Below are 57,671 nucleotides of genomic sequence, written 5' to 3' on the forward strand. Positions count from 1 at the left end.
GTGGACAGCCATACTTCTGATTTATGGCAGCAAATTTTATCAATCATACAAAACAAACTCAGCAAACCCAGTTTTGATACCTGGTTCAAAGCAACCAAGGCTACCAAACTGAATGACCGCTCCATCGTCATTTCCGCCCCAACTACGTTTGCCGTCGAATGGCTGGAGAGCCGTTACACCAAATTGGTCGGATCGACGGTATACGAGCTGCTTGGCAAGCAAGTCGATGTGAAATTTGTCATTGAAGAGAACAAGCCTGCTGAACCGGACCCGCAACTGCCGGCACCAACGCCTACCGTTGTACAGGAAGAAGCGGTACTCAGCATGCTGAATCCGAAATATACGTTCGATACATTTGTCATCGGGCCAGGCAACCGTTTTGCCCATGCCGCATCGCTGGCGGTCGCTGAAGCGCCCGCCAAAGCTTACAACCCTCTTTTTCTGTATGGAGGAGTAGGTCTCGGTAAAACACACTTGATGCATGCGATCGGACATTACATTCTGGAGCATGATCCAGGCAGCAAAGTTGTTTATTTGTCGTCTGAGAAATTCACGAACGAATTCATTAACTCGATCCGTGACAACCGCGGGGAGAGCTTCCGTAACAAATACCGGAGCGTCGACATTTTGCTCATTGATGATATTCAGTTCTTGGCGGGAAAAGAATCAACACAAGAGGAATTTTTCCATACGTTTAATGCGCTGCATGAGGAACGGAAGCAGATCATCATCTCCAGCGACAGACCACCAAAGGAAATTCCGACACTGGAAGAACGACTTCGTTCTCGATTTGAATGGGGGTTAATTACGGATATCCAGCCTCCAGATTTGGAGACAAGGATCGCAATCTTGCGTAAAAAGGCACGTGCGGAAAACTTGGATATTCCGAATGAAGCGATGATGTACATCGCCAACCAGATTGACACCAATATCCGTGAACTGGAAGGCGCCCTGATTCGGGTCGTTGCTTATTCTTCACTGACTAATCAAGATGTAACCACTCATCTGGCAGCTGAAGCACTGAAGGATATTATTCCTTCCAGTCGCCCCAAAATGATCACTATTCATGACATCCAACAAAAGGTCGGCGAGTACTATAGCCTTAAGCTTGAAGATTTCAAAGCACGGAAACGGACCAAGGCAGTTGCTTTCCCAAGACAGATTGCCATGTATCTCTCTCGTGAACTGACAGATTTTTCTCTGCCCAAAATCGGGGAAGCATTCGGAGGACGAGATCATACCACTGTCATACATGCTCACGAAAAAATCTCCCAAGCGATTAAAAACGATCAGGATCTCTATAAAGTTATCAACAACTTAACCGAAAAAATCAAGAATCCAACCTGAACAAGTCCCAAGCCTATGCACAACGTATACACATGTGGATAGGCTTGGGTGTACGGGTTTATACCCACTTATCCACATATTCAGTGCCCCTATTACTATTATTACTAAAAAGATCTTAAAGATATCATCTCCAAAATAGCCATTTCGGAGCTTAGCCTTCGGCCTTTGAAAAACACCTTTTAACACCCCAACACCCAAAAAATCAGCTAGGAGTGAAACCATGAAAATCAGCATAATGAAAAACTACTTAAACGATTCCATACAGCAAGTATCCAAAGCGATCTCAAGTCGTACAACGATTCCGATTCTGAGCGGTATCAAATTCGACGTGAATCATCAAGGTGTAACGTTGACAGCAAGCGACACCGATATATCCATTCAATCCTTCATCCCGCTTGAAGACGGAGATAAAAGCGTAGTTCAGGTAGATCAACCGGGCAGTGTAGTTCTGCCAGCCAAGTTTTTCGTGGAGATCATCAAGAAGCTGCCATCCCAAGAAGTCCATATGGAAGTCAAAGACAACTTCAACACCTTTATCTCCGCAGGTGCTACCGAGATTCAACTGGTAGGTCTTGATCCGGAAGAATTCCCGGTACTGCCAAGCATCGAGGAAAACCAAACGGTTTCCATTCCAGGCGATTTGCTGAAAAATATGATCAAACAAACCGTCTTCTCCATTTCCACACATGAGACAACTCCAATCCTGACGGGTGTACTCTGGAGTTTGGGTGACAACGAATTGAAATTTGTGGCAACGGACCGCCACCGTCTTGCTACTCGTTCAGCAATGCTGGATAATGCAGAAGGTATCCGCTTCAACAACGTGGTCATTTCCGGTAAAACGCTGAACGAGCTCAGCAAAATTGTTCCGGATCAAAATACGCTTGTGGATATCGTTGTTGCAGACAATCAGGTTCTGTTCAAAATCGACCGTGTATTGTTCTACTCCCGTATTCTGGACGGGACATATCCCGATACTTCTAGAATTATTCCAACGTCATACAAAACAGAACTTGTTTTAGATACAAAAAAATTAAGTGAATCCATTGACCGGGCTTATTTGCTGTCGCGTGAAGAGAAAACAAACATTGTGCGTATGCAAACAATGGATTCAGGATCTGTTGAAATTTCTTCAAGCTCTTCCGAGCTAGGTAAAGTAAGAGAAGAAATCGAACCTGCCGAATTTACAGGAGATCCGTTAAAAATCTCGTTCAACTCCAAATACATGCTGGATGTGCTGAAAGTCGTTGAAAGTGAGCAGCTGATGATCGCTTTTACAGGAGTCATGAGTCCTATCATCTTGAAACCGCTGGATGACAGTCACAGCCTTTACGTGATATTGCCATATCGGACGACCAACTAAAGAAAGGAAGATCAGAGTGAACCAAGTTACGATTCGAACGGAATATATTAAGCTTGATCAATTTTTGAAACTGGCTGACTGCATCCCAACTGGGGGTATGGCCAAAGCTTTGCTTCAGGAAGGACTTGTACGTGTGAATAAAGAGCCCGAGGAACGCCGGGGACGTAAGTTATACCCTGGGGATATCGTTGAAGTGGACGGAGAAGGCACATTCGAAGTTGCCGCAGAATAAGAAGACCAGTTCGATCCTGCTGCCTCCTGACGGACGGGATAAAAGGGAGGTTACCGCGTGTTTGTGAACAGCATTGATCTGCAGAATTTCCGCAATTATGAACATCTGAGACTGGACTCTTTTGGTCCCGTAAACTTGTTGATCGGGCAGAATGCCCAGGGCAAGACCAATCTTGCAGAGGCAATTTTTGTACTTGCACTCACCAAGAGCCACCGTACATCCCGTGACAAGGAGCTGATTCGTTTCGGTGAGGAACGTGCCAGACTTGCAGCAGAGGTCGACAAAAAGTACGGATCGGTCAAACTTGAGTTATCTTTGTCGCAACAAGGCAAAAAAGCAAAGATTAACGGCCTGGAGCAGCGCAAGCTAAGTGATTTTGTCGGAGCACTCAATGTCGTGATGTTTGCTCCGGAGGATCTGGAGATTGTAAAAGGCACACCGGGGGTCCGCCGCCGGTTTCTTGACATGGAGATCGGACAGGTCGCACCAGGTTACCTGTATCACCTGCAGCAATACCAAAAAGTGCTCGTCCAACGAAACAATTTGCTTAAGCAGCTTTGGGGACAAGGGGCATCAGCCCAGACCATGCTTGAGGTATGGAACGAACAACTGGTCGAGCATGGTGTTAAGATCGTCAAAAAAAGGAAACAATTCATAAAGAAATTGCAAAAGTGGGCAGAAACGATTCATCAGGGGATCACCGGAGGCGGGGAAGTCTTGCGCCTAGCCTACCTTCCGTCCTTCAGCGAAGCCGCTGAGGAAGATGAAGCTGTCTTAATGGACCAATTTATGATAAAATTATCACAAATGAAAGAGCAGGAGATTCGCCGAGGCACAACCCTTAGTGGGCCGCATCGGGATGACCTGTCCTTTTTCATTAACGATCGGGAAGTACAAACATATGGCTCGCAGGGGCAGCAGCGCACAACGGCGTTGTCCCTTAAACTTGCGGAAATCGAACTGATTCACGAAGAAATCGGAGAATATCCGGTCCTGCTGCTGGATGATGTTCTGTCAGAACTGGACCCTTTTCGCCAGACGCAGCTGATCGAAACGTTCCAGAGCAAGGTGCAAACCTTTATTACAGCTACGGGGATCGAGAGCCTGAACGTTGACAAGCTCAAAGATGCCAGTATTTATCACGTTCATGCCGGACAGGTTGAACGCTAAGGAGTGAGGGCTTATGTACATTCATCTGGGCGGTGAGAAGATCATCCGTTCTTCCGAATTGGTCGCTATTTTTGATATATCGATTGAAAAATCCTCAAAGATCTCCAAGCAATATGTCACGCATGCCGAGCAGGAAAAAACCGTGGAACACATCGGTGAGGAGGAAGCCAAGTCCATTGTGGTGACCAAAAACATTGTGTACTACTCGCCAATTTCCTCAGCCACGTTGAAAAAGAGAGCTCACATTTTTCCTGATCTCTAGTAGTTCATTGGCATAAGGGTGTATTTTGCTGCTTGTCTTTATGTGGACAACTGGCGCTGAAATGAAGGACGTTGCCCATTTCAGCAAACATTATTAGTTAACGCATATTTACGATATTGAATCTATAGAAGTAGGTGAAAGCATGTCTATGAATCAACCGTCATATGGTGCAGATGAAATTCAGGTTCTTGAAGGACTGGAAGCCGTACGGAAACGTCCGGGGATGTATATCGGTTCCACCAGTTCCAAAGGTCTGCATCATCTGGTCTGGGAAGTAGTGGACAACAGTATCGATGAAGCGCTCGCAGGTTACTGTGACCATATCGAGGTTACTATCCATGAAGACAACAGTGTCACTGTTGTCGATAACGGACGTGGGATTCCTGTCGGTGAACATGCCAAAATGAAACGTCCTGCGCTTGAGGTCGTTATGACCGTCCTCCATGCAGGAGGTAAATTTGGTGGCGGCGGGTACAAAGTATCCGGTGGTTTGCACGGTGTAGGTGTATCCGTAGTTAATGCACTATCCGAAAAAGTTGTTGTCACAGTTAAGGTTGACGGGCATGTCTATCAACAGGAGTACCGTCGTGGAGCTCCACAATATGACCTGAAAGTAATTGGAACAACGGAAGAAACGGGAACAACGGTTAGATTCCACCCAGACCCTGAAATTTTCACGGAAACGAGAGTTTATGATTATGACATCTTGCTTGCCCGTATTCGTGAGCTGGCATTCCTGAACAAGGGAATTGGTCTTACACTGACGGATGAGCGTACAGGTGCAACCAACTCGTTCCTGTACGAAGGCGGCATTATCGAATACGTCTCCTTCCTCAACCAGAAGCGAGAAGTACTGCATGAAACTCCAATCTACGTTGAAGGTTCCAGAGATAATATCCAGGTGGAAGTTGCCCTGCAATACAATGACAACTACACCGAGAATATCTATTCCTTCGCCAACAATATCAACACGCATGAGGGCGGAACCCATGAATCAGGTTTCAAGAGTGCCCTTACACGGATTATCAATGACTACGCCCGTAAAGCGGGGGTAATCAAAGACAGTACGGGTAATCTTTCTGGGGACGATGTGCGTGAAGGCTTGACCGCTATTATTTCGGTCAAGATTCCGGAACCGCAATTTGAAGGACAGACAAAGACCAAGCTGGGTAACAGCGAAGTTCGTGGGATTGTCGAATCCTTGTTTGCCGAGAAACTGCAGGAGTTCCTGGAAGAGAATCCTTCCGTATCCCGCCGCATTTTGGAAAAAGGACTGCAAGCAGCCCGTGCGCGTGAAGCAGCCCGTAAAGCCCGGGAGCTGACACGTCGTAAAGGTGCACTTGAAGTAAGCTCACTTCCGGGTAAATTGGCAGACTGTTCATCCAAGGATGCTTCAATCAGCGAATTGTACATCGTCGAAGGTGACTCTGCCGGCGGATCAGCGAAGCAAGGACGTGATCGTCATTTCCAAGCGATTTTGCCGCTGCGTGGTAAGATTCTGAACGTGGAAAAAGCTCGTCTCGACCGGATCTTGGGTAATGCGGAGATCAGGGCTATTATTACGGCGATGGGTACAGGTATTGGTGATGACTTCGATATTGCCAAAGCCCGATATCACAAAATCATTTTGATGACGGATGCCGATGTCGATGGTGCTCATATCCGAACACTGTTGCTGACATTCCTGTATCGGTACATGCGTAAAATCATTGAGGCAGGTTACGTATATATTGCACAACCGCCATTGTTCAAGATTGAGCGTAACAAAGTGATTCGTTATGCCGGTTCCGAGCAAGAGCGCGATGAAATTATTGCCACGTTCGGAGAAAATGCGAAATTTAACGTTCAGCGTTACAAAGGTCTTGGCGAGATGAATGCCGGACAATTGTGGGAAACGACGATGGATCCGGAGAGCCGGACTATGATGCAAGTATCGATCAATGATGCCATACTTGCTGATGCGATGTTTGATACCCTGATGGGGGATAACGTTGAACCACGTCGTGACTTTATCCAGGAAAATGCGAAATACGTGAAAAACCTCGACATTTAACGATATTCGAAGAGGCGCCTGTGAGGGCGCCTTTTTATATTATTTGAATCACGGAATAGGAGGCAGAGGACTTCCGTAACCTGTGGTTAGCGACGTACACGTTTTTTGGCAGACGAGGCCTGTGCTTTGGGGGATGGACGAGAAGTCTTACTCTTTTTGGCTGGCAAACGGCCGTACGCAATTGCATAGCGTTTGATCTTCCGGTATGCCCCCTTGTCCGGGAGTAAACCAAAAGCATAAATGCCCGGCAATGTGTTGACTTCAAGAATCCAGGGACGTCCTTCTTCGTCTAGTGCAATATCAATACCAATCTCTTTGAGCCTTGGAAATGATGTCTGCAATTGCACAGCGGTATGGATACCTAGACGGTATAGCTCATTGCGGAGTTTTTTGAATCTATCCTGTTGAAGATGGGGCAGTACGAGTTCTTCAAACGTGGCCAATTGTCCACCACCATGAATGTTCGTGATAATTTTGCCCGGTGCAGCAACACGTCCCAGAATACCTGTTGTTTCCCAGTTATGTTGCAGATTTTTTTGAGTCAACACACGCAAGTCAAAAGGCAAATCTCCATGCTTCATCAAGGAGATTCCCTGTTGAATGATATAATCCCGTTCCTGAATGCGATCATTCAGTGCTCGTTCGAGTTCATCCAGGGAATGAAAGGATCTCTCCTCTGTACCGTATTGGAGATGATATGTTGTTATGAGCTGGGTAGCTCTGGAGGTAACAGCACTTGCTTCGAGTTCATCCACAGGTGGGTTCCGATCATTGGTTTCTTCAGGAACATCTGCTTCTGTGGCGTAATCGTCGGAATTAACAACTGGTTCGTATAAACGGGTTGTTTTCACCCGCATGACCCCATTACCGTAAGTACCACGGTCCGGTTTGATATAGTTGGACTCGAATAATTCAGTCATTCGTTCCAAAGTTTGACGGCTATATTTTCGGGTGACTGGGATATATTCATTCACTATGCGACTGCGTTGTAACACAGCTGTTTTGGCCCATTTGCTGGAGACGCGTTGGATACCCAAGATCCATCAGTCCTTTCATGTTTTGTTCATTTCCAAAGAGGGAAAGACACGGAGAAATCAAAGGACAAGAGACGATTTCAGTGGTATAATAGAGAAATATGGCGTTTTGTGCGATGAGCTGCACAATCTGCAGTTTGATCGTAGGACGGGAATGGCTTTAGCCTCGATGGGCACAGTACATATGCCGTATTTCTAGCATTGTATGTGCAATTGAGGAGGAAGGCAGGGCGTATCCCCAGAGACGCAGAAGTTCCCGGAAGAAAGGCTATTGCCCAGCGGACGTTTAATTGTGTAACTTTTGTGAAAGTAATATAATAAAGAGTAGCGTTCTTGCGCGGTTTTAGCCTTGTTAGGCTTTTCACATATAATCAATTTTCTTGCATGACGGAATGGAACGTTTGTTGAAGGACAAGAAGGAGGTCCAGCATGGCGGAAGAAATGAACTCTCAGATTACAGATCGGGATATAGGCGTGGAGATGCGTGAATCGTTTATGGATTATGCGATGAGCATCATTGTTAGCCGTGCCTTACCTGACGTACGTGATGGATTGAAGCCGGTTCACCGGCGTATTCTGTACGCAATGTCAGAGCTCGGCATGACCCCCGATAAACCACATAAAAAATCAGCCAGAATCGTCGGCGAAGTTATCGGTAAGTATCACCCACACGGTGACTCTGCTGTATACGAGACGATGGTACGGATGGCACAGGATTTCTCCCTGCGCTATATGCATGTAGATGGACATGGTAACTTTGGATCGGTCGATGGCGACATGGCAGCAGCGATGCGTTATACGGAAGCTCGCTTGTCCAAGATTGCTATGGAAATGCTTAGAGATATCAACAAGGATACGATTGATTTCCAGGCGAACTATGACGGTGAAGAACATGAGCCAATCGTTTTGCCTGCTCGTTTTCCTAACTTGCTTGTCAATGGGGTTGGCGGGATCGCGGTAGGTATGGCCACCAATATTCCTCCTCATAATCTGGGTGAGGTCATTGATGGTGTACAGGCCATGATTCAAAATCCGGACATTACATCCATGGAACTCATGGATTACATTCAAGGACCAGACTTCCCTACATCCGGCTACATTTTGGGCCGCTCAGGCATTCGCCAGGCGTATCAGACCGGACGTGGCTCAGTAACGATGCGGGCCAAAACCAACATCGAAGAGAATAACAACAAAGCGCGAATTATCGTTACAGAGCTGCCTTATCAGGTGAACAAGGCGAGACTCGTTGAGAAAATCGCCGAGTTGGTACGTGATAAAAAGATTGATGGCATTACCGACCTTCGTGATGAGTCTGACCGTAATGGTATGCGGATTGTAATTGAGCTTCGCAGAGACGTGAATCCGGGTGTTGTTCTGAACAACCTATACAAACACACATCGATGCAATCCACTTTCGGAATTAACATGCTTGCGATTGTGAATAAAGAACCTAAAATCCTGAACCTGCGTGAAGTGTTGTATCACTACCTGCAGCATCAGATTGAGGTTATTCGCAGACGTACGCAGTTTGAACTGAAGAAGGCTGAAGCTCGTGCACATATTCTAGAAGGCTTGCGCATAGCGTTGGATCATATCGACGAGATTATTACATTGATTCGTTCTTCCAGTAATGCAGATGCAGCCAGAGAAGGTTTGATTGAGCGTTTTTCACTCAGTCATGATCAGGCTCAAGCGATTCTCGATATGCGTTTGCAACGCCTCACAGGTCTGGAACGCGAACGTATTGAGAATGAATACAACGAACTGATGGTCAAAATTAGAGAGTATCGCGAAATTCTGGCCAATGAACATTTGGTGCTTGAAATTATCAGCACAGAGCTGCAAGAGATTCGCGACCGCTTTAGTGATGATCGTCGTACAGAGATCACTGTAGGTGAAGAGAGTATTCTGGATGAGGACCTGATTCCGCGCGAAGAGGTTATCATTACGATTACCCATACAGGCTACGTGAAACGTCTGCCGGTATCCACATACCGCAGCCAGAAACGTGGTGGACGTGGGGTTGTGGGTATGGATACGAAAGATACTGACTTTGTTGAGCATCTGTTCGTAACCAACTCTCACAACTACCTCATGTTCTTCACCGACAAAGGTAAGGTGTATCGTCTCAAAGCGTACGAGATTCCAGAGCTTGGACGTACCGCACGGGGAACACCGATTATCAACCTGATCCAGATTGAGCAGGGTGAATCGGTTAATGCCGTGATTCCGGTTCAAGAATTTGAAAGTGACAGATTCTTGTTCTTTGCTACCCGTCAAGGGGTCGTGAAGAAAACGCCACTTGAGGATTACACCAATATCCGCAAAGGCGGCTTGATCGGTATTTCCTTGCGTGATGATGACATTCTAATTGATGTTAAGCTGACCGATGGACAGCAAGAGATCATTATGGGTACAGCTCACGGAATGTCTATTCGATTCTCCGAAAGTAATGTACGTTCCATGGGACGTAGTGCAACCGGGGTTAAAGGGATCACATTGGATGAACAGGATGCCGTTATCGGCATGGATGTAGTCGATAAAGATCTCGATGTTCTGATCGTTACAGCCAAAGGATACGGTAAACGTACACCTGTGAGTGACTATCGAATGCAGACTCGTGGCGGTAAAGGAATTAAGACGATTAATGTCACAGAGAAGAACGGCGCAGTAGTCAGCCTCAAGATGGTTAAAACCGAAGAGGATCTGATGATTATTACGTCTAGCGGTACGTTGATCCGGATGAGCATGGAAGGCATATCCACGATGGGTCGATACACGCAGGGTGTGAAGCTGATTCATATTCGTGACGAAGATTCAGTAGCTACAGTCAGCCGGATTGACAAAAATGAAGAAGAACCAGACGATGAGTCACTTGAAGGCATGGAAGGCGGGGAAACCCAAGCTCCGGCAGTAAGCCTGGAAGAAGGAACCCTTTCTGACGCGGATGCAGATGCTGAAGTTGAGGACGACGATTCCGGTTCGGAAGCATAAACCTAGAATGTTATAAACCGATCTCTTGGAGATTGGAAAAAGATTGCGAGGGCTCCCACTGGGAGCCCTTTTGTTGTATAAAGGGATCTCTTCTTCTATTCTTTCGAATCTAGGATGTACAGCCTCATTTCTGAGTAATATAATGGGAAATATCATGAAAAACCGGGACTATGGTCTTGTTTGTTATTAACATAGAAGAACGATGAGTGAGGGGAATATACATGGGACTTATCACCCTGTCAGAAGTCAAATCAGGACTCAAACTTGGGAGTGATGTGCAAACGCTTCGTGGCAACGTTTTGCTTCAGAAGGGCAAAGTCATTTTACCCAAGGATATGGAAGTGCTCAAAGCCTTTATGATTCACCAGGTGGATATTGAGCACGAGAGAATGGGATCAAGTAATACAGGAACCAAGGGTGCATCTGCGTCTGCAGGAAGTACAGCAAACGAGAAGAATGGTGAACGGACAGCGAAGACAGGGAATGTCAGCACAGCCCCTGTAACAACGTCTCTACAGGATGAGTATGAAAAGATGGTAGGACTGACCAAAAATGCGTTCTTGTCCTCTCTGGCGGCTGAATTGCCTGTATATGAGCTGCGTACACAGTTAGAGGCTGTGTTTGCACATCTCAAACAATATAATGTGCTTACCTTCAGTCCACGAGTAATGCAAGAACATGATTATGTGTATCACCATGCTGTACTGAGTGCAATCACATCCTACCAACTGGCCCAGTGGATAGATCTTCCCTCCAAGGATTGGATGCAAGTTGCGTTTGCAGGCTTGTTCCATGATATTGGTAATAACAAAGTAGATCCGCAAATTCTCCATAAGCCTTCTACGTTAACCGTTACAGAGCAGAATGAGATCCGGCAGCACACCAAATATGGTTACCAGATTCTTAAACAGGCAAAGGCTATTAATGAGGGCGCCAGACTTGCTGCTTTGCAGCATCATGAAAAAGTTGACGGATCAGGTTATCCGTTGCAGCTTAGTGGGACGCAGATTCATATTTACGCTAAAATCGTAGCTATCGCTGATATTTTCCACGCCATGACGCTGGAGAAGATTTACCGTAAGGCACAATCACCGTATCTAGTTCTAGAACAAATCCAGAGTGAGGCATTTGGAAAATTGGATCCTGCAATTGTACGTGTATTTGTTCAACGATCAACCCAGATCCATAATGGCATCCGAGTAAAACTCAGCAATAACCAGATTGGAGAGATCGTATTCTCTGATCGAGATCATCCTACACGGCCTATGGTGTCAGTAGAAGGAACGATCATTAACCTAATGCAGCAAAGGCAGCTTCACATCCAAGAGGTTATCGGTTAACTATAGATATTAGGGCAACTTGAGGAGAGGGTCTTTCATTTATAGAGAGGCCTTTTCGTTTGAGATATATATAAATGTAGATATACAAGAAAAGATTATTAGGAGGATGTATAATTTAATCAAAAAAAGACTTGCAATCAAAATCTGTACATGTTATATTCTAATTCCGGCCAAGAAAACACGGTTTACACGGTGCGGCAAGCAAATCAAATAAGCTTCGAAAGAAACTTAAAAAAAGAGCTTGCAAAGTTGGTTCGGATGTGATAAGATATAAAAGTTGCTGAAGAGAACGACATTCGGTAACGGAACAAGTTTGATCTTTGAAAACTGAACAACGAGTGAGTAAACATTCTGCTTGCAGAATGAACGCGAAAGTTGAAACAAGCCTTGGCTTGGATCGACTGGAGCACAATTGAGATTTTTAATCTCGTCAGATTCAAAATGAGCTTATCGCTCTTTTCAATACTTTATTGGAGAGTTTGATCCTGGCTCAGGACGAACGCTGGCGGCATGCCTAATACATGCAAGTCGAGCGGAGTTGATAAGAAGCTTGCTTCTTTGATGCTTAGCGGCGGACGGGTGAGTAACACGTAGGCAACCTGCCCTCAAGTTTGGGACAACTACCGGAAACGGTAGCTAATACCGAATAGTTGTTTTCTTCGCCTGAAGGAAACTGGAAAGACGGAGCAATCTGTCACTTGGGGATGGGCCTGCGGCGCATTAGCTAGTTGGTGGGGTAACGGCTCACCAAGGCGACGATGCGTAGCCGACCTGAGAGGGTGATCGGCCACACTGGGACTGAGACACGGCCCAGACTCCTACGGGAGGCAGCAGTAGGGAATCTTCCGCAATGGGCGAAAGCCTGACGGAGCAATGCCGCGTGAGTGATGAAGGTTTTCGGATCGTAAAGCTCTGTTGCCAGGGAAGAACGCTTGGGAGAGTAACTGCTCTCAAGGTGACGGTACCTGAGAAGAAAGCCCCGGCTAACTACGTGCCAGCAGCCGCGGTAATACGTAGGGGGCAAGCGTTGTCCGGAATTATTGGGCGTAAAGCGCGCGCAGGCGGTCATTTAAGTCTGGTGTTTAATCCCGGGGCTCAACCCCGGATCGCACTGGAAACTGGGTGACTTGAGTGCAGAAGAGGAGAGTGGAATTCCACGTGTAGCGGTGAAATGCGTAGATATGTGGAGGAACACCAGTGGCGAAGGCGACTCTCTGGGCTGTAACTGACGCTGAGGCGCGAAAGCGTGGGGAGCAAACAGGATTAGATACCCTGGTAGTCCACGCCGTAAACGATGAGTGCTAGGTGTTAGGGGTTTCGATACCCTTGGTGCCGAAGTTAACACATTAAGCACTCCGCCTGGGGAGTACGGTCGCAAGACTGAAACTCAAAGGAATTGACGGGGACCCGCACAAGCAGTGGAGTATGTGGTTTAATTCGAAGCAACGCGAAGAACCTTACCAGGTCTTGACATCAGCATGACCGGGCTAGAGATAGTCCTTTCCTTCGGGACATGCTAGACAGGTGGTGCATGGTTGTCGTCAGCTCGTGTCGTGAGATGTTGGGTTAAGTCCCGCAACGAGCGCAACCCTTGATCTTAGTTGCCAGCATTTCGGATGGGCACTCTAAGGTGACTGCCGGTGACAAACCGGAGGAAGGTGGGGATGACGTCAAATCATCATGCCCCTTATGACCTGGGCTACACACGTACTACAATGGCCGGTACAACGGGCTGTGAAGCCGCGAGGTGGAACGAATCCTAAAAAGCCGGTCTCAGTTCGGATTGCAGGCTGCAACTCGCCTGCATGAAGTCGGAATTGCTAGTAATCGCGGATCAGCATGCCGCGGTGAATACGTTCCCGGGTCTTGTACACACCGCCCGTCACACCACGAGAGTTTATAACACCCGAAGTCGGTGGGGTAACCGCAAGGAGCCAGCCGCCGAAGGTGGGATAGATGATTGGGGTGAAGTCGTAACAAGGTAGCCGTATCGGAAGGTGCGGCTGGATCACCTCCTTTCTATGGAGAATCGTTTCCCGAGTGGAAACATTCAAATATAAAATCTAGCCAGGTCGGCTAGTTACTCACTCGTTGCTCAGTTTTGAGAGCTCAAACTCTCAAACAGCTTGCTTTTGCATGGAGCTTGTTCTTTGAAAACTAGATATCGAAACGAAAGTAAATGCGAATTAGAACATTCCTTTTTAGCTGAACTTGTGTATAACAAGTTTCAATAAAAACGGTAGATTGCTGGAGCGAGTGATCGAAATGGAGCGACTTTTGGATTTGCGCAAGCAAACCAAGCGGAGCGACAGCTCGAACACGAGCGCAATGGTTAAGCTACTAAGAGCACACGGAGGATGCCTAGGCGCTAGGAGCCGATGAAGGACGTGGCGAACAACGAAACTGCCTCGGGGAGCTGTAAGCAAGCTTTGATCCGGGGGTGTCCGAATGGGGAAACCCAGCTGGGGTAATTTCCAGTTACTCATAACTGAATACATAGGTTATGCAGAGGCATACCAGGGGAACTGAAACATCTAAGTACCCTGAGGAAGAGAAAACAATAGTGATTCCGTCAGTAGCGGCGAGCGAACGCGGAGAAGCCCAAACCAGAGAGCTTGCTCTTTGGGGTTGTGGGACGTCTCACATGGAGTTACAAAGGAGTCAGTTAAACGAAGAGGTCTGGAAAGGCCCGCCAAAGAAGGTAAAAGCCCTGTAATTGAAAGTTGATTCTCTCCGAGACGGATCCCGAGTAGTGCGGGGCACGTGAAACCCCGTATGAATCCGGCAGGACCATCTGCCAAGGCTAAATACTTCCTAGCGACCGATAGTGAAGCAGTACCGTGAGGGAAAGGTGAAAAGCACCCCGGAAGGGGAGTGAAATAGAACCTGAAACCGTGTGCTTACAAAAAGTCAGAGCCCGTTTTAGGGGTGATGGCGTGCCTTTTGTAGAATGAACCGGCGAGTTACGTTCCCGTGCAAGGTTAAGGTGAAGAGCCGGAGCCGCAGCGAAAGCGAGTCTGAATAGGGCGACATAGTACGTGGACGTAGACCCGAAACCGGGTGATCTACCCCTGTCCAGGGTGAAGGTGCGGTAACACGCACTGGAGGCCCGAACCCACGCACGTTGAAAAGTGCGGGGATGAGGTGGGGGTAGCGGAGAAATTCCAATCGAACTCGGAGATAGCTGGTTCTCCCCGAAATAGCTTTAGGGCTAGCCTCGGAAAACAGAGTCGTGGAGGTAGAGCACTGATTGGGTGCGGGGCCCGCAAGGGTTACCAAGCTCAGTCAAACTCCGAATGCCATAGACTTACTTCCGGGAGTCAGACAGTGAGTGCTAAGATCCATTGTCAAAAGGGAAACAGCCCAGACCATCAGCTAAGGTCCCCAAGTGTGTGTTAAGTGGGAAAGGATGTGGAGTTGCACAGACAACCAGGATGTTGGCTTAGAAGCAGCCACCATTGAAAGAGTGCGTAATAGCTCACTGGTCGAGTGACTCTGCGCCGAAAATGTAACGGGGCTAAACACACCACCGAAGCTATGGCTTGATGCTTGCATCAGGGGTAGGGGAGCGTTGTATAAGGGTTGAAGGTGTACCGTAAGGAGCGCTGGACATTATACAAGTGAGAATGCCGGTATGAGTAACGAAAAGATCAGTGAGAATCTGATCCGCCGAAAGCCTAAGGGTTCCTGAGGAAGGCTCGTCCGCTCAGGGTAAGTCGGGACCTAAGGCGAGGCCGAAAGGCGTAGTCGAAGGACAACAGGTCGAAATTCCTGTACCACCGTAAGCCGTTATGAGCAATGGGGGGACGCAGTAGGGTAGTGACGCGGACTGATGGATGTCCGTCTAAGCAGTGAGGCTGATGTGTAGGCAAATCCGCACATCATAAGGCTGAGCTGTGATGGGGAGCGAAAATTGTAGTAGCGAAGGTCATGATCTCACACTGCCAAGAAAAGCCTCTAGCCAGGTGAAGGTGCCCGTACCGCAAACCGACACAGGTAGGCGAGAAGAGTATTCTAAGGCGCGCGGAAGAACTCTCGTTAAGGAACTCGGCAAAATGACCCCGTAACTTCGGGAGAAGGGGTGCCCCGGTAGTGTGAATAGCACGAGGGGGCCGCAGTGAAAAGGCCCAAGCGACTGTTTAGCAAAAACACAGGTCTGTGCGAAGCCGTAAGGCGAAGTATACGGGCTGACGCCTGCCCGGTGCTGGAAGGTTAAGGGGAGTGGTTAGGAGCAATCCGAAGCTGTGAACCGAAGCCCCAGTAAACGGCGGCCGTAACTATAACGGTCCTAAGGTAGCGAAATTCCTTGTCAGGTAAATTCTGACCCGCACGAATGGCGTAACGACTTGGGCGCTGTCTCAACGAGAGATCCGGTGAAATTTTAATACCTGTGAAGATGCAGGTTACCCGCGACAAGACGGAAAGACCCCATGGAGCTTTACTGCAGCTTGATATTGAATTTGGGTACGATCTGTACAGGATAGGTGGGAGCCTTTGAAGTGGGAGCGCAAGCTTCCATGGAGGCAACGTTGGGATACCACCCTGATCGTATCTAGGTTCTAACCTGGTACCGTAATCCGGTGCGGGGACAGTGTCAGGTGGGCAGTTTGACTGGGGCGGTCGCCTCCTAAAGAGTAACGGAGGCGCCCAAAGGTTCCCTCAGAATGGTTGGAAATCATTCGAAGAGTGCAAAGGCATAAGGGAGCTTGACTGCGAGACCTACAAGTCGAGCAGGGACGAAAGTCGGGCTTAGTGATCCGGTGGTACCGCATGGAAGGGCCATCGCTCAACGGATAAAAGCTACCCTGGGGATAACAGGCTTATCTCCCCCAAGAGTCCACATCGACGGGGAGGTTTGGCACCTCGATGTCGGCTCATCGCATCCTGGGGCTGAAGTAGGTCCCAAGGGTTGGGCTGTTCGCCCATTAAAGCGGTACGCGAGCTGGGTTCAGAACGTCGTGAGACAGTTCGGTCCCTATCTGTCGTGGGCGTAGGAAATTTGAGAGGAGCTGTCCTTAGTACGAGAGGACCGGGATGGACGTACCGCTGGTGTACCAGTTGTTCCGCCAGGAGCACCGCTGGGTAGCTATGTACGGACGGGATAAACGCTGAAAGCATCTAAGCGTGAAGCCCCCCTCAAGATGAGATTTCCCAGTATGTAAGACCCCTTGAAGACGACGAGGTAGATAGGCTGGGGGTGGAAGTGCAGCAATGCATGGAGCTGACCAGTACTAATCGGTCGAGGGCTTATCCAAATATGCAAGTGATAATTCGCATACTTTCGTTTCGAATCTAGTTTTCAGAGAACGATCTCTGAAATGTAAGCTATGCGTTTGGTGGCGATGGCGGAGGGGTTCCACACGTACCCATCCCGAACACGACCGTTAAGCCCTCTAGCGCCGATGGTACTTGGACCGCAGGGTCCTGGGAGAGTAGGACGCCGCCAAGCAAAGAACCACTGCCGATGTTATTCGGTGGTGGTTTTTATTTGTTTATAAGGATTAGAGATGATGAGCGGAAGCTCTAACATGATCGTCAAATGAAGGTAACATTTTTGTTACGGATAACAGCGGCAAAACCAGTATAATAGGACTATGTTAAATATGCTAAAAGTACCTGACCACAGAGCTGGAATGTGCAGCTGTGAAAAGGAGGGTGTGTGTGTTAAGTTGGCGGAGACTTGGACTACAATCAATTCTGTTGCTTTGTTTGACCGTTGTTCTGGCAGGATGCGGTGAAGCTTCAGGATCTGTATGGACTTCATATGAAGGTGCGGTGAACGAGAAGAGTTTTCCGGTGCCTAAAGTAGCGAATAAATCTGACCAGTCCGAGAACAATTCGGATATGGACTATGTTCGATATACGCTGTCTGGTATTAGTGAGAGCACTAGCTTGCCTGAGGTATATCTAGACGAGATTAAAAGCTGGGGTTGGACAGAGAGGCAAGCCAAGGGTACATCCAATGAATCCAGTACCTTGCGAGTATTTGCAAAGGAAGGACATACTGTGCATTTAGCAGTACATGATGGATCCTTTACACTAATGGTTCCTAGAAATGATGCTACTCAAACGACAGTTAAATCATTGGCTGAAGACGATTGAGCTGCTGCGTGTAAGATTGGATATGAAAATTAACGCTGTGATGTTCCTTATATAGTAAAGCTCCCGTGTACATGATAGGGGGCTTTTTGTTATTTTACGAAGTAGGCTGCAATCGTGATCGGAGTACCTAGTGTGTAATGCAAGAGAAGCCATAAAGGTAAAGAGGATTAGGAGTAGATATTGTGGTACAGAAAGGCGAGTATATGCGCTTGAACTATTATAGGGGTGTGCTGAGCTTTTAAAGGTAGAGGACGAGAGATGTAGTTATATAAAGGTATGGGGTAGATTGAATGGTTAATGGAAGGCTAGGCTAGAAGGGAGATTGAGGATCGCTCATAGGAGTAAAGTATACGAGATATCTGGAGTTAAAGGATATGGAACAGCAGATGAAAAAGTGGAGAAGAATGGAGTCTGTCATGGGGATAACTAATTTAGCCATACCCAGACTGTGGATAAGGGACAGGAAGGGAACAAAAAATAAAGGTTATCCACTGTGGATAACCTTTATTTGATCATGTGAGGCTGAGCCAGCTAGACGATACGAGCTCTTTTTTTAACAAATATCTGAGGGGCTCAGGCCATTATGTATTACAGGTGAATGAGATACTGCACTATTGGATGAACGAAGGGTATTATTGCAGATAATATGAGACATCTTGTTCATTTAATTTGATGAGTCCATCTTTGCGCTCGCGGGAGAGTACCATGACAACATATAAGCGAGGACCCAGCAACCACAAATGCCAGAAGATCAGCGAGAGGGTGAAGGACAATGGGGACCATATCAAACATACTGTAATGATACATAGTCCAATCCAGCTCATGTTAAGGTGTACCCGGACAAACATACGGAAGCTGAAATGCTGATCAGGGATATAACCTAACCAAGGCATACGCAGATTCCAGCGCCACCGTTTGGCGTAAGAGGTACGTACCAAAAGTAATATTGTTCTGGCAATGACATAATGAATCCAAATGGTGATTGGGCCTGCCAGTACAAAAAAGAAGAGGCCAGTCCAAGAGAATGCAAGTAGATTGAATAAAAGCATGATGACCGGCAAACAAAGATAACTATAGATGACACTGCGGGCGATAGCCTTTTTTTTCAGAAGCCGGTATTGATAAAATGTTGCTTTATTCTCCGGTTCGGCGATCATACGTTTATATATCCTCCTTCAAATTCACGTTTGTGTGGGATAGGTATTTGTTTTCTTATACGTGTAAAAGGGAATGCATTATGTATGTATATATGAACCTTGTCTATCACGCCATGACGATTGTACAAGATATTGAGATTCGAATGAGCTTATCTCAGTATACTCTCGAATGCATGGACTGTCAGGCTTTGATATCGTTATCATGTATTATATATCGGCTGAGATTCCAAGTTTTTTTAAGTAATTTGAATATAAGTTTTGAGTCAGACTAAGGGATACGTGATTTTGAGGGAAACGCGATGGATGCAGGATAACAGTGTAGACATGAGAAGATGAATGCTCTTGATCAGAAGATGAATGTATTTTTCGGTACAGACACCCCGGAGGGGGTGGGCGAATATATATATTTTATAGAAAGAAAGCACTATGAAAATGTATAAAATAATAGAAACTGTGCAATACTGATAGTAAACGTAAAACAAGGTGGGATGGTTCATGGAAGAACATGCCGAACACACATGTATTATCTGCGAGCAAAGAAAAAGAGAAGGCATTTTTATTGTATCTGAATTCATATGTGACACTTGTGAAGCAGAAATGGTTCATACCGATGCGCAGGATGCCAAGTACAATTATTTTATTCATCAAATGAAGCAAATTTGGGTACAAAAAAACGCATAATGCATATTGCTAATAGAAGTAGAAGCGAAACATCACGCTGTAAAGATGCTGATGTGTATAGAGGCCCATTGGGCCTTTTTCTGTTTTTAGGAGAGAGAGTCTTGTCTGACATTTAAGGAAGGCGTATGCTGATATAATGATATCGAAAATTTGCAGCAGCGCGTGTGGAGATGGGGAAGAATGGCGTTCCTTGGATTAAGAAGCATGTGGGAGCGCACCGGGCGCACATTATATATGTACAGGATGGTTATTTCATGAATCATAAAATTAAATCAAGTAGAGCCCCTTTATATGAAGCGTTGCTTGCGTATCGTGATTCGAAGCAGCGTTCTTTTCATGTGCCTGGGCATAAGAATGGACAAGCTTACCGACATTTGCTGAAACCAGCAGAAGCAGGACAATCTCCCGTTAAGGATATTGTTAATGAGGAACTCCGGCATAACGGAGATATTCAGAGCGAAGCGGGAAGAAATGTAAATAGAAGGATAGAGCAACTTAGTTTAGTGGAGAACGATGGGGATGCCATAGGGAATGGGGAACGACTCAGCGATGAAGCGACTCATTCGCAGACAGGATTAGTACCGGATCGTTCATTCCTGGAGATGATGGAGATGGATGTTACCGAGATTACGGGCACCGACGATTTGCATCATCCGGAAGGTGTGATCCAGGAAGCACAGGAGCTTGCGGCAGATTGTTTTGGTGCAGAGGAGAGTTTCTTCCTTGTGGGGGGAAGTACGGCTGGTAATCTGTCCTTACTTCTTACTGTGTGTGATGAGCCGAACAGTATTGTGCTAGTACAGCGGAATGTACATAAATCCGTTATTCACGGGTTAATGCTGGCCGGCGCAAGAGCTGTATTTCTGGAGCCGTGGGTCGATCCAGCGTCTGGACTTGCGGTCATGCCGTCGGTTGAGACGGTTCAGGCTGCTGTCCAGTCCTATCCTGAGGCAAAGGGCGTACTTGTCACTTTGCCCAATTACTACGGCATGGGCGCTGATATGACGCCCATTGCCGAGGTATGCCACGTTGCTGGCATGCCATTGCTCGTAGATGAAGCGCATGGCGCGCATTATGGGCAGCATCCGGAGCTGCCTGTTTCTGCACTGTCATGCGGAGCAGACGGTGTCGTGCAGTCGACGCATAAGATGCTGTCGGCCTTCACCATGGGTGCGATGCTGCACATCCAGGGACCACGGTTAAACCGGTCCCTGTTAAGGCAGCGCCTGTCCATGGTGCAAAGCTCAAGCCCATCATACCCGGTGATGGCTTCGCTTGATCTGGCGCGCCGGCTCCTGCACGTGCAGGGCGCGGACACGTTCACGGCGGGGCTCGCCGCCGTGAACGCCTTTAAGCGCGGCCTCGCGGAGCTGCCGCGCTTCCAGTTGCTGCAGCCTGCACAGCCGCTGCAGCCAGAACCGCCAGCCGGAACAGCGAAGCCGGCTGGTATGCCCGTGTCCGCTGCGCAGCAGACACGGGAGGGCCTGCCCGCGGCGGCGATGACATCTGCCGCGGGGTATACCGCTCAGGACCCATTCAAGGCCGTCATCTATGACGGCGCAGGGGTGCTGAGCGGTTATGGGCTACAGCAGCAGCTGGAAGCATGCGGCTGTGTGCCCGAGATGAGCGACGAACGGTACGTCGTCTTGCTCTTCAGCCTGGGCTCAACGGTGCAAGATGCTCAGCACCTGTTGCAGGCTTTACACCATATCAGCTCTGCCAATGGTCATGAGCAGGTCCAATCTAATGCAGAGACATCACATCAGCTCGTGAAAGATTCTGCGCATTATATTTCCACGTGGAACAATTTACAAGAAAACACTGGTTATTCCGAACCGATCTCCTTCACACTGCAACCAATTGTGGAGACGGATACGATCTATGTCCCGATAGAAGAAAGTGCAGGCTGTCGATCAGCCGAGATGGTTACTCCATACCCTCCAGGGATTCCGCTTGTCTATCCAGGTGAACGTCTAAGTCCAACGATGGTGGAGCGTATACAACTCCTGCGTAATGAAGGAGCGAAGTTTCACGGGGTATCAGATGCATCACTACAGGTATTAAAGGTCATGAAGGATCGATAAATACACATATGAAGTCTGAATTACATTTACCAACGGTAGTCTGTATGACCAATACGGTTAGTGATACCGGACCCTACACATGTGAGGGTCTCTTGGTCATTAATCTAGTTGCTATCTTCCAACTCAGGCATGCAATATGTTGAAGGATGTCAGGGTCCAACATTTTGAAGTCAAGGATTGCCGATCCTCGCGAATTGTCCAGACGATATTCTAAGGAACCGAGGACGTCTTATTTAGCCTTCGAGTCCTACTTTTATTTTGTAAGGAACCTGAGACTTGTTATTAACCCAAATCACCTAATAAACACGCTGTAAACGACTGGTTATTCTAATATAGCGTGTTTCAGATTCCTTAGATTGCTACGGGCGCTTCAAATCGCTGAATAAGACGCCACAGGGTCGTTAGCGCTCCCGCTCCGTGTTCTGCTCCAGACACGTTCAGTTACGTTCCTGCTTTCGGCAGGTAAGGAGACACGCTCTAGTTCAGCTTATACAGATAGACATAAGAAAGAAGGGAACACTTTGGGTATTCCGCTAAAAAAATATACAGGAATAGTCCTGCAAGTTTTGTTAATGTACGGTTTTTACTGGATTGGCAACCTCATTCAAACTCTATTACATCTGCCGTTAACAGGAAGTATTGTGGGTATGCTGGTTTTGTTCATTGCCATCCAACTGGGATGGGTCAAAATGAGCTGGGGAGAAGAAGGGTCAACGTGGCTTCAATCCCATTTGCAATTATTGTTCATTCCACCTACTGTGGGCATCATTAATCATTTTGATTTTTTTAGAGCTAACACATTATTATTAGTCCTTGGTTTGATCGTTAGCACATTAATCACATGTCTGATATCTGCCAAATTAAGTGAGTGGCTCATGATATGGAGATCGTCTCATAAAGGTAAAAAGGAGGCGATCACTTGTCAGCATTCATCCTCGGAATTGGAATGATCGCGCTAACTATCGCTGTATATATTCCAGCCACTCGTCTATATAAAAGGCTGAAATGGCCGATACTTATGCCTGTACTCACAACGACTGCCATCCTGATCCTGATCTTGGTGATTTCCGGTATCAAGCTGGAAACGTATATGCTAGGTGGCAAATGGATACAGGAACTCTTGGGCCCAGCAGTTGTATCTCTCGCGTTTCCCTTGTCCAGACATCTGCATGTGCTGAAGCAAAATATCATTCCAATTGTGGGCGGAACGATCGGAGGCAGTATTACAGGGGTGTCCACAGGTGCTTTAATCGCCATTCTTCTGGGGTATCCTCAAGAGATGGTCATTGCTTTATTGCCAAAATCCGTGACGACTCCTGTTGCTATTCAACTTGCTAATCAGGTTGGAGGGAATGCCTCATTCACATCGCTGTTTGTGATGATTGCAGGATTCTCAGGGATATTACTGGGACCGATGCTCCTGAAATGGGCCAAAGTCCGCAGTAAACATGCCTACGGAATTGGATTGGGTTCAGCATCTCATGCCCTTGGCATGGCAAGGTCTGTTGAATATGGAGAGAATGCTGTAGCCCTCAGTTCAGTATCCATGATTGTAAGTGCCATTGCCGGATCAATGATGCTTCCATTATGGGTATGGATCATCTACGGTTGACGCTTTACTTTGTTGTTCATGTTGGAGTAACTGCTGACCTATAGTATTATAGAAAGAAACAAGCTTGTATGATCTTGGTGTTATTAATACGTAACGATATAGCTGTAGCTATACACCTCTGGGCGGGGGATATCATATCCTGTAGCAAGAGGGTCAAAGCATTTTCAATTACAGCAGCAATAGATGCAATTATCGACATAGAAAGCAGGGAAGCATATGCAGGGCAGAGGTAAATTCATTACGCTGGAAGGGGGAGAGGGTTCCGGTAAAACAACGATGATTGGTAGAATAGGTTCTTATTTTGAAGAACGGGGTATACCTTACGTAGTTACGCGAGAGCCTGGCGGAATTGAAATTGCGGAGAAAATACGTTCAATAATCCTGGACCCTCTTCATACGGCAATGGATGCTCGAACCGAAGCGCTATTGTATGCAGCTGCACGCAGCCAGCATCTGGCGGAGAAGGTAGAGCCTGCGCTGAAAGCTGGAAAAGCAGTCATCTGTGATCGATTTGTCGATAGCAGTCTGGTCTATCAAGGATATGCCCGGGGACTCGGGATAGAGAATGTATGGGCTATTAATCGCTTTGCGATCGGTGATCTTATGCCGGATGTGACCTTATATCTGGACATCGAGCCTGAATTGGGGCTTGCACGGATCGACGCTCATGATGGCCGCGAGGTGAACCGTCTGGATCTGGAGAATCTGGAGTTTCACCATAAAGTGCGAGAGGGTTATTTCCTATTAAAAGAGCAGTTCCCGGAACGAATCAGAGTTATTGATGCTTCCATGAAGCAGGAGGATGTCTTGGCAGCGATGATTTTGTCGCTGGAGACAGGGGTTTTGAAGGATTTTGACGAGTAATTGTCTAATATATAGACAGGGCATTTAATAAAGGTGCTTATTCTGAAGGAGGTTATGCAGGATGAAACTGATTGTTGCGATTATACAGGATAAAGACAGCAACCGATTATCCAGCGCATTGGTCAAAGCAAACTTTCGGGCAACGAAGTTGGCCAGTACGGGTGGATTTTTGAAGGCAGGCAACACGACGTTTATGATCGGTGTCGATGATGGTCAAGTCGAGTCCGTAATGAACGTCATTCGCAGCAGCTGTAAGGTTCGTGAACAGCTCGTGACTCCGGTCACACCGATGAGTGGAACAACCGACTCTTACCTGCCGCTACCTGTTGAAGTTCAAGTAGGTGGAGCTACTGTATTTGTTCTCCCGGTAGATCGCTTCGAACACTTCTAAACTTTTTGCATGAATCATCCCATGAGGGTCTTTCATGATCAATAGCATGTTGGAAACGATGGATGCAAGCAGATCTAAAAGAAGTTCGTGTGTGCCACCTATGGAACCGCCTTTCTTGACCAGAAGAATTGGCACACTCTTTCCGAATGAACATTTTCTAGCTGGGGAATGCTCATTCGGAAAGAGGTTGACTACAAACAACAAGTCCTTAATGGTGATGTATATCTACCATTTATATAGAGTGTGATCAGCATATATAGAAGCCTCATCCTCACGCACAGGCGCAACGCGCACTGTGCTGATGGGCGATTAGCTAACTTTGATAGAAAGCGGGCGTATCCATGAAAATCAATCCTGGATTCAGACCGATTCAGAGCGGGATCAGTTCTACTGATTCAGGCTCCAAACCGGTTCAATCCAAAAATTTCTCTGATATGATGAACCACCAGGGGGAACGGGCCTCACAAGCTGAACTGAATCGCCGGTTTAGTGAAATCCAGCTTCAAGGTGATCGCCTGGCACGTTCCATGACGATTCGTGAACTGAAGGCGTATAAGCAACTTGTTAAAAGGTTCCTGGAAGAGACCGTTCGTCGCGGTGTATCCATGAAAGAGACAAGGGGTTGGGATCGTCGTGGCAGAGGCAAGCGTTATAAGCTGATTGATGAAATTGACTCCGCTCTGTTATCCATGGCAGATGAATTGCTGGATACAGAAGAAGGAAAAATCTCTCTATTGCAACAAGTAGGCGAAATTCGGGGGATGCTTATTAATTTAAGCTTCTGAGGAGGAAGTATGTCCTTTCAACAGATTATGGGTCAACAAGCGGCCAAGCAAATGTTACAAAGCAGTTTGAGACGTCAGGCAATAAGCCACGCGTATTTATTTAGCGGTCCAGCGGGAAGCGGGCAACGGAAGACGGCAATTACCTTTGCCAAGGCAATATTCTGTACAGAGCTGGAAGATGACGCGTGCGGACAATGTCTTGAATGTCGTAAGGTGGAACATGGTAATCACCCGGATCTAACCATGCTTGCACCTGATGGAAACAATATTAAAATAGATCAAATTCGGGATCTGCAGCGTATCTTTTCATACCGATCAGAGGCAGGTCATCCCAAAGTATATATTATAGAACAAGCCGAGAAAATGACGGTGCAGGCAGCAAACAGTCTGTTGAAATTTCTGGAGGAACCGCAGGTACCGGCAGTTGGCATCCTGATTACAGATAATGGACAGGCCATGTTGCCTACGATTCGTTCACGCTCCCAATTGGTGCCGTTCAGTGCACTGAATCCGGAAGAGATGCTGCAATCACTAATTGAGGAAGGGCACCCTGCCAATCTGGCTCGCTCTGCCGTCCATTTAGCGTCAGGATTGGAAGCATGTAGAGAAATTCTCCAGCAGAATTGGTTTGCAGAAATTAGAAACGTAATGTTACAATTAGGGAAGGAGTCCCTGGGTAGAGGAAGTACATCATTGATCTCTGCACAGCAGAAGCTTTTTAAAACCGGACTCTCTGAACACCTGGACATGTTACTCAGTTTGTTCCATCTATGGTTTAGGGACATGCTGTATGTTCAGTACGGTAGGCATGAACATATCGTTTTTATAGATCAGTTAGACATGCTATCTCAGTTGGCACATACCCGCAGCACAGAACAGTGGGTTTCCTATATGGATCTGGCCGCAGCATGCAGAAAAAAATTGCGTTTTAACGTCAATGGCCAGCTTTGTCTGGAGCAATTTTTGATCGGTTTGGCATAAGACTGGGAGAGGGATAAGTTAGTTCCAATCATATGCAAACGGTTATAACTTCGGCCGGTTCCCTAAGAAGACGGGGCTTCAGACGAAGTGGGGTTGGCTTACAAGGGGGTTAATTTTTTGTACAGTGTAGTGGGTGTCCGTTTCAAAAAAGCGGGCAAAATTTATTACTTCGATCCCCTGGACCTTCCCATTGAGAAAGAAAACTGCGTTATCGTGGAGACAGCGCGGGGGGTAGAGTACGGTAAGGTTGTCGTTGGTAAGAAGGAAGTGGGCGAGTCCGATGTGGTGTTGCCGCTGAAGAAAGTCATCCGCGTTGCGGGCGAGACCGATGCCCGTGTGGTTGATGAAAATAAGCGTGCAGCGAAGGAAGCATTCGGTACTTGTTTAAATAAAATCAAAGACCATGGCCTCAAAATGAAGCTGGTCGATGTGGAATTTACGTTTGATCGCAATAAAATCATATTTTATTTTACAGCTGAAGGAAGAGTCGATTTCCGGGAGCTGGTCAAGGATCTGGCAAGCATATTCCGGACACGAATCGAGCTGAGACAGATTGGTGTACGTGATGAAGCGAAGATGCTTGGCGGTATCGGACCTTGCGGCCGTGTATTGTGTTGTTCTTCCTGGCTGGGAGACTTTGAGCCGGTATCAATCAAGATGGCTAAAGATCAGAGCCTGTCACTGAATCCGACGAAAATTTCAGGGTTGTGCGGAAGACTCATGTGCTGTCTGAAATTTGAGCATGATAACTATGAAAGTGTGAGAGAAGAACTGCCAGCTGTAGGCAAATTGGTCGTCACCTCATTGGGTGAAGGAAAAGTTGTCGGAATTAATGCCGGTAGCCGCACAGTCCATGTTCAACTGTTCGACATCAGTAAAGTCAAAGAACTTCCGCTGGATGACGTCGTTATCAAGTAAACCATAAAGGTTGCTTCGGGGTGGAAACTTGGAAAAGAAAAATCTGTTTACGCACATTCATGAAATGGAAACCCAACTGGGTCAGTTGCACGGTGATTTAGGAGAGTTAAAAATGATTGTGAAGGAGCTGCTTGAGGATAATCAGCGGCTTACCATCGAGAATGAGCAATTACGCAAATTGCTCAAACGTGAGGCTCCGGCAGATCTGCCAATCTCCTCAGCACTCGCTCCCGTAGCAAGACCAGCAGGTCCGGCTACAGGTGAAGACGTTGTGGGTGAAGGGTATGATAACCTGGCTCGGTTGTATCACGAAGGCTTCCATATCTGCAATGTCTATTATGGACATCTGCGGACGGAAGGCGATTGTCTGTTCTGCCTGTCTTTTTTGAATAAATGAAGTGACCGTAGGGATCCCCTACGGTTTTTTTTCAAGGTTACAAACCTAAACTTAACAAGCATGAGATATAGAGTACCGGAGGATGAGCGTACCATATGAAAGCAAATGAAGTCGTGTTGCATGAGTCAGAGCGGATTGATGATCTGCTCTCTCATGATTTAAGAATCATTCAAAGTGATGAAGTGTTCAGTTTTTCGATGGATGCGGTATTGTTAGCCCGATTTGCTTCCGTACCTAAACGCGGTCGTGTACTTGATTTGTGTACAGGTAACGGGGTAGTTCCCATTTTGCTTACAACGCGTACACAGGCTAGTCTGGAGGGAATCGAAATTCAGCCTCGTTTGGCGGATATGGCTCGTCGCAGCGTTCAATTAAATGCACTGGACGAATCGATTATGATTCGTGAAGGTGATTTGCGAGAATTGGTGAAAGAAACGGGACATGCTGTATATGATGCAATAACGGTAAACCCCCCTTATATGCCCCTGAATGGCAGTGACCTCAAAATGAACACACATCAGGCAATGGCACGTCATGAGATCGGGTGTACCTTGGAAGAAGTGATCCAGGCTTGCAGTCGACTTGTACGTAATGGCGGCAAAGTATCGATGGTTCATCGTCCACAGCGACTTGCAGAGATTATCTCGCTCATGCGTGAGTATAAGCTGGAGCCGAAACGAATTCGGATGGTACATCCCCGTGCTCATCTGGAAGCCAACATGGTATTAATTGAAGGCATGAAAGATGGTAAACCGGAAGTAAGGATGCTTCCTCCACTCATTGTCTACAATGAAGAGGGGAAATACTGCGAAGAGATTATGGATATTTACTATGGCCAGCAACATGCTGAGCGTACTACGAAAGGAGGACTATAGATGACTTTGCATATTCAGAAAAGCTATGCGGAGCAGCTTGAAGGATCAGGCAAGCTGTATCTGGTTGGAACACCCATTGGTAATCTGGAGGATATGACCTTCCGAGCCATCAAGACATTGCAGAGTTGTGACATCATTGCAGCAGAAGACACACGACAGACCCGGAAGCTACTCACTCATTTTGAAATTACACCTTCGATGCTGTTTAGTTATCATGAGCATAACAAGGGGGCAAGTGGACCTGAACTGATACGCTATATAATAGAAGGAAAAAATTTGGCACTCGTCAGTGATGCTGGTCTGCCAGCCATTTCAGACCCGGGATCCGACCTTGTACAGCTTGCACTGGAAGCCGGAATAACGGTCATTCCCATCCCTGGACCCAATGCTGCATTGTCTGCTCTGATCGTGTCCGGATTACCGACGGAGCGTTTTACATTCGGCGGTTTTTTGCCGCGGGAGAAAAAGGACATGCGAAAAGTGCTGGAGGCTTTTGACGAATCCAACGGGACTTTGTTATTTTATGAATCACCTCACCGTATTCGGAAAACATTAGTCCACCTCGAAGAAATTCTGGGTGATCGCTCCATTGTCCTGGCTCGTGAACTAACCAAGCGTCATGAGGAATTCGCAAGGGGTACTGTGAAGGAATGCATAGACTGGCTTGAAGAGCATCCACCTCTTGGCGAGTACTGTTTGCTGGTGGAAGGTATTAAGGAAGAGGAGCGTAAGGCTGAGCGCGAAGCATGGTGGCAGCTGATGTCACTGGCGGATCATGTCAGCCATTATGAGGGTGAAGGATATAACCGCAAAGATGCGATGAAAAAAACGGCAACGGATCGTGGTCTGACGAAGCGGGATGTATATAATGCGTTAATCGAGTAGCCAATCTAACTCAATATCTTCTGTTATGGGGAACATAACCTGAAAAGGACCTTATATTCAACATTCATGTAGTTTTTGGGTAATAGAACCCATAACAGGGCAAAAAAATACCTTCCGCGGTGGGGTTCACACCGGGAAGGCTATTAAGGAATATTAAAAAGGTTAGAAATAACAATTTAGATAAGTCCAGTATACCTGGTTTTTCTTATTTTGTCACAGGTGCAGGGATTTCGGAAATACATTCGTTACAAACAATTTTACCTTTGAAGTAAGTAACGTTCTCTGCATTACCACAGAAGATACAAGCAGGCTCATATTTTTTCAACATGATGCGCTCGCCGTCAACATAGATTTCCAGAGCATCTTTTTCACCAATACCGAGCGTACGGCGCAATTCGATTGGAATAACTACCCGTCCCAGTTCGTCCACTTTTCTTACAATACCTGTTGATTTCATCATTATAATCAGTGCTCCTCTCAGCTAACTATCATTGTCATTATTCGACATTATTTTATGTTTTATGATACTCATCATACCAACGATTCCCAAAACAGTCAACCTTAAAATTAGCTTAAAATTAAGGCTGTTTTTCACAAGGTTACTGGTGGTAAGGGATTGGCAGCCTTTTTTCGCATTTAAACAACAATGCCAAGTTTGTCGATTTGGAAAACGACAAAACTACGTTATTCGACAAAGTTCGTCATAACGTGTCGAATCTTAGGTGAATCGTGGAGCTCAAAGCGTTAATATAAAAGAAATTAAAGGAGTGAATCGACATGGAACAACGACTAACGGAAGAGAAAGTATTCAAAGATCCGGTACATAATTATATCCACGTGCAAGATCCGGTTATATGGCAGTTAATTAACACCCCGGAATTTCAGCGTTTACGCCGGATTCGCCAACTCGGTACTTCTTACCTTACTTTTCACGGAGCAGAACATAGCCGGTTCTCACATTCACTAGGTGTTTATGAAATTACACGCAAGATCATTTCTCAATTTGAAAGAAGTCATTATTCAGATTGGCCGAAGGAAGAAAAGATTGTAGCTCTGTGTGCAGCTCTGCTTCATGATCTCGGGCATGGTCCATTCTCTCACTCCATCGAGGAAGCTTTTGACATGAATCACGAAGATTGGACTTGTCGCATTATTACAGGTGATACCGAAGTAGGGGCGATCTTAAGACGGTATGCTCCTGATTTTCCTGAGAAAGTGGCATCTGTCATTCAAAAAACGTACGAAAAGCCGATTGTGGTGAACTTGGTGACCAGCCCGCTTGATGCAGACCGAATGGACTATTTGCTTAGGGATGCTTATTTTACAGGTGTAAATTACGGCACGATTGACCTTGATCGCATCCTTCGGATGCTGCGTCCCTATCATGGACGAATTGTAGTCAAGGAGTCAGGCATGCATGCTGTGGAGGATTACCTCATGTCTAGGTATCAGATGTATTGGCAGATTTACTTCCATCCGGTAACTCGTAGTTCTGAAATTCTATTGCGGCAAATATTCAAGCGAGCAAAAACACTCATACAGCATGATTTTCAATTTCGCTTTATGATTGATCCACTCCCTCAATTATTTGCAGGAGAATTATCCGTAGATGAATATTTGCAGTTGGATGAAGCATTAATTCAGACGGCATTTACACAGTGGCGAAAGGAGGACGATACTGTTCTGAGTGAGTTATGCGAACGTTTTATGGATCGCAAGTTATATAAGTATGTAGAGCTTGAACAGGTCGACTTGACAATAATAGAAGAGATTCGGGAAGCTTTTGTACAGGCAGGCCTTGATCCCGAATATGATCTTGAAATTGATTTTCCTTCCGATAATCCGTATGATGTTTTTCGTCCGGATGAATCCACGGATAAGCAGATTCTTCTTCTGGATCGACAGGACAATTTACGTGAGTTGTCAGAAGTATCTGACATTGTCCGTTCCATCAGCGGGCTTCACCGGGGGAAACATCATTTGTATTACCCGCAAAACAAGGTGGATGCGATTATTCATGAATTACCGTCACATATACGCCCCTATTTCTTGTAATCGTGTGGGTATAATCCAATGAAGAATTTAGATATCAAAAGACTTTCAAAAAGAGCTATTTTTCATGATACAGTAATCTGCTTTAATGGGGAGTATATGTAGATCGACATAATTTTGTAAATGCAAGTAGGCAAAGTTAGCACAATCAGCAATATGTAGATCAGAATATCCTTATATCTTCTATATATTGTAGTTGTGAAGAAACAAACGTAATGATGTAATATACAGATTGCCCAAAATGTTTTATGTATGAGTCATTGAAAAATTTGAATTTCACCAATTAAATTTTCAAAAGAAGATAGTCGTTATTTCGACATGAAGGGAGATACAGACATGATGCTGTTCGACACACATACACATCTGGATGCACCACAATTCGACGAGGACCGCGAGGACATGATTCAGCGTGCTGTGGATGCAGGAGTTGGTCGCATGATCAACATTGGCTTTAACCGGGAGACAATTCCAACGACAATGAAACTCGCTGAAACGTATGACTTTATATATGCAGCTGTAGGTTGGCATCCCGTAGATGCGATCACAATGCAGGAAGGGGATTTGGAGTGGATTGCATCTTTATGCAAGCATGAAAAAGTGGTGGCAATCGGTGAGATTGGATTGGATTATCACTGGGATACTTCACCGAAGGAAATACAGCATCGCGTATTACGACAACAAATTGCCTTAGCGCGTGAAGTGAACATGCCGATTGTCATCCATAATCGGGATGCACATGAGGATATCATAAGAATTTTGCGTGAAGAGAAGGCGAGTGAAGTTGGTGGTGTGATGCATTCGTTCTCGGGCAGCTGGGAAACAGCAAAAAGTTGTCTCGATATGGGTTTCCATCTCTCCTTCGGAGGACCGATTACATTCAAAAACGCAAAGCAACCCAAAGAGGTGCTGGCGAAGGTTCCGATGGACCGATTTTTCATTGAAACCGATGCTCCGTATTTGACACCTCACCCTTATCGCGGGAAACGAAATGAGACAGCGCATGTACGTCTGGTTGCAGAGGCAGCTGCGGAAATTAAAGGCATTTCGGTGGAGGAAATTGCTGCAATAACCACCAAAAATGCCATGGAACGATTTGGAATTCGTTAAAAAAACGAGCAAATGAGGTGAAAAAGGCAGGTAAGGGGAGTTAATTTGCCCTTTGATCCAAATAAATCAAGAATATTACAATATTTTAACCAAATATTCAGAAAAACGTACTTGATCAACGCTTTACAACATGCATCAAAACAGGATATCATCTTTTCAGTGAATTGTTGTGCGGAAAATTGGACAGATGTTCGGGGGATGAACAAAGGGACACTTTCCGATGAAACAACATTACTTTCATGAATCAGTCTCGCTGAGTCTCCGTTAACGGAGAGCGGGGGAACCAATAGGGCTTAAACATCGGTGTATTTGGCCGATGCGCAACGTTCGCTGACCCAAAAGCAGCGAAGGGAACTGCGAAGCCGTATTTGATTTCTTCTTTGGGTCTCGGGGTGAATTCAAGGGCGTCCGCCATGAGCGGGTGACCCAAGATAGGGCGGCTCTCTTTCGCCCGAACCCGACAGCTAACCTCGCAAGCGGAAAAAGAGAGGCAACCTCGTGCATGAATTTCCGATATTCAAAATCATTCGGAAGCCACGAAAGAGTTCCTCTTACACTCTTTCTTTGGCTTTTTTGTTTTTGAATAAAAGAAATGTTGTCATCATACGGTAGGTATTCAGGAGGATGACATCATGTTGCGAAGATTGATTCATGGTGCAGAACCGATCAGTTGGTCCGATCTGTGTTCTGTAGAAAATTTGGTATAGTCACGTCAAAGACATCATGCGTTACTTTAGACGGCGAGGCTATGAAGGAGGACGGAGAAGTGGGCACATTCCAACCAGAAGAGACCCATGAGTCACGATCATCCAGTAAGTCTTTCGCGTTGCGGTGGAAGCATGAGAACATGCGTCAAATGGCATTGATCGCGATTTTCTCAATTGCGCTTACAATCATGATCTTGTTAGTCGTTTACGGTCAGGCCGGGAAACAAATTTCACTGGTTATTGATGGCAAAGCTCAGGTGGTAGAGACTCGTACAGGAATGCTTCAGGAAATGCTGGAGGAGCAGTCGATCACAGTCAGCCCTCACGACAAGGTATCCATGTCCATGAACGGGGCGATTACAGATGGAGACCGAATCGTTATTGAGCGGGCCGTTCCAGTTAACATTACGGCAGACGGAGACACCAAGACTCTGTATACAACGGATTCATCCGTAGAAGATGCAATTCAAAAATCAGGTATTCAAGTTGAAAGTAATGATAAGGTGTATCCGGCGCTTGGAACTGCGATCAAAGCAGATATGAAGATCCGTGTAGTGCGCGTAACAAAGCGTACAGTGGATGTAGAACAACCAATCGCTTACAAAGTAATTAAAACGGCTGACCCTAGCTTGTACAAAGGGGATAACCGTGTCGTTGTGAACGGCAAAGAAGGCACACTTGTACAGCACATCGAAAAGGTATTTCAGGATGGAGAATTGGTCTCCAAAAAAATGGTCGGCAAATCTGTCGCGAATAATCGTGTAGATAAAGTGATTGCTGTCGGCACCAAAGCAAAACCTGTTGTGAAAAAACCAGAGATTCAGACCGTATCAGCTCAAACTTCAACAACGAAGAAGGCTACAACAACGAACTCGAAGAAAACATCTGCCTCGGGCAGCAAAGTGATTACCGTATCCGGGACTTCTTTTAAATACTCCAAAGTACTTAAGAATGTATCCATGACTGCCTACTCTTCCGAAGAGCCTGGCATTGGAACCAAAACAGCTTCCGGTACTCGTGTAACGGAAGGACGCACCATTGCGGTTGATCCCAAAGTCATTCCAATTGGCTGGTGGGTATATATCGAAGGTCTGGGATTCCGTCGTGCGGAAGATACAGGCGGTGCCATTAAAGGCAACAAAATTGACGTATATTATGACAGTGTGAAGCATGCCCTGAATTTTGGACGCAAGAAAGGCAAGACGGTCTACGTGATCGGTCCGGTGAAGCCGGAAGCGAACTAAAATCGTTTTACTTTGAAATGGGAATGCTATAAAATAGTTGCATGAATAATTCATGCGGAATATGCGGCGGAGGGGTCTGAATTCAGTCTCCCCCGCCGTTTGGCAGAGAAGAGGATATTCCTCTTCTTTTTGCGTTAGAAAGGAAGAAATGGAACATGATAAAAGAAGTCATTGTGGTGGAAGGCCGTGATGATACGGTAGCCATCCGTCGGGCCGTGGAAGCCGATACCATAGAAACAGGTGGATCAGCCATTAACCAACGCATTCTGAAGCGGATTGCGCTTGCTCAGGAGAGACGGGGAGTCATTGTACTGACAGATCCGGATCATGCCGGCGAACGCATTCGTAAAATCATTGCGAATAAGGTGCCTGGCTGCAAACATGCTTTCATTCCGGAAGCCGATGCCACACGCAAAGGGGATATTGGGGTGGAGAATGCCTCACCGGAGGCGATCCGTCATGCTCTTGCACGCGTACATACTTCATACGAAGGCGCTCCTAGCCTGATCGATTGGGAGGACCTGATCGCGGCAGGACTTATTGTGCATCCGCAGGCTGCTGCACGTCGCATGGAGATGGGCAATCTGCTGGGTATCGGATATTGTAACGGTAAGCAGTTCCACAAACGTCTCGGTGTATTTCAGATTACACGGGAAGAGTTCTCTACAGCATTAGCGCAAATTGAACGTGAAGGATTGTGAGCATATGAAGGATATGGAAGAGACGATAGAAATTGCAACGCCCAAGCGAACCAAAGAAATTATTCAAAGACACGGATTCTCATTTAAGAAAAGTCTAGGTCAGAACTTTTTGATCGATCAAAATATACTGAACAAAATTGTTAATGCAGCCGATTTGGACGAGTCCAAGGGCGCTTTAGAGATCGGACCGGGTATTGGAGCCCTTACGGAACGATTGGCCCGGGTAGCGGGTCCTGTCACAGCCGTAGAGATTGATCAGCGCTTGATTCCCATTCTGGGAGAAGTGATGCAGCCTTATCCGAATGTACGTGTGCATCATGGTGATGTGCTGAAGCTTGATCTGGCTGAACTGTTCCAAAGCGATTTTGCATCGGTGGACAAAGTCAGTGTTGTGGCTAACCTGCCTTATTATGTAACGACTCCAATTATGATGAAACTGTTGGAAGAGAAGCTGCCAGTGGACAGCATTGTTGTCATGATCCAAAAAGAAGTGGCTGAACGCATGGCTGCTGCACCGGGATCGAAAGACTACGGCAGTCTGAGCATCGCAGTTCAGTACTACAGTATTCCTGAGCTTGTGTGTATTGTGCCACCGACGGTCTTCATTCCCCAACCTAATGTGGAATCAGCTGTCATTAAGCTGAAGGTGCGTGAGCAACCACCAGTTGAGATTCCCGATGAAGCACACTACTTCGAAGTGGTACAGGCTTCTTTTGCCCAACGGAGAAAAACAATCTCGAACAACCTGAAGGCTCGTTTCTTCACAAAGGAGAACCGGGAACAGGCAGACATTCTGCTGGAGCAGGCAGGTATCCAACCATCCCGACGCGGAGAGACGTTAAGTCTGCAGGAGTATGCTACACTCAGCACCGTAATGTGGGAAGCAGGGGTACGCGCAGCATTATAAAATTCGAATGAACCAAACCGGGTCTCTGCCCATACGATGGGGTAGAGGTGATTACGTTGATGAATATCGGAGACTTGGTCGTTCGGAAGTCATACGGCGGCGATGTGACTTTTCGGGTGGAAGGCCTTCAGTTGGATGCTGCGGTCATTAAAGGGACTGAGTTCCGGCTGCTTGCCGATTCCCCAGTGGACGATTTGATACAGGTTCCTTACGAACCGCAAAGCGCCAAGACCAGACAGGCGCATATTAAAGCACATCAGACCCTTTCCCGCCTGCAACAGATTCGTATGGAACAGGCTGAGCGGAATCGTGAAGGTCTGGTACAGGACTGGTCTGCTCAACAGGAGCCGGCTTATTTTGAAATGCCGGGAAAGGTGCTTCATCTGGATGGTGATCCGAACTATTTGAAAAAAAGTATGGATCTCTATGAGCAACTTCGTGTTCCCGCAGAGGGACAATACGTTCATGAATCGGCAATGGCAGATACCTTATACCGTTTATTACCCAAAGTACGTCCAGATATCGTGGTCATTACGGGTCATGACGGGGTGTTAAAGACACGTCAGCCCTATGACTTATATAGTCTTGGTAGTTATAAGAACTCGCAAAATTTTGTGGCGGCCATTCAGGTGGCCAGACAATATGAACGCCATCTGGATGCACTCACTATTGTGGCAGGGGCCTGTCAGTCCCATTTTGAGGCACTGCTGCGCGCTGGAGCGAACTTTGCCAGTTCTCCAGGCAGAATCCTCATTCATGCACTTGACCCGGTCTACGTGGCAGCCAAGGCTTCCTTCACATCGGTACGGGAAACGGTCAACATGAATGATGTGCTGCACAATACGATCAGTGGTAGCCAAGGTGTGGGTGGTGTAGAGACACGGGGGAGCTACCGGGTAGGCCTGCCGGGGCTGAATGATTTATCTACGCTAAAAGTGAACCCGTCGGCAGTCTGATGTAGGCCATTTAAAGTCCCAATTTGGGGCTTTTTTTGTTTGCAAAAAAATTCATTGACAACAACTTTTTGATGCTGATATAATAATTAGTTTTGATTTGACAATGACTGTAAAATCCGGTATAATGGACAAGAAAAGAGGTGGTCGTCGACAATGGCTAAAAACACGCTGTTGGATATCAAACGCAATCTCGATGCACATATTGGTCAGAAGATTATGCTGCGGGCTAATGGTGGCCGCCGTAAGACCATTGAGCGTACGGGTGTATTGGAAGAAACGTACCCTTCTGTTTTTATTGTTAAGCTTGATGAAGAGCAAGAAACCTTCAAGCGAGTATCTTATAGTTATGCGGATATACTTACGGAATCGGTGGAAGTCATGGTTTTTGACCCGGGCAGCCAGACGCATAGCTCCTATATGGAGACGTAAGTATCGTTGTACAGGCGATTCGCCCCTTGGGTGGATCGCTTTTTTATGTCTACAAAATCACCCATTTATCTTCTAAGGTAACCCATACATACGCAGGAATGAGTGAGGGGTGGTCGCGGCATACTATATGGACAGGTGAAGGGCAGTTTCTTAAGCAATGAAGGAAACTTCAATTGGCCTGATGCAAGATGTCCAAAACGTGAACGAACTCATTACATTATGATGGATACTTTGGAGGAGGATGGTTCATGAGTCGCAGAAGAAGAAGTGTCATGTCCGAGGATCTGAAGAATGAGCTCGCGAAAGACCTGGGCTTCTATGATACGGTCCAACAGGAAGGTTGGGGTGGAATCAAAGCCAAGGATGCAGGAAACATGGTGAAAAGAGCCATTCAACTTGCTGAGCAGGCTGCCCGCAAATCTTAATCCGGTTCAAGCAGATTGAAAAGTGGGGAAATCCGTCAGGGACAACCCCGCTTTTTCCCCTTAGATGCGGAATAGAAATGACTTGACAGCCCCATTTTGATATAATATGTTAAGTTGTCTTAGGGAAAAGGTGAGGACGGGTGAACGCCTTGAAAATTTACGAAAAAGCGCCTGCTAAAATTAATTTGATGCTGGACGTTTTACATAAAAGAAGCGATGGATTCCATGAAGTTGAAATGATCATGACCATGGTCGATCTTGCTGATCGGCTGGAAATGTCGGAGCTGCCGCGAGATACCATTTTCATCTCCAGTCAGGCGGGTTATATCCCGCTGGACGAGAAGAATCTGGCTTTCCAGGCAGCCAGACTGATTAAGGAGCGCTATAACGTACGTACGGGCGTCCATATTCATCTGGATAAAAAGATTCCAGTTGCAGCCGGCCTTGCCGGAGGCAGCAGTGATGCAGCAGCAGCTCTGCGTGGATTGAACCGTCTGTGGAGATTGAATATACCGGATCACGAACTGCAGGAGCTTGGAGCTGAACTCGGTTCGGATGTTCCATTCTGTATCACAGGAGGGACTGCACTCGCTACAGGCCGTGGTGAGAAGTTGACTCCCATTCCTAATCCGCCGCAATGTTGGGTAATTCTGGCCAAGCCTCCAATCAATGTGTCTACAGCCGATGTATACGGACGGTTCCGCAGTGACAAGATTGTTCGTCATCCGAGTGCGGCTAAAATGGAACAGGCGATTCGCAACCAATCCTTTACGGAAGTCTGTGACCAGATGGGCAATGTGCTTGAAGATGTAACGTTGAAGCTGTATCCGGAAGTTCAGCATCTGAAGGATGCCATGATTCGGTTGGGCGCAGACGGTGTGTTGATGTCCGGTAGTGGTCCAACGGTATTTGGACTGGTCTCCAAAGAATCCAAGGTTGCCCGGATATACAATGGCCTGCGTGGTTTCTGTAAAGAAGTGTACGCTGTACGTATGTTGACATGAAATTCGCTTTTATAATGTACAAACACGTATAAAGGTGGTATATTTTTAAATAATTATTCGGATTTAGATGTTTCCGTGATCGTGAGGATGGATCTCTGTGAAGAAGTTAAAACGAAGCGCAAGGCTGGTTGAAATGACGCAATACTTATTGTCCAGACCGCATACGGTTATTCCGCTCACCACATTTGCCGAACGTTATGGTGCCGCAAAGTCTTCAATTAGTGAAGATTTGGCGATTATCAAGGAAGTGTTCGAAGAAGGTGGCTCAGGAGAACTGCATACACTGGCTGGAGCAGCCGGGGGAGTAAGGTGGATTCCGAAGGTATCCCGAGAACTGGCACTTGCATTTGCGGAACGGCTCTCGACCCAGCTCGCGCAACCTGATCGGATCTTGCCTGGAGAATACCTGTACATGTCCGACTTGCTTGGTCAGCCCGCATTGATGAATGAAGCCGGCAAGATCTTTGCAACGGCCTTTGGCAATATGAATATTGATGTGGTTATGACGGTAGAAACCAAAGGAATTCCACTGGCTTATGCGACCGGAGCCCAGCTCAACCTGCCTGTCGTGCTCGTACGCAGGGACCATCAGGCTACAGAAGGATCGGCCGTAAGTATCAATTATGTATCCGGGTCCCATAAAAGTCTGCATACCATGTCCCTGTCTCGTAGGGCGATGCGTGAGCATTCCAGAGTACTTATTGTGGATGACTTCATGAAGGCTGGGGGTACGGTGCAAGGAATGATCGATCTTTTGGCCGAGTTTAATGCTACAGTTGCCGGGGTAGGGGTACTGGTGGAATCTGGTTCTGTAGATTCAGAAGAACGGCTGTTAACCGATTACGTATCTCTCGCGAAGCTGACAGCAGTTGATGCCAAGAGCAGACAGATTTCCGTCAAGCCTGGCAACTATTTTGACCTGTAGAAAGATGACGAATGTTATGTCGTTAAAGGGTCTTTTCCATCGACCTGGCACTAACGTTGTCGAATTGTGTATTAAATAAAAAAATTCCTGAAATTAGGAAATTTTTATGGTTATAAAAAGAAGGAGTTCGTATATGCCGTGTGGAATTATACACCAAGTTCTGATGGAAAAAGGTGGTGAACACACACATGCAAATTACGGATGTCAGACTCCGCCGTGTTAACTCGGAGGGGAGAATGAAGGCTATCGCATCCATTACCATCGATAACGAATTCGTCGTTCATGACATTCGTGTCATTGATGGTAACAACGGAATGTTTGTTGCTATGCCGAGCAAGCGCACTCCTGATGGAGAGTTCCGTGATATCGCCCACCCGATCTCTTCCGGTACGCGTGAGAAGATTCAGGCAGCAGTTCTGACTGAATACGATCGTGCTGCAACTGAGGAAGAAGTCATTGAAGAAGGTGCCTGAGAACATTATTGGGGTTCGAAGGAAAAGAGAGCCATGTCTTATGGCTCTCTTTTCTTTTTGATCGGAATAAGATATATTCAGTATTGAGTTTATTAGCAGAGAACAAAAAGCGCATCGTGCGCTTGGTGGCAGGGCGGCATCTTAGGAATCATTGGGATTCGGTTAAGCTCGCAGGTACACGGCGTATACATATAGGTCACATTTCGTTGGTGTCCGCGTTGTTACGTGTGATTACAGAGACAGCAGGCGATGAACAAGACCGGCGTGAAGCCGGCTGAACGATACTCATTGGATATAGATAAGCAATGCATTTCAATGGGTTTTTCAGAACAGGAGGTCGTTAACTTTGAAACGAATGGCAATCGTTCTTGCCGCAGGGCAAGGCAAACGAATGAAGTCAAAATTGTACAAAGTACTGCATCCCGTATGCGGTAAACCTATGGTTGGACATGTGCTGGATGCAGCACTCAGCGCAGGCGTTGAACGCAGTGTGGTAGTTGTCGGCCATGGTGCCGAAGCGGTGCAGTCATTTTTAGGTTCCAAGGCGGAGTATGCACTCCAGGCGGAACAACTGGGCACAGGACATGCAGTACAGCAAGTTAAATCCTTGCTTGGTGGCGAAGCAGGATCCACAATTGTGGTCTGTGGGGATACACCGCTCGTGACTCGTGAGACATTGGAAGGTCTGATGAATCACAATGAGAGTCGCGGGGCAGCAGCTACAGTACTTACGGCTCAGTTGGACAATCCCAAAGGCTACGGCCGAGTAATACGTGGAGAAGATGGTTCCGTACAGCGGATCGTAGAACAAAAGGATTGCAACGAACAGGAAGATGCTGTGAATGAGATTAACACAGGCACATACTGCTTCGATAATGCAAAATTGTTCGCTGCGCTGGATAAAGTAACGAACCAGAATGCTCAGGGAGAATATTATCTCACAGACGTAATCGGCATTTTGCGTAATGATGGAGATGTGGTTGAGGCTTACATGTCGGATGACATCGCGGAATCCATCGGGGTTAACGATCGATTGGCACTTTCGCAAGCAGAAGCCTTCATGCGTGAACGTCTCGCTGTACGTCATATGTTGAACGGTGTTACAATCATTGATCCGTCATCGACATATATCGGAGCGGATGTTACGATTGGAGCAGATACAGTACTGTATCCGGGGACAATTCTCAAAGGCACAACTTCCATCGGCGAAGCATGTCATATTGGTCCTCAGGCAGATGTGGAAGACAGCGTTATTCAGGACGGAGTTACAATTAAACATTCGGTGTTATCCAATGCCGAAGTGGGTTCTGATGCAACGGTTGGTCCATTTGCTAATTTACGTCCAGGAACTAAACTGGGTCGCAACGTAAAAATTGGTGACTTTGTTGAAGTGAAAAATGCTACAATTGACGAAGGTTCCAAAGTATCTCATCTCAGCTATATTGGGGATGCCAAAGTAGGGAAAAACGTAAATGTTGGATGCGGGGCAATAACTGTCAATTATGATGGTTATAATAAGGCTGTAACGACGATTGAAGATGATGCTTTCGTAGGTAGCAACGTCAATCTGATTGCACCAATTACGGTAGGAAAAGGCGCTTATGTCGTTGCTGGCTCTACCGTTACCCATTCCGTTCCCGAGAATGATCTGGCCATTGCTCGTCCACGTCAGGAGAATAAACCTGGTTATGCGGAGAAGATTCGCGGACGTGCCAAAGCCAAGAAACAAAATGCCAAACCCCAATAAGGGGTTTTGATAACAAGATTGCCTCCCGAAGATCCGGGAGGTGCCGACATGTCGCAGACGCTTATAGATTCCAATGAACCAGCACGGAGGGTTTTTATTTTATGACTTATTTTGATTCGAAATTAAAAATATTTACTTGCAATTCTAACCCCAAGCTTGCCCATCAAATTGCTGATTATATCGGGATCCCTATGGGTGAATCCCACACGACCAGCTTTAGTGATGGCGAGATTCAAGTGAAACTCTCCGAGAGTGTTCGGGGCTGTCACGTTTACATCGTGCAGTCCACTTGCTTGCCGGTTAATGATAACCTGATGGAAATGCTCGTGATGATTGATGCACTCAAACGGGCATCTGCCAAGACGATTAACGTTGTTATACCTTACTACGGCTATGCAAGACAGGATCGCAAGGCACGTTCGCGTGACCCGATTACAGCGAAACTGGTTGCTAACCTGATTGAAAAAGCGGGTGCAACGCGTGTCATCGCGATGGACTTGCATGCAATGCAGATTCAGGGATTCTTCGATATTCCGGTTGACCATTTGCTCGGCGTGCCGATTCTGGCTCAATATTTCCGGTCGAAACAGATCGAAAATCCGGTTGTTGTGTCGCCTGACCACGGTGGCGTAGTGCGTGCACGTAAACTGGCTGATTTCCTGAATGCACCCCTGGCGATTATCGATAAACGTCGTCCTGAGCCAAATGTGAGCGAAGTGATGAACATTATTGGTAATATCGAGGGCAAAACAGCCATTCTGATCGATGACATTATTGACACGGCGGGAACGATTGTACTGGGAGCGAATGCTCTGATGGAAGGCGGCGTAAAAGAAGTATACGCGTGCTGTACTCACCCGGTATTGTCCGGACCTGCGATGGAACGTTTGGAGAATGCACCATTGAAGGAAGTCATCGTAACGGATACCATTCCAATTACGCATGCTAATCCGACAAGCAAACTCAAAGTGTTGTCTGTAGCGCCTTTGCTCGGAGAAGCCATTATCCGGGTTCATGAGGAATTGTCAATCAGCAAGCTGTTTGAAATTGAATAAGGACGTCTGCATAAAGTAGTAGAGGGGTTACGTTTTCCGGTTCAATGGAAAATGTAACCCCTGTCGGCGTGCCGTTTTATTAAAAGTGAAAATAGACCCTGGTCAATCCATATAAGTTGAACTACTCATTTACAACGCAAGATGTTTCTGCACACGCAATGATCCAGTGTAAAATGGTTCGTTCATCTTAATATGGTTAATACCCGGGGCGGGAGATAAATCGGAAACGCCGCCGATGAAAAAGTGTATCGGCAATTTCGACAAATTGATTATCAAAACGGGTGATGAGTCCAATCTCAATATGGGTGTCGCGGTCGTATACCTGTACAGGTACGTGATATTCGAGATGATAGATAAAATCGCTATGTTGAGTCAGTTGTCCGTTGTCTTCGCGCAAAACCCGCTCACCTTCCTGGGTTGATAAAATATTAACTGTGAATACTACAGTAAATCGTAACTTTACTTTCCTGATATTATATGAAATATAACATTCGAAGTCTATGCCTCACCTCAGGCTAATCCGAAGGAGGGAACAAGATGAAGTGGATTGTCGGACTTGGAAATCCAGGCTCGAACTATGCCAAAACCCGTCATAATATCGGTTTTATGGCACTCGACCGGTTGGCTGATCGTCATAGTATCTCCATTACACAGAGTAAATGTAAGGCGCTGATTGGAGAAGGCCATATTGGCGGTGTGAAAACCGTGCTAATTAAACCAATGACTTATATGAACCTATCTGGTGAATCAGTTCGGGCGTATATGGATTTTTATAAAGTTAGTCTTGAAGATCTGATTGTTGTGTACGACGACATGGATACTGAGATTGGCAAAGTCAGATTGCGTTATCAAGGCAGTGCTGGCGGGCATAATGGGATCAAGTCCATCATTCAGCATACCGGTACACAGCAGTTTAACCGGGTACGCATGGGAATATCCCGTCCTGAACCAGGACATGCCATTGTCGATTATGTACTGTCGACATTCATGAAGAAAGAAAAGGAAGCCCTTGATCAGACCATCGAGCAAACATGTGATGCCTTGGAGCATAGCTTGACTCATACGTTTGAACAAACAATGGCGAAGTTTAACGGATAATGTTGTAAAACAACCTGGTAAAATGATCAAAAAGACGGGTTCGATTCAGCCATACTGGACATACTGGACGTATAAACCATGTTCAGGAGGCATAAACATGTCAGTGAATTACGTATGTAGGCATTGCCGTACCTTTATCGGACGAATCGATTCTGCCCGGATAACGGAAGCAGAGCTCGGCTTTCATTTCTTGACCCCCGACGAGCGGAGGGATATAATAGCGTATAATTCCGGTGGTGATATTACCGTTCGGATTACATGTGATTACTGTAAGGAAGCCCTGGAGCACAATCCAGAGCTTAGCCTGCTCGCGAGTCCGCTTCAGTAGACATCGCCCGTACAGGATCGAATGACAGTTGAGGGCGGTTGCGTAATAACGCTCCACCTTTTATAGCCTTGGCAGCCTGCTGAGGCTTCTTTTCAGTTGGCATGAAATACACTGCTATCTCCACACCAGGTCCCGCCACATCAACAGATGTGGCAATGTTGCGAGTAATCCTTTATGATGAAACAGGACAAAAAAGGAATTTGTATCCATTTTATTAGTGATACTACGCGTATGCGTGAGATAATCAAGTAAGTTATAAGAGAGGTGCCCCTTTTGTTACAAGCACTTATACAGGCTTTTTCCAAAGATCCGGACTTCGGGTCCATTACAGCCGGAATCAAGTCCGGCATGAAGGAACAATTGGTTTCGGGTCTATCCGGCTCGGCGCGTCAGATTATGCTGGCAGCTCTGCATCAGGAAATGAAACGACCATTGCTCGTAGTAACGCACAATATGTTTTCAGCTCAAAAAATTGCAGAAGATTTACAGGAAGCGCTTTCACCTGATCAGGTGTTAATCTATCCTGCCAACGAACTTGTCGCTGCTGAAGCTGCTGTTTCCAGCCCGGAAACATTGGGTCAGCGTATTGATGTGTTGGTCCGCTGCGCCCAGGGATTCAGGGGCGTTGTTGTTATTCCATTTTCAGGGGTAAGACGTTATGTTCCGCTTCCGGAAGTGATGGCCAATGCTCGAATTTTAATTAAACAGGGCAACACACTCCAACTGGACTCCTTCCTTCTGGAGATGGTAAAGCTCGGATATGAGCGTGTGGAGCGCGTGGAATCTCGTGGTGAGATGAGTGTACGCGGAGGTATTATCGATTTCTATCCGGTTACTTCATCGATCGCATATCGAGTGGAGTTATTTGATGACGAAATCGATTCCATTCGGACATTTGACCCAGCCGATCAGCGTTCGATTGAACGAATTGAAGAGATTACGGTTTTGCCATGCAAGGAGTTAATTGCAGATCGTGAACGGATGGAAAAGGCTGCCGATGCGGCTGCTCTTTTGCTGGAGCAACAGCTGGAGAAAATGACGGACCGGCAGGCGAAGCTGCGCCTTCGTGAAGAAATTCACCGGGAGATCGAGCTTTTGCGGGAGCACGTGTATTTCTCCGAAATGTATAAATATATTTCTCCGCTCTATCCGGAGAACAAAACGATTTACGACTATATGCCAGAAGATACCCTGCTGGTCCTTGATGAGCCTGCCAGACTATCAGAGACATCAAAACAGCTGGACCGTGATGAATCGGAGTGGAACCTGCATTTGATGCAAAACGGAAAAACACTTCCGGATCTTCCATTATCCGCAGACGGTGATGAACTCTTGTATGAGCGTCCATTCCAGACGCTGTTTATGTCGATCTTTTTGCGCCAAGTTCCACACACCCAACCACAGAACATTCTGAACTTCATCAGTCGTGGGATGCAGGATTTCCATGGACAGATGAACGTACTGAAGGCAGAGATGGAGCGCTGGCATAAGGCCGGAGTTCAAGTGCTCATGCTGGCGAACGGTGAGGAACGACTCGACCGAATGCGCCGGGTATTGATGGACTATGATATTCCAGAGCCCGAGATGATGATCGGTAACTTGCAAACGGGATTTGAAATGCCGTCCATTCATTTGGCTGTCGTGACCGAGGGCGAGATGTTCTCGCAAAAACAGCGTAAAGTACGCAAACCGATTCGGAATGTAGACAACGCGGAACGAATCAAATCCTACAGCGAGCTAAAAGTGGGCGATTATGTCGTTCACCAGAACCACGGGATTGGTAAGTACCTTGGGATCGGCACCCTCGAGGTTGGCGGTATTCATAAGGACTACATGCATATTCTCTATGCCGGTGGAGACAAACTGTCTGTACCTATTGAGCAGATCGATCTGATTCAGAAATATGTGGGTTCCGAAGAAAAAGAACCGAAAATATACAAGCTGGGCGGCAATGAGTGGACACGGGTTAAAAATAAAGTCCGCACATCCGTACAGGATATTGCTGATGATCTGATCAAGCTGTATGCAGAGCGTCAGACCTCCAAAGGATTTGGATTCGACAAGGATTCTGCAGAGCAGCAGGAGTTTGAGGACATGTTCCCTTACGATGAGACACGTGATCAGGTGCGTGCGATCGAAGAAATCAAGAAGGACATGGAACAAAACCGTCCAATGGACCGTTTATTGTGTGGGGATGTGGGTTACGGAAAAACCGAGGTGGCTATTCGGGCTGCATTCAAAGCAGCTATTGAAGGCAAACAGGTGGCTGTACTCGTTCCGACAACGATTCTGGCACAGCAGCATTTTGAGACGTTCCGTGAGCGGTTCTCCGGTTATCCGTTCAACATTCATGTGCTTAGCCGGTTCCGCTCCCGTAAAGAGCAGAATGAAACTGCCAAAGGTATCAAAGCAGGCACAGTAGATATTGTCATCGGAACGCATCGATTGCTGTCGCAGGATCTGGTGTTCAAGGATCTGGGACTGCTCATTGTTGATGAAGAACAGCGCTTCGGAGTAACCCATAAGGAGAAACTGAAGAAGCTGAAAACCAATGTGGACGTGCTGACGCTAACGGCAACCCCGATTCCGCGTACGCTTCACATGTCCATGCTGGGTGTGCGTGATCTGTCCGTTATTGAGACTCCGCCAGAGAATCGTTTCCCGGTACAGACCTATGTGGTTGAACACAGCCAGGCGCTTGTTCGTGAAGCCATTGAACGTGAGCTTGCTCGTGGCGGGCAAGTGTATTACCTCTACAACCGTGTTCAGGGAATTCAGGAGATGGCTGCCGAAATTTCTGAACTTGTGCCTGAAGCCAAGGTTGGTGTGGGACATGGTCAGATGTCGGAAACAGAGCTGGAGAAAACGATTCTGGACTTCCTGGATGGTGAATATGACGTGCTTGTGAGCACAAGTATCATCGAGACCGGGGTAGATATTCCAAACGTAAATACACTAATCGTACATGATGCGGATAAAATGGGGCTCTCCCAGCTGTATCAGCTGCGCGGACGTGTGGGTCGTTCCAACCGTATTGCGTATGCCTATTTTACGTACCAACGGGATAAAGTGCTTACAGAAGTTGCTGAGAAGCGTCTGCAATCCATCAAAGAATTTACCGAACTGGGTTCAGGTTTCAAAATTGCCATGCGTGACTTGTCGATCCGTGGTGCAGGAAATCTGCTAGGCGCAGAGCAACATGGATTCATCGCTTCCGTCGGCTTCGATCTGTATTCTCAGATGCTTGCAGAGGAGATCAACAAACGCAAAGTTACGATGCTTGGCGAAGAGCCGGTACCTTCCGACCAGTGGAACACAACGCTGGATCTCAGTATTGATGCCTACTTGCCGTCCGATTATATTTATGACAGTATTCAGAAGATTGAGATATACAAAAAAGTGGCGGTCATTGCATCCTTCGACGATGCGATGGAGTTGGAAGACGAATTGGTTGACCGGTTCGGTGATCTTCCGGAAGCCGTCATTAACTTGCTGGCTGTTGCGCGGATGAAAGTATACGGCAAAATTTACGGTATTGAGTCCATTTCCCAACGTGGTGAGGACATTACCGTGAAGTTTTATGAAGGGCGTGAACATGCCTTTGAACTCTCGAAAATCGCGCACATTGGAAATCAGTTCGAAAGACGTGTACAATTTGAACAAGGACCCCATATGCTGATTCACGCTAAAGGCAAGGGGCTTGGGGATAAGCAACTGATGGAGCTGGTAGAGAAAATTCTGGAGTCCATGAAGACGGCTTTTAAATCAAAGGGGGAACTAAAAGATGTTACCAAAGTATAAAAAAGTAGGAAAAGTACTGTCTGTGAGCATGGTCGCAGTACTATCCTTATCACTGCTTGCTGCATGTGGCAAGAAGGAAGAAGCAAAAACACCTGAATCGACGGATACGAGTGCTGTAGTCGCTACGTATGATGGTGGTACCATTACAGCCAATGAATTCGACATGGAGCAACGTGTCATGAAATTCCTCTATCCGGAGTATGCACAAATGATGGATATGGACGATTTCAAAGAGTATTTGGTGAAACAGGAAGTTGCTTATGAATATCTGAGTGGCAAAGCAAGTGAGGAAGCCAAAACAGCAGGTTCCAAAGCGGCAACCGAGCAATTCGATAAAATGAAAGCTTCTGTACAGGCAGATCAATGGACTGAGATGCTGAAAGCTCAGAACCTGACAGACGATAACATTAAAAACTACATGACTCGCATCATGACAGTTATTAAAGACAAAGAAACAGGCGTTACGGAAGATGCAGTTAAGGCTGAGTTTGAGAAAAACAAAGATCAGTTCACAACAGCTTCTGTTCGCCACGTGTTGATTAACTTCACAGATCCAAAAACGCAAAAAGAGCGTAAAAAAGAAGATGCATTGAAAATTGCAAAAGAAGTAAAAACGAAATTGGATGGCGGAGCTGATTTTGCTAAAATTGCAAAAGAATATTCCGAAGATCCAGGTTCTGCTGAAAAAGGTGGATTGTACGAAGAAACACCTGTAGGCAGCTGGGTAGAGGCATTCAAGGAAGCTGCAAAAACATTGCCACTGAACAAAATCAGTGATCCGGTTGAAACGGAGTATGGTTACCACATCATGAAAGTGGAAGCTCGTACGGAAGCGGACTTCACCAAATTGACAGCTGAGCAAAAAGAAAGTCTGAAGAGCCAATTGGCAGCTGCTGAGATTGATACGTTCATGCAAAATGAATTGGACAAAATCGTAAAAGAAGTTAAATTGCCAAAAACAGAAAAAGCCGAAGAAGGCACGACTGAAGGTACAACTGAGGGTACAACGGGTACAGGAACTGAAGGAGAGAAAACAACCGAACCAAAAACGGATGACTCCAAAGGTACAGATACCAAGACGGACCAAGGTACGACCGGAACAGACAAAGATGCAACTACAGATGAAGGTACAAGCAGTAAGTAATGCTGTGTTAGCACACGTTCAGGGTTAATTCTGCCCGAATATGTCTTGTACTACGTAAATATGGACAACCATACAGAGAAGCAAGGGGAGGACTTAGGACCTCCTTCTTGCTTCTTCTTGTATATATTCAGGCTGTATGGGTACATGGTCGTCTTCTTCGAAAGTTACACAACTATATTCTCCGAAGCATGTATAAGGAAATGGGAACAGATGAATACTATGGTCAAGATATCACACTAAACGTTCTGGGACTTTCCTCTACCCATTAAGGAACAGTAGTTGAAAAATCTTCTCGAGAAAGTGGGGCAACATGTGAAATGAAAGCTACTGGTATTGTCCGCCGTATAGATGACCTTGGTCGTGTGGTCATTCCAAAAGAAATTCGCCGTACGTTACGTATTCGTGAAGGTGATCCATTGGAAATTTTCGTGGATCGTGATGGAGAAGTTATCCTTAAAAAATATTCGCCAATTGGCGAACTTGGTGATTTTGCCAAAGAATATGCAGAATCCCTGTATGAGAGTACGGGTCATGTAACGATGATTTCCGACCGGGATACGATCATCACGGTGGCAGGTGGTTCCAAAAAAGAGTATTTGGACAAGCAGGTAGGTCAACTGTTAGAGGGCTGTATGGAAAACAGAAAGACCATTTTGGAAACAAACAACGGTTCCTATGAGCTTAGCAAAGATCATGACGAGACGTTATCATCATTTGTTATTGCGCCGATTATTTCAGGTGGTGACCCCATCGGAACGGTTATCCTGTTCAATAAGGATGAATCGGTGAAGATGTCTCAGATGGAAGTGAAGATGTCCGAGACAGCTGCTGGTTTCCTTGGCAAGCAAATGGAACAATAGATAGCGAATCAACTCCTGGTGCCCTGACATGGGCATGCGGGAGTTTTTGCGTTTTAAGGGAAAGGAGTTGATCAAGACGGGTATCATGGTGCAGAGTTAGTCTGTATGCCCTCAGGCAGGTATAATAACAAGGTATGCTTAAACGGATTATGCAGGAGGGACTTATGAAACAGCCGTCTACAGGCTCGAGGCTACTACAGGGTGCATTTGTTCTTGGGCTTGCCGCCATTATCTCCAAAATCATTGGTGCTTTTCAAAAGATTCCGTTGCAGAATCTGGGGGGAGACGGTGTTTTTGGCATTTACAATACGGTGTATCCGTTATATATGCTCATTGTTACGCTTGCTGCTGCCGGGCTGCCCCTGGCCGTATCCAAATTCGTAGCAGAGCAAAATGCACTGGGGAGACCGGACGAGAGCAGGAGGATCATCCGGTTATCTTCCGTGCTACTCGGGGGAATAGGACTTGTTATGGCGCTCTTGATGTATGCAGGTGCGCCGCTAATCGCTGACATGATTGGCAATCGACATGTGGTTCCATCGATTCGTGCAGCTTCATGGGCGTTGTTGTTCGTTCCGGTGATGACAGGACTGCGTGGATATTTCCAGGGGTTACAGCAGATGGTCCCAACAGCGGTATCGCAAGTGGTGGAGCAGACGATACGTGTCACCGTTATGATTGTTCTGCTTGTATGGTTGATGAGACGAGACGCTTCGCTTGAGACGATTGCCGCTGGAGCCATGATGGGCTCCGTTGCCGGCGGAATGGTCGGGCTGTTAACGATGTTAGGGTACATGCTCCGTCATCGGCGGAAACATAGGGAAGTGGGACCCGGATCATTGGATTTGGGAAGGAGCAGTAACGGCAGAGAGGTTGGATCAGATCGTCATGAGCATCAAGAGCATCAAGAGAATAGATCTGTTACACAACAGATGAAAACGGTGAGTTCCATTAACCCCGCTCTGTCAGACAGGTCACGGTCCAATGGCGAATGGATCAGGATGCTGCTCATGTACGCCATTCCGGTCTGTCTCGGGTCGCTTGCCGTACCACTGATGAATCTGGTGGATACCTTCACCGTGCCACGGCTTCTGCGGGGAGAAGGATTGGATGAGCTCCAGTCGATGGTTTCCTTCGGCATCTACAACCGTGGATTGCCGTTGGTTCAACTGGTGACGATGTTGGCTACGTCACTGTCTGTGCTGTTTATTCCGGCGATGGCGGAAGCCCGGTTAAAGGGCGGGCCAGAAGCCGTTCGGCAGCAAGCAGGCCTCGCGCTGCGCTGGTTCTGGTTGATCGGCCTGGCGGCATCCGCGGGTCTCGCGGTGCTGGCCGAGCCGATTAACCGCATGCTGTACGGAGATGCCGCAGGCACCGAAGCACTGCGGTACATGGCGCTGACGGCTGCGGGAAGCACCGTCAGCATTATTGCAGCGGCGCTGCTGCAAGGCCTCGGCGCCGTGCGCGCACCCGCGTTCAGCATGCTGGCCGCCGCAGGCGTCAAGGCGCTGCTGAACGTTATGCTTGTGCCGGCGCTGGGCATCAGCGGCGCGGCCCTGGCAGGCGCAGTCGCCTACATGCTGGCGGCTGGCCTGAATGTGGCGCTGCTGGCGCGACTTGTCGCCCTGCGCCCTGCCCCTGGCGCCGTCCTGGCGAAGCCGGCGCTGGTGATCGCCGCCATGAGTCTGGCGGCGGTAGGCATGGCCTTGGCCGCCGAAGCGGTACTCGGCGGCATGGGTATCGCGGCCGACCGCAGGCTGGCCGCAATGGGCGTGAGCCTGCTGGGCATCGCCGCAGGCTCGGCCGTGTTTTTGCTGGCGGCGGCCCGGACAGGGCTACTGACCGCAGCGGAGCTGGCGGCTGTGCCCAAGCTGGGGCCTCGCCTGGCCAAGCTGCTGCGCAGACTGCGTGTGCTGCGCTAGCTTCATGCTCACGGTCCTTCTGCATTCAGCACAGCCAATATGCAATTATAGGATATCGAATGATTCTGGTATAATACGTGTAATTAGTCCTGATCAGGCACGCTGAATGAGTGAGCCTGGGCAGGATAGTCCGGATGGAGGTTTACGTAATGAGTGCAGCTTTAACCGTAGTGGGTCTTGGATCAGGAGATGCAGACCAACTGACCGTAGGTATTATCAAAAAAATGAAACATGCAGCTACGCTGTATGTACGTACCCTGGATCATCCTGTATTGAATGATCTGAAGCAAGAGGGGCTGGAGATGACCTCGTTTGATGCCATCTATGAGGCGAAGTCCTCCTTCCCCGAGGTGTATGATGAGATCGCGAACCAATTGATCGAGGCTGCTCGCAAGGGTGAGGCTGGAACGGAGATTGTGTATGCCGTACCCGGTCATCCCATGGTGGCAGAAGCCAGTGTGCGACTGCTCAAAGAACGCTGTCCGCAAATGGGCATTTCACTACGTGTAATGGGTGGAGAAAGCTTTCTGGACGAAGCCTTTATACGGCTTGGATTTGATCCTATTGAAGGCTTTCAACTCCTGGATGCCAGCAGCTTGAATACAGAACTGGTACAACCACAGCTACATACGTTGATCGGACAAGTCTATGATGTGTTCACTGCTTCGGACGTGAAGCTGTGCCTGATGGAAGTTTACCCGGATGACTATCCCGTATTTGTCGGTCATGCACTGGGTGTACAGGGCGAGGAGATCATTCACAAAATTCCGCTACACGAACTGGACCGGATCGAAGGGTACGGCAATCTGTCACTGATCTATGTACCGAAGAACACCGATGATGCCCTGCGTCGCCGATCCTTCGCACGTTTGCATGAGATCGTGAATATTCTTCGCAGCCCGGGTGGCTGTCCATGGGATCAGGAGCAGACGCATCAGTCCATTCGCAAAAACCTGATTGAAGAGACCTATGAAGTCATTGAGACAATCGATGAGGATGACCCTGACCATATGAAAGAAGAGCTGGGTGATCTGCTGCTGCAGATTTTATTGCATTCCCAGATGGAAGAAGAAGTGGGCGCATTTAACGTCTATGATGTCATCGAAGGGTTGAATGATAAGCTAATCTTCCGTCATCCCCATGTTTTTGGCGAACATCAGGCAGAAGATGCGAATGAAGCTCTTCAGAACTGGGAACAGATGAAAGCAGAGGAGAAGAAGCGCAAAGGTCAGGACCAGCAGAAGGTTTCCGTGCTGGATGGTATACCGCGTGACTTGCCTGCACTGATGAAGGGATACAAGCTACAGAAGAAAGCAGCCAAAGTTGGCTTTGACTGGGATGATGTTGACGGTGTGTTTGCCAAGATCGAGGAAGAACTCGCAGAGTTGAAAGAAGCGGTGCAACAAGGCCAGTCTGCGGAAGAACGGAAGCTCGAACTGGGTGATTTATTATTCGCAGCCGCGAACGTTGCAAGATTCATCGATACGGACCCGGAAGAGGCACTTGCTGCGACGAACCGCAAATTCATTGGGCGTTTCCAATATATTGAGGAGCGTCTTCATGAACAGGGAAGAACACCAGCAGATAGCAATGTGGAAGAGATGGAGCAATTCTGGCAGGAAGCGAAGAAGGCAGGATTATAACGGGTTCAATTTTCTGGAAAATACCTATTAGCCTTATTCCATCATGCTATGCAGTATGTTATGATAATACGAACATGTGTTCAACTGTAATGACTGGATTGATGTTTAGTCATGGATAGTTTCGGGTACTGGTCTTAGACTGTTCCCTGCCGACCATCGACAAAAAAGCTAAAAAAGTCGCGGACCAAGGCAGGATTTCAGATGCCAAGCCAGAATACATGTGTAGTGACCTAACGCGAATCAGCGGCAATCAATGTATTGTCAGGGATCGCAGATACTTTTTTTTCAATTTGGGAGGCTTTTAAAAATGAACAAAACAGATCTGATTAACAACATTTCAACCAAAAGTGGTTTGACTAAAAAAGACGTTGAGTCCGTATTGAACGGCTTTTTGGGAGAAATTACAGATGCACTTGCCAGCGGAGACAAAGTACAATTGATCGGCTTTGGCACTTTTGAGACCCGCAAACGTTCCGGTCGTACCGGACGTAACCCACAAACAGGGAATGAAATCGTGATTCCTGAGTCCACTGTTCCTGCATTCAAAGCAGGCAACAAACTTAAAGAAGCCGTAAAATAATGCGTCTTGATAAATTCCTGAAGGTCTCCCGGCTAATCAAACGCCGCACTGTGGCCAAGGACGTCTCTGAACAGGGACGTGTTCTGGTGAACGGACGTGAAGCAAAGCCCAGCGCCAATGTCAAAGTGGGCGATGAGCTGACGGTTCAGTTCGGTCAGAAACTGGTCACCGTGAAGGTGGAACGAATTGCCGAGAGTACCAAGAAGGATGAGGCGAGCAGCCTCTACACCTTGGTGAAGGAAGAGCCGATCGCCAAGGATAACGGGATGAACTGGTAACAGTACATCTGGTATGAATATGCATTCAATGCAAGTTGAATCGAAACGTCCTCCTGTCACAGGGAAGGGCGTTTTTGTTTTTACTGGAAGACGGGTTATTTGTTCAACAACGCTGGTTCTATTCCGACCTCCACATCCATAAGCTAGGTGTAAGAAGGAGGGGTACATGCCATGGTTGAGCACGGTAAGGCCAAACAGCATCATCTGAGCATGCAGAATCGGAAACTGCTGGATCTGACGGGTGTCTCCAACGTGGAGAGCTTCGACAGTGAGGAATTTTTGCTGCAGACTGAACTTGGGCATCTGACCATCCGAGGGCACAATTTACATATCAAAAACCTGAGCCTGGAGGAAGGTCTCTTATCCATTGAAGGCACAGTTAGCTCTCTGCAATATCTGGACCCCGGTTCCCAGAACAAGAATAGTAAAGGCCTGTTCGGCAAGATGTTCCGATGAGTCCGGATACTCAATGGATCACATTGATGTGGATGCTTACTTCGGGGGTCGTGATGGGAATGGCCTACGACAGTTACCGGGTACTGTCCGGACAGCTGCGGTTTCCGAGATGGAGTATTCACACGCTCGATCTGTTGTATTGGGTTGCTTCCGCGCTGTTCGTTTTTCGGATGCTATACGCCGGAAACCACGGACAGTTGCGGTTTTATGTCTTTTTGGGGCTGATTATAGGGGTTTGTTTCTATTTTTGGCTTTTAAGTGTTACAACCCAGCGTTTTGTGGTAATGTTAATTAAACTCGCAAGAACGCTGATTCATTGGTGTGGACATATCCTTAACATCCTGATCGTTATGCCGGCTAAAGGAATTTATAAGTTAATTCGCGTATTATTCGGTTTTGTAATTGCGATACTATTATTCCTGGGCAGGCTGGTACTGCAATGTTTGGTACCTTTCGGCAAGTTGTTCCGCTGGATGTTTAGGCCGCTCCTGAAATATTGGGTAACGCCACGCTTCATGATCCGTGTGGGTACAAGAATTGCAGCGATATGGAAACGCTGGTTTTAAGGAGGTCCGTAATGGGTAAAACACCTGTGGGCAGATCAAAGGCTCCAACTAACCAAGGAAAATCTGCCGGTGCAAAAAGGCGCCTCATGCTTTGGATGACGTTTATGATTGTATTTGTAGTATGGGCAGGATATACATTCCTTGTGCAGAATGCACAAATTTCGGACAAGAGTTCTCAGCTGGCTACTCAGCAAGCTTCAAAGGCAGATACATTGAAGAAGCTGGAACAGTTGAAGTACGAAGTCAGCCGGTTGAATGACCCTGAATACATAGGACAGCTGGCACGGAAAAAAGGATATTATCTTCCTGAGGAAACGCCAATCCAGGTTGAAGAGTCAGGGAACTGATGGAATTCGGTCCATTACCGAGCTAGGTTTGTTATCCGTGTGTCTGAAGCCGTTAAACCGGAAAAAATAGGCTCTCTGATGGGGTAGTGTTCAGTTGACCTTGGTTTACGGCATAAGGTATAATTACATTAGCGCAGCATTGATTTTGGCATTCAAAAAATCGGGTTGTATATTTTTAAGGGAGGATCATTTTATTCTATGGCAATTGAAGTGGGCACCAAGTTAGAGGGCAAGGTGACAGGAATCACGCATTTTGGAGCATTTGTGGATCTGTCAGGAGGTGTCACGGGTCTCGTTCACATCTCGGAAATCGCCGACAATTACGTCAAAGATGTCAACGACCACCTGAAGCTGAATGACCTCGTTACAGTGAAGGTTATCAACGTTGACAAGGATGGCAAGATCGGACTTTCCATTAAGCAAGCTGTTGACAAACCGGTTGAGCAACAAACACAATCCAGACCCCCGAGAGCTCCTAGACCGGAACGCAGTGGAGGAGATCGCGAACGATTCAGCGGCGGAGGTCCAAGTGGTGGCCAAGGTCGTGGTGGCGGCGGCGGTGGATTTAACCGTGGTGACCGCGGAGGCCGTTCTTTCAAGCCCGCAGCAGGCAAACCTTCATTTGAGGATAAAATGTCACGCTTCCTGAAAGATAGTGAAGAGCGGATCTCTTCGCTTAAGAAGAACACAGAAGGCAAACGTGGAGGCCGCGGAGCCAAGCGTGTGTAATCTGTCACAACCTGATCTAAACATATAAGTAAAACCGTTAGCCCTTGGGCTAACGGTTTTTTTGCATTTCTTTCACAGATGACTTTCACAGATAAGAGCGGAATAGCTTTTTTTGTAAAGTGAATCTCCATATCCCCAGTTTTTCTGCACGACAAAATGGAACCATAAGAACATTTGTCGTCTACCATTTTTTACCGACAGGTTTCCGTGGCATTCCACAGCTATCCTGCTCAAATGATGGCGAGACCAAAGCATCTCCAGTTCAAAATCAGACATTGCCTTTGTCGGAATGAAGTAAGGGAAGGACAGAAACCACAATAAGGCCGGGGGTTTTGCTCCACCGCGCCAGGTTCGTTTCTTTTGTCGTAAACTTTTTGGACCCTGCCCACCTATTCTGACAAACTACGTCTTCTATTCTATCTATAATCAGAACCATCGAGAACGAAACACGAAAATTCAAATTAATCGAATGGGGTGCCTTGAGGATGATGGAAAAGTGGAATGTCATTCAATTTCCGGGAATGAAAGCAGGTAAAGGTGGTACGGAAGCTCGGGAGGAGTTGTCTGTACGTCTGAAACATTGGCTTGGCTCCCGCAAGGCTGTCCAAATGGTGGCTTCCCGCAAATGGGTACTGCTGCTTACGTTTATGGGATTTCTAC

53 protein-coding genes, 3 rRNA genes and 1 riboswitch (1 of these 57 running past the window's edge) are annotated in these 57,671 nt (G+C 47.0%); of the genes, 52 read left to right on the forward strand and 4 right to left on the reverse strand.

Annotated elements, in window-relative coordinates:
- From dnaA to gyrB, 6 genes are all read left to right on the forward strand, one after another.
- On the forward strand, positions 1 to 1,347 hold the full coding sequence (gene dnaA / locus MKZ12_RS00005; protein WP_339238906.1) for a chromosomal replication initiator protein DnaA: 1,347 nt from the start codon (positions 1 to 3) through the stop codon (positions 1,345 to 1,347).
- Positions 1,348 to 1,567: 220 nt separating this feature from the next.
- A complete protein-coding gene (dnaN, locus tag MKZ12_RS00010) occupies positions 1,568 to 2,710 on the forward strand; it encodes a DNA polymerase III subunit beta (protein WP_339258149.1) in 1,143 nt (380 codons plus the stop codon).
- Between the two features lie 16 nt (positions 2,711 to 2,726).
- A complete protein-coding gene (gene yaaA, locus MKZ12_RS00015; protein WP_036611994.1) occupies positions 2,727 to 2,942 on the forward strand; it encodes a S4 domain-containing protein YaaA in 216 nt (71 codons plus the stop codon).
- 57 nt (positions 2,943 to 2,999) lie between these two features.
- Positions 3,000 to 4,112: a DNA replication/repair protein RecF gene (recF, locus tag MKZ12_RS00020; protein WP_076216624.1), complete on the forward strand. Its 1,113-nt coding sequence runs from the start codon at positions 3,000 to 3,002 to the stop codon at positions 4,110 to 4,112.
- 13 nt (positions 4,113 to 4,125) lie between these two features.
- Positions 4,126 to 4,374: an extracellular matrix/biofilm biosynthesis regulator RemA family protein gene (locus tag MKZ12_RS00025; RefSeq protein WP_017691405.1), complete on the forward strand. Its 249-nt coding sequence runs from the start codon at positions 4,126 to 4,128 to the stop codon at positions 4,372 to 4,374.
- A gap of 142 nt (positions 4,375 to 4,516) precedes the next feature.
- Positions 4,517 to 6,427: a DNA topoisomerase (ATP-hydrolyzing) subunit B gene (gene gyrB, locus MKZ12_RS00030; RefSeq protein WP_339238908.1), complete on the forward strand. Its 1,911-nt coding sequence runs from the start codon at positions 4,517 to 4,519 to the stop codon at positions 6,425 to 6,427.
- A gap of 86 nt (positions 6,428 to 6,513) precedes the next feature.
- On the opposite strand, the gene MKZ12_RS00035 is transcribed toward gyrB, so the two are convergent.
- Positions 6,514 to 7,464 (reverse strand): YheC/YheD family protein, encoded by a 951-nt coding sequence (locus MKZ12_RS00035; RefSeq protein ID WP_339258151.1) that lies wholly within the window; start codon positions 7,462 to 7,464, stop codon positions 6,514 to 6,516.
- A 426-nt stretch (positions 7,465 to 7,890) separates the two neighbouring features.
- Here MKZ12_RS00035 and gyrA point away from each other — a divergent pair, with 426 nt between their 5' ends.
- The 6 genes from gyrA (at position 7,891) to MKZ12_RS00065 (ending at position 17,897) form a co-directional block, all read left to right on the forward strand.
- Positions 7,891 to 10,455 carry a DNA gyrase subunit A gene (gyrA, locus tag MKZ12_RS00040; RefSeq protein WP_339238911.1) on the forward strand — a complete coding sequence of 855 codons (2,565 nt, stop codon included), beginning with the start codon at positions 7,891 to 7,893 and terminating at the stop codon, positions 10,453 to 10,455.
- A gap of 221 nt (positions 10,456 to 10,676) precedes the next feature.
- Entirely contained in the window at positions 10,677 to 11,795 is a 1,119-nt protein-coding gene (locus tag MKZ12_RS00045; protein ID WP_339258153.1) for an HD-GYP domain-containing protein, read from the forward strand.
- Between the two features lie 467 nt (positions 11,796 to 12,262).
- Positions 12,263 to 13,814: ribosomal RNA gene (locus MKZ12_RS00050) — 16S ribosomal RNA — on the forward strand.
- 311 nt (positions 13,815 to 14,125) lie between these two features.
- A 23S ribosomal RNA gene (locus MKZ12_RS00055) occupies positions 14,126 to 17,050 on the forward strand.
- Positions 17,051 to 17,127: 77 nt separating this feature from the next.
- Positions 17,128 to 17,244: ribosomal RNA gene (rrf, locus tag MKZ12_RS00060) — 5S ribosomal RNA — on the forward strand.
- The 16S, 23S and 5S rRNA genes sit together here, the layout of an rRNA operon.
- A 212-nt stretch (positions 17,245 to 17,456) precedes the next feature.
- A complete protein-coding gene (locus MKZ12_RS00065; protein WP_253428854.1) occupies positions 17,457 to 17,897 on the forward strand; it encodes a hypothetical protein in 441 nt (146 codons plus the stop codon).
- Between the two features lie 632 nt (positions 17,898 to 18,529).
- Here MKZ12_RS00065 and MKZ12_RS00070 read toward each other — a convergent pair.
- A complete protein-coding gene (locus MKZ12_RS00070; protein WP_076216777.1) occupies positions 18,530 to 19,054 on the reverse strand; it encodes a hypothetical protein in 525 nt (174 codons plus the stop codon).
- 495 nt (positions 19,055 to 19,549) lie between these two features.
- On the opposite strand from MKZ12_RS00070, the gene MKZ12_RS00075 reads away from it, so the two are divergent.
- The 12 genes from MKZ12_RS00075 to rsmI all read left to right on the forward strand — a co-directional run bounded on the left by MKZ12_RS00075 (position 19,550) and on the right by rsmI (position 29,527).
- Positions 19,550 to 19,735, forward strand: coding sequence for a sigma factor G inhibitor Gin (locus MKZ12_RS00075; RefSeq protein ID WP_017691396.1), 186 nt, complete (start codon positions 19,550 to 19,552; stop codon positions 19,733 to 19,735).
- 254 nt (positions 19,736 to 19,989) lie between these two features.
- A complete protein-coding gene (locus tag MKZ12_RS00080) occupies positions 19,990 to 21,819 on the forward strand; it encodes an aminotransferase class I/II-fold pyridoxal phosphate-dependent enzyme (protein ID WP_339258155.1) in 1,830 nt (609 codons plus the stop codon).
- Positions 21,820 to 22,340: 521 nt separating this feature from the next.
- Positions 22,341 to 22,769, forward strand: a complete 429-nt coding sequence (locus MKZ12_RS00085) for a CidA/LrgA family protein (protein WP_339258156.1) — start codon at positions 22,341 to 22,343, stop codon at positions 22,767 to 22,769.
- Positions 22,739 to 23,431 (forward strand): LrgB family protein, encoded by a 693-nt coding sequence (locus tag MKZ12_RS00090; RefSeq protein WP_339258157.1) that lies wholly within the window; start codon positions 22,739 to 22,741, stop codon positions 23,429 to 23,431. The genes MKZ12_RS00085 and MKZ12_RS00090 overlap by 31 nt, the downstream gene beginning before the upstream one ends.
- 216 nt (positions 23,432 to 23,647) lie before the next feature.
- A complete protein-coding gene (gene tmk, locus MKZ12_RS00095; RefSeq protein ID WP_339258159.1) occupies positions 23,648 to 24,295 on the forward strand; it encodes a dTMP kinase in 648 nt (215 codons plus the stop codon).
- 61 nt (positions 24,296 to 24,356) lie between these two features.
- A complete protein-coding gene (locus MKZ12_RS00100) occupies positions 24,357 to 24,686 on the forward strand; it encodes a cyclic-di-AMP receptor (RefSeq protein WP_017691391.1) in 330 nt (109 codons plus the stop codon).
- A 341-nt stretch (positions 24,687 to 25,027) separates the two neighbouring features.
- Positions 25,028 to 25,471, forward strand: coding sequence for a YaaR family protein (locus MKZ12_RS00105; protein ID WP_017691389.1), 444 nt, complete (start codon positions 25,028 to 25,030; stop codon positions 25,469 to 25,471).
- A 9-nt stretch (positions 25,472 to 25,480) separates the two neighbouring features.
- Positions 25,481 to 26,452 carry a DNA polymerase III subunit delta' gene (holB, locus tag MKZ12_RS00110; protein ID WP_339258161.1) on the forward strand — a complete coding sequence of 324 codons (972 nt, stop codon included), beginning with the start codon at positions 25,481 to 25,483 and terminating at the stop codon, positions 26,450 to 26,452.
- Between the two features lie 117 nt (positions 26,453 to 26,569).
- Positions 26,570 to 27,370, forward strand: a complete 801-nt coding sequence (locus tag MKZ12_RS00115; protein WP_053778939.1) for a stage 0 sporulation family protein — start codon at positions 26,570 to 26,572, stop codon at positions 27,368 to 27,370.
- 28 nt (positions 27,371 to 27,398) lie between these two features.
- Positions 27,399 to 27,767, forward strand: coding sequence for a DNA replication initiation control protein YabA (gene yabA / locus MKZ12_RS00120; protein ID WP_017691386.1), 369 nt, complete (start codon positions 27,399 to 27,401; stop codon positions 27,765 to 27,767).
- 95 nt (positions 27,768 to 27,862) lie between these two features.
- Positions 27,863 to 28,642: a tRNA1(Val) (adenine(37)-N6)-methyltransferase gene (locus tag MKZ12_RS00125; protein ID WP_074092913.1), complete on the forward strand. Its 780-nt coding sequence runs from the start codon at positions 27,863 to 27,865 to the stop codon at positions 28,640 to 28,642.
- Entirely contained in the window at positions 28,643 to 29,527 is an 885-nt protein-coding gene (gene rsmI / locus MKZ12_RS00130) for a 16S rRNA (cytidine(1402)-2'-O)-methyltransferase (protein ID WP_253428872.1), read from the forward strand.
- A gap of 205 nt (positions 29,528 to 29,732) precedes the next feature.
- Here the strand turns inward: rsmI and MKZ12_RS00135 are convergent, their stop codons facing one another.
- Positions 29,733 to 29,987, reverse strand: a complete 255-nt coding sequence (locus MKZ12_RS00135) for an AbrB/MazE/SpoVT family DNA-binding domain-containing protein (RefSeq protein WP_024633700.1) — start codon at positions 29,985 to 29,987, stop codon at positions 29,733 to 29,735.
- 317 nt (positions 29,988 to 30,304) lie between these two features.
- Between MKZ12_RS00135 and MKZ12_RS00140 the strand changes: the two genes are divergently transcribed.
- The 14 genes from MKZ12_RS00140 to MKZ12_RS00205 all read left to right on the forward strand — a co-directional run bounded on the left by MKZ12_RS00140 (position 30,305) and on the right by MKZ12_RS00205 (position 43,259).
- Positions 30,305 to 31,582 carry an HD domain-containing protein gene (locus MKZ12_RS00140; protein WP_339238919.1) on the forward strand — a complete coding sequence of 426 codons (1,278 nt, stop codon included), beginning with the start codon at positions 30,305 to 30,307 and terminating at the stop codon, positions 31,580 to 31,582.
- A gap of 333 nt (positions 31,583 to 31,915) precedes the next feature.
- Positions 31,916 to 32,686, forward strand: a complete 771-nt coding sequence (locus tag MKZ12_RS00145; RefSeq protein WP_339238920.1) for a TatD family hydrolase — start codon at positions 31,916 to 31,918, stop codon at positions 32,684 to 32,686.
- Positions 32,687 to 32,927: 241 nt separating this feature from the next.
- A riboswitch (cyclic di-AMP (ydaO/yuaA leader) is annotated at positions 32,928 to 33,181 on the forward strand.
- Between the two features lie 271 nt (positions 33,182 to 33,452).
- Complete coding sequence (locus tag MKZ12_RS00150; RefSeq protein ID WP_339258163.1) at positions 33,453 to 34,637, forward strand: ubiquitin-like domain-containing protein; 1,185 nt, start codon at positions 33,453 to 33,455, stop codon at positions 34,635 to 34,637.
- 155 nt (positions 34,638 to 34,792) lie between these two features.
- Complete coding sequence (gene rnmV / locus MKZ12_RS00155; protein ID WP_150364162.1) at positions 34,793 to 35,338, forward strand: ribonuclease M5; 546 nt, start codon at positions 34,793 to 34,795, stop codon at positions 35,336 to 35,338.
- 4 nt (positions 35,339 to 35,342) lie between these two features.
- A complete protein-coding gene (gene rsmA, locus MKZ12_RS00160; RefSeq protein ID WP_339238924.1) occupies positions 35,343 to 36,245 on the forward strand; it encodes a 16S rRNA (adenine(1518)-N(6)/adenine(1519)-N(6))-dimethyltransferase RsmA in 903 nt (300 codons plus the stop codon).
- Between the two features lie 59 nt (positions 36,246 to 36,304).
- Positions 36,305 to 37,201: a sporulation peptidase YabG gene (yabG, locus tag MKZ12_RS00165; protein WP_339238925.1), complete on the forward strand. Its 897-nt coding sequence runs from the start codon at positions 36,305 to 36,307 to the stop codon at positions 37,199 to 37,201.
- A 153-nt stretch (positions 37,202 to 37,354) separates the two neighbouring features.
- Positions 37,355 to 37,630, forward strand: coding sequence for a Veg family protein (locus MKZ12_RS00170; protein WP_053778931.1), 276 nt, complete (start codon positions 37,355 to 37,357; stop codon positions 37,628 to 37,630).
- Positions 37,631 to 37,878: 248 nt separating this feature from the next.
- Positions 37,879 to 38,055: a small, acid-soluble spore protein, alpha/beta type gene (locus tag MKZ12_RS00175; protein ID WP_017691375.1), complete on the forward strand. Its 177-nt coding sequence runs from the start codon at positions 37,879 to 37,881 to the stop codon at positions 38,053 to 38,055.
- A gap of 149 nt (positions 38,056 to 38,204) precedes the next feature.
- Positions 38,205 to 39,059: a 4-(cytidine 5'-diphospho)-2-C-methyl-D-erythritol kinase gene (gene ispE, locus MKZ12_RS00180; RefSeq protein ID WP_026081373.1), complete on the forward strand. Its 855-nt coding sequence runs from the start codon at positions 38,205 to 38,207 to the stop codon at positions 39,057 to 39,059.
- A 97-nt stretch (positions 39,060 to 39,156) separates the two neighbouring features.
- Positions 39,157 to 39,984, forward strand: coding sequence for a pur operon repressor (purR, locus tag MKZ12_RS00185; RefSeq protein WP_017691373.1), 828 nt, complete (start codon positions 39,157 to 39,159; stop codon positions 39,982 to 39,984).
- A gap of 188 nt (positions 39,985 to 40,172) precedes the next feature.
- Positions 40,173 to 40,457 carry a septation regulator SpoVG gene (gene spoVG / locus MKZ12_RS00190; protein ID WP_017691372.1) on the forward strand — a complete coding sequence of 95 codons (285 nt, stop codon included), beginning with the start codon at positions 40,173 to 40,175 and terminating at the stop codon, positions 40,455 to 40,457.
- Positions 40,458 to 40,540: 83 nt separating this feature from the next.
- Complete coding sequence (locus tag MKZ12_RS00195) at positions 40,541 to 40,735, forward strand: hypothetical protein (RefSeq protein WP_339238927.1); 195 nt, start codon at positions 40,541 to 40,543, stop codon at positions 40,733 to 40,735.
- Between the two features lie 68 nt (positions 40,736 to 40,803).
- Positions 40,804 to 42,204: a bifunctional UDP-N-acetylglucosamine diphosphorylase/glucosamine-1-phosphate N-acetyltransferase GlmU gene (gene glmU / locus MKZ12_RS00200; RefSeq protein ID WP_301289664.1), complete on the forward strand. Its 1,401-nt coding sequence runs from the start codon at positions 40,804 to 40,806 to the stop codon at positions 42,202 to 42,204.
- A 101-nt stretch (positions 42,205 to 42,305) separates the two neighbouring features.
- Complete coding sequence (locus MKZ12_RS00205) at positions 42,306 to 43,259, forward strand: ribose-phosphate diphosphokinase (protein ID WP_017691370.1); 954 nt, start codon at positions 42,306 to 42,308, stop codon at positions 43,257 to 43,259.
- Between the two features lie 196 nt (positions 43,260 to 43,455).
- On the opposite strand, the gene MKZ12_RS00210 is transcribed toward MKZ12_RS00205, so the two are convergent.
- Positions 43,456 to 43,656, reverse strand: a complete 201-nt coding sequence (locus tag MKZ12_RS00210) for a hypothetical protein (protein WP_024633712.1) — start codon at positions 43,654 to 43,656, stop codon at positions 43,456 to 43,458.
- A 140-nt stretch (positions 43,657 to 43,796) separates the two neighbouring features.
- Between MKZ12_RS00210 and pth the strand changes: the two genes are divergently transcribed.
- From pth to spoIIE, 14 genes are all read left to right on the forward strand, one after another.
- Positions 43,797 to 44,357 (forward strand): aminoacyl-tRNA hydrolase, encoded by a 561-nt coding sequence (gene pth, locus MKZ12_RS00215; RefSeq protein ID WP_253428882.1) that lies wholly within the window; start codon positions 43,797 to 43,799, stop codon positions 44,355 to 44,357.
- A gap of 97 nt (positions 44,358 to 44,454) precedes the next feature.
- Positions 44,455 to 44,685: an anti-sigma-F factor Fin family protein gene (locus MKZ12_RS00220; RefSeq protein ID WP_253428884.1), complete on the forward strand. Its 231-nt coding sequence runs from the start codon at positions 44,455 to 44,457 to the stop codon at positions 44,683 to 44,685.
- A gap of 273 nt (positions 44,686 to 44,958) precedes the next feature.
- Complete coding sequence (gene mfd / locus MKZ12_RS00225; protein ID WP_339258165.1) at positions 44,959 to 48,486, forward strand: transcription-repair coupling factor; 3,528 nt, start codon at positions 44,959 to 44,961, stop codon at positions 48,484 to 48,486.
- Complete coding sequence (locus tag MKZ12_RS00230) at positions 48,470 to 49,630, forward strand: peptidylprolyl isomerase (RefSeq protein ID WP_253428888.1); 1,161 nt, start codon at positions 48,470 to 48,472, stop codon at positions 49,628 to 49,630. The genes mfd and MKZ12_RS00230 overlap by 17 nt, the downstream gene beginning before the upstream one ends.
- 317 nt (positions 49,631 to 49,947) lie before the next feature.
- Positions 49,948 to 50,490, forward strand: coding sequence for a stage V sporulation protein T (gene spoVT, locus MKZ12_RS00235; RefSeq protein WP_036606123.1), 543 nt, complete (start codon positions 49,948 to 49,950; stop codon positions 50,488 to 50,490).
- Positions 50,491 to 50,654: 164 nt separating this feature from the next.
- On the forward strand, positions 50,655 to 52,412 hold the full coding sequence (locus MKZ12_RS00240; RefSeq protein ID WP_339261263.1) for a polysaccharide biosynthesis protein: 1,758 nt from the start codon (positions 50,655 to 50,657) through the stop codon (positions 52,410 to 52,412).
- A gap of 149 nt (positions 52,413 to 52,561) precedes the next feature.
- Positions 52,562 to 54,055, forward strand: a complete 1,494-nt coding sequence (gene mazG / locus MKZ12_RS00245) for a nucleoside triphosphate pyrophosphohydrolase (protein ID WP_339258167.1) — start codon at positions 52,562 to 52,564, stop codon at positions 54,053 to 54,055.
- Between the two features lie 307 nt (positions 54,056 to 54,362).
- Positions 54,363 to 54,635, forward strand: coding sequence for an HU family DNA-binding protein (locus MKZ12_RS00250; protein ID WP_017691362.1), 273 nt, complete (start codon positions 54,363 to 54,365; stop codon positions 54,633 to 54,635).
- Positions 54,635 to 54,913, forward strand: a complete 279-nt coding sequence (locus MKZ12_RS00255; protein WP_124118808.1) for an RNA-binding S4 domain-containing protein — start codon at positions 54,635 to 54,637, stop codon at positions 54,911 to 54,913. Before MKZ12_RS00250 ends, MKZ12_RS00255 begins: the two co-directional genes overlap by 1 nt.
- 171 nt (positions 54,914 to 55,084) lie before the next feature.
- Positions 55,085 to 55,369: a sporulation protein YabP gene (gene yabP, locus MKZ12_RS00260; RefSeq protein ID WP_105602444.1), complete on the forward strand. Its 285-nt coding sequence runs from the start codon at positions 55,085 to 55,087 to the stop codon at positions 55,367 to 55,369.
- Positions 55,366 to 55,935: a spore cortex biosynthesis protein YabQ gene (gene yabQ, locus MKZ12_RS00265; RefSeq protein WP_105602442.1), complete on the forward strand. Its 570-nt coding sequence runs from the start codon at positions 55,366 to 55,368 to the stop codon at positions 55,933 to 55,935. Before yabP ends, yabQ begins: the two co-directional genes overlap by 4 nt.
- An 11-nt stretch (positions 55,936 to 55,946) precedes the next feature.
- Positions 55,947 to 56,282: a septum formation initiator family protein gene (locus MKZ12_RS00270; protein WP_339258169.1), complete on the forward strand. Its 336-nt coding sequence runs from the start codon at positions 55,947 to 55,949 to the stop codon at positions 56,280 to 56,282.
- A 198-nt stretch (positions 56,283 to 56,480) separates the two neighbouring features.
- Positions 56,481 to 57,011, forward strand: a complete 531-nt coding sequence (locus MKZ12_RS00275; protein ID WP_017691357.1) for a S1 domain-containing RNA-binding protein — start codon at positions 56,481 to 56,483, stop codon at positions 57,009 to 57,011.
- Positions 57,012 to 57,496: 485 nt separating this feature from the next.
- A protein-coding gene (gene spoIIE / locus MKZ12_RS00280; protein ID WP_339238936.1) for a stage II sporulation protein E crosses the window boundary here: on the forward strand, positions 57,497 to 57,671 show its start. 2,333 nt of this gene lie beyond the right edge of the window; 175 of the gene's 2,508 nt are visible here — the first part of the coding sequence; its start codon is at positions 57,497 to 57,499; the stop codon falls past the right edge of the window.

The organism is Paenibacillus sp. FSL R5-0713, from assembly GCF_037973325.1.
Lineage (GTDB): Bacteria > Bacillota > Bacilli > Paenibacillales > Paenibacillaceae > Paenibacillus.

Bases quoted from the DNA above. Each gene is read 5' to 3' on its own strand.
- MKZ12_RS00220 (WP_253428884.1), top strand. From the start codon at position 44,455: ATGTCAGTGAATTACGTATGTAGGCATTGCCGTACCTTTATCGGACGA.
- MKZ12_RS00205 (WP_017691370.1), top strand. From the start codon at position 42,306: ATGACTTATTTTGATTCGAAATTAAAAATATTTACTTGCAATTCTAAC.
- spoVT (WP_036606123.1), top strand. From the start codon at position 49,948: ATGAAAGCTACTGGTATTGTCCGCCGTATAGATGACCTTGGTCGTGTG.
- rnmV (WP_150364162.1), top strand. From the start codon at position 34,793: ATGATAAAAGAAGTCATTGTGGTGGAAGGCCGTGATGATACGGTAGCC.
- MKZ12_RS00125 (WP_074092913.1), top strand. From the start codon at position 27,863: ATGAAAGCAAATGAAGTCGTGTTGCATGAGTCAGAGCGGATTGATGAT.
- MKZ12_RS00250 (WP_017691362.1), top strand. From the start codon at position 54,363: ATGAACAAAACAGATCTGATTAACAACATTTCAACCAAAAGTGGTTTG.
- MKZ12_RS00100 (WP_017691391.1), top strand. From the start codon at position 24,357: ATGAAACTGATTGTTGCGATTATACAGGATAAAGACAGCAACCGATTA.
- MKZ12_RS00145 (WP_339238920.1), top strand. From the start codon at position 31,916: ATGATGCTGTTCGACACACATACACATCTGGATGCACCACAATTCGAC.
- MKZ12_RS00230 (WP_253428888.1), top strand. From the start codon at position 48,470: ATGTTACCAAAGTATAAAAAAGTAGGAAAAGTACTGTCTGTGAGCATG.
- holB (WP_339258161.1), top strand. From the start codon at position 25,481: ATGTCCTTTCAACAGATTATGGGTCAACAAGCGGCCAAGCAAATGTTA.
- gyrA (WP_339238911.1), top strand. From the start codon at position 7,891: ATGGCGGAAGAAATGAACTCTCAGATTACAGATCGGGATATAGGCGTG.
- dnaN (WP_339258149.1), top strand. From the start codon at position 1,568: ATGAAAATCAGCATAATGAAAAACTACTTAAACGATTCCATACAGCAA.
- yabQ (WP_105602442.1), top strand. From the start codon at position 55,366: ATGAGTCCGGATACTCAATGGATCACATTGATGTGGATGCTTACTTCG.
- MKZ12_RS00240 (WP_339261263.1), top strand. From the start codon at position 50,655: ATGAAACAGCCGTCTACAGGCTCGAGGCTACTACAGGGTGCATTTGTT.
- MKZ12_RS00255 (WP_124118808.1), top strand. From the start codon at position 54,635: ATGCGTCTTGATAAATTCCTGAAGGTCTCCCGGCTAATCAAACGCCGC.
- gyrB (WP_339238908.1), top strand. From the start codon at position 4,517: ATGTCTATGAATCAACCGTCATATGGTGCAGATGAAATTCAGGTTCTT.
- MKZ12_RS00080 (WP_339258155.1), top strand. From the start codon at position 19,990: ATGAATCATAAAATTAAATCAAGTAGAGCCCCTTTATATGAAGCGTTG.
- tmk (WP_339258159.1), top strand. From the start codon at position 23,648: ATGCAGGGCAGAGGTAAATTCATTACGCTGGAAGGGGGAGAGGGTTCC.
- MKZ12_RS00140 (WP_339238919.1), top strand. From the start codon at position 30,305: ATGGAACAACGACTAACGGAAGAGAAAGTATTCAAAGATCCGGTACAT.
- MKZ12_RS00025 (WP_017691405.1), top strand. From the start codon at position 4,126: ATGTACATTCATCTGGGCGGTGAGAAGATCATCCGTTCTTCCGAATTG.
- spoVG (WP_017691372.1), top strand. From the start codon at position 40,173: ATGCAAATTACGGATGTCAGACTCCGCCGTGTTAACTCGGAGGGGAGA.
- MKZ12_RS00070 (WP_076216777.1), bottom strand. From the start codon at position 19,054: ATGATCGCCGAACCGGAGAATAAAGCAACATTTTATCAATACCGGCTT.
- yabP (WP_105602444.1), top strand. From the start codon at position 55,085: ATGGTTGAGCACGGTAAGGCCAAACAGCATCATCTGAGCATGCAGAAT.
- MKZ12_RS00075 (WP_017691396.1), top strand. From the start codon at position 19,550: ATGGAAGAACATGCCGAACACACATGTATTATCTGCGAGCAAAGAAAA.
- mazG (WP_339258167.1), top strand. From the start codon at position 52,562: ATGAGTGCAGCTTTAACCGTAGTGGGTCTTGGATCAGGAGATGCAGAC.
- MKZ12_RS00135 (WP_024633700.1), bottom strand. From the start codon at position 29,987: ATGATGAAATCAACAGGTATTGTAAGAAAAGTGGACGAACTGGGACGG.
- MKZ12_RS00105 (WP_017691389.1), top strand. From the start codon at position 25,028: ATGAAAATCAATCCTGGATTCAGACCGATTCAGAGCGGGATCAGTTCT.
- MKZ12_RS00270 (WP_339258169.1), top strand. From the start codon at position 55,947: ATGGGTAAAACACCTGTGGGCAGATCAAAGGCTCCAACTAACCAAGGA.
- MKZ12_RS00175 (WP_017691375.1), top strand. From the start codon at position 37,879: ATGAGTCGCAGAAGAAGAAGTGTCATGTCCGAGGATCTGAAGAATGAG.
- rsmA (WP_339238924.1), top strand. From the start codon at position 35,343: ATGAAGGATATGGAAGAGACGATAGAAATTGCAACGCCCAAGCGAACC.
- MKZ12_RS00170 (WP_053778931.1), top strand. From the start codon at position 37,355: ATGGCTAAAAACACGCTGTTGGATATCAAACGCAATCTCGATGCACAT.
- rsmI (WP_253428872.1), top strand. From the start codon at position 28,643: ATGACTTTGCATATTCAGAAAAGCTATGCGGAGCAGCTTGAAGGATCA.
- yabG (WP_339238925.1), top strand. From the start codon at position 36,305: ATGAATATCGGAGACTTGGTCGTTCGGAAGTCATACGGCGGCGATGTG.
- MKZ12_RS00275 (WP_017691357.1), top strand. From the start codon at position 56,481: ATGGCAATTGAAGTGGGCACCAAGTTAGAGGGCAAGGTGACAGGAATC.
- MKZ12_RS00045 (WP_339258153.1), top strand. From the start codon at position 10,677: ATGGGACTTATCACCCTGTCAGAAGTCAAATCAGGACTCAAACTTGGG.
- pth (WP_253428882.1), top strand. From the start codon at position 43,797: ATGAAGTGGATTGTCGGACTTGGAAATCCAGGCTCGAACTATGCCAAA.